Origin of the sequence: Pseudomonas sp. CDFA 610, assembly GCF_021147865.1 — a bacterium.
Taxonomy (GTDB): domain Bacteria; phylum Pseudomonadota; class Gammaproteobacteria; order Pseudomonadales; family Pseudomonadaceae; genus Aquipseudomonas; species Aquipseudomonas alliivorans.
Genome location: NZ_JAGTPM010000001.1, coordinates 684,456 through 724,960 on the forward strand (window position 1 = coordinate 684,456; position 40,505 = coordinate 724,960).

General features: G+C 59.0%; 33 protein-coding genes and 2 pseudogenes (1 of these 35 only partly in view). 20 read left to right on the forward strand and 15 right to left on the reverse strand.

The window, feature by feature from the left end; all coding sequences use genetic code 11:
- From KDX39_RS02965 to KDX39_RS02975, 3 genes are all read right to left on the reverse strand, one after another.
- On the reverse strand, positions 1–918 hold the 5' portion of the coding sequence (locus KDX39_RS02965) for a sugar ABC transporter ATP-binding protein (protein ID WP_231659316.1). Its footprint begins 594 nt before the window's first position; only the first 918 of its 1,512 coding nucleotides appear in the window; the start codon lies at positions 916–918; its stop codon lies beyond the left edge, outside the window.
- A 53-nt stretch (positions 919–971) separates the two neighbouring features.
- Positions 972–1,904, reverse strand: a complete 933-nt coding sequence (locus KDX39_RS02970) for a sugar ABC transporter substrate-binding protein (RefSeq protein ID WP_099230679.1) — start codon at positions 1,902–1,904, stop codon at positions 972–974.
- Between the two features lie 66 nt (positions 1,905–1,970).
- The gene (locus KDX39_RS02975) at positions 1,971–2,966 is read right to left on the reverse strand and encodes an ABC transporter permease (protein ID WP_442964520.1); all 996 of its coding nucleotides are present in this window, start codon (positions 2,964–2,966) and stop codon (positions 1,971–1,973) included.
- Between the two features lie 275 nt (positions 2,967–3,241).
- Between KDX39_RS02975 and KDX39_RS02980 the strand changes: the two genes are divergently transcribed.
- The 3 genes from KDX39_RS02980 to KDX39_RS02990 are packed head-to-tail and all read left to right on the forward strand — an operon-like array spanning position 3,242 to position 6,559.
- Complete coding sequence (locus KDX39_RS02980) at positions 3,242–4,078, forward strand: transketolase (protein WP_231659317.1); 837 nt, start codon at positions 3,242–3,244, stop codon at positions 4,076–4,078.
- Complete coding sequence (locus KDX39_RS02985) at positions 4,068–5,024, forward strand: transketolase family protein (RefSeq protein ID WP_231659318.1); 957 nt, start codon at positions 4,068–4,070, stop codon at positions 5,022–5,024. Before KDX39_RS02980 ends, KDX39_RS02985 begins: the two co-directional genes overlap by 11 nt.
- A 59-nt stretch (positions 5,025–5,083) precedes the next feature.
- Positions 5,084–6,559 (forward strand): FGGY family carbohydrate kinase, encoded by a 1,476-nt coding sequence (locus KDX39_RS02990; protein WP_231659319.1) that lies wholly within the window; start codon positions 5,084–5,086, stop codon positions 6,557–6,559.
- Positions 6,560–6,705: 146 nt separating this feature from the next.
- On the opposite strand, the pseudogene KDX39_RS02995 reads toward KDX39_RS02990, so the two are convergent.
- From KDX39_RS02995 to KDX39_RS03005, 3 genes and pseudogenes are all read right to left on the reverse strand, one after another.
- Positions 6,706–7,302 (reverse strand): annotated as a pseudogene (locus KDX39_RS02995) (pectate lyase); the annotation flags it as partial.
- A 70-nt stretch (positions 7,303–7,372) separates the two neighbouring features.
- Positions 7,373–8,560, reverse strand: coding sequence for an MFS transporter (locus KDX39_RS03000; protein ID WP_231659320.1), 1,188 nt, complete (start codon positions 8,558–8,560; stop codon positions 7,373–7,375).
- A 254-nt stretch (positions 8,561–8,814) separates the two neighbouring features.
- Positions 8,815–10,014 carry an MFS transporter gene (locus KDX39_RS03005; RefSeq protein ID WP_231659321.1) on the reverse strand — a complete coding sequence of 400 codons (1,200 nt, stop codon included), beginning with the start codon at positions 10,012–10,014 and terminating at the stop codon, positions 8,815–8,817.
- Positions 10,015–10,321: 307 nt separating this feature from the next.
- Between KDX39_RS03005 and KDX39_RS03010 the strand changes: the two genes are divergently transcribed.
- Entirely contained in the window at positions 10,322–11,614 is a 1,293-nt protein-coding gene (locus tag KDX39_RS03010) for an NTP/NDP exchange transporter (protein WP_231659322.1), read from the forward strand.
- 3 nt (positions 11,615–11,617) lie between these two features.
- On the opposite strand, the gene KDX39_RS03015 is transcribed toward KDX39_RS03010, so the two are convergent.
- Positions 11,618–12,502, reverse strand: coding sequence for a LysR family transcriptional regulator (locus KDX39_RS03015; RefSeq protein ID WP_099230710.1), 885 nt, complete (start codon positions 12,500–12,502; stop codon positions 11,618–11,620).
- 213 nt (positions 12,503–12,715) lie between these two features.
- Here KDX39_RS03015 and speB point away from each other — a divergent pair, with 213 nt between their 5' ends.
- The 14 genes from speB to KDX39_RS03090 all read left to right on the forward strand — a co-directional run bounded on the left by speB (position 12,716) and on the right by KDX39_RS03090 (position 30,824).
- Positions 12,716–13,675, forward strand: a complete 960-nt coding sequence (gene speB / locus KDX39_RS03020; protein WP_210041475.1) for an agmatinase — start codon at positions 12,716–12,718, stop codon at positions 13,673–13,675.
- A 142-nt stretch (positions 13,676–13,817) separates the two neighbouring features.
- Positions 13,818–15,332 (forward strand): purine-cytosine permease family protein, encoded by a 1,515-nt coding sequence (locus KDX39_RS03025; protein WP_231659358.1) that lies wholly within the window; start codon positions 13,818–13,820, stop codon positions 15,330–15,332.
- A gap of 42 nt (positions 15,333–15,374) precedes the next feature.
- On the forward strand, positions 15,375–16,235 hold the full coding sequence (locus KDX39_RS03030; RefSeq protein WP_231659323.1) for a sugar phosphate isomerase/epimerase family protein: 861 nt from the start codon (positions 15,375–15,377) through the stop codon (positions 16,233–16,235).
- Positions 16,232–17,269: an isopenicillin N synthase family dioxygenase gene (locus tag KDX39_RS03035; protein ID WP_231659324.1), complete on the forward strand. Its 1,038-nt coding sequence runs from the start codon at positions 16,232–16,234 to the stop codon at positions 17,267–17,269. Before KDX39_RS03030 ends, KDX39_RS03035 begins: the two co-directional genes overlap by 4 nt.
- A gap of 32 nt (positions 17,270–17,301) precedes the next feature.
- Positions 17,302–18,096: a transporter substrate-binding domain-containing protein gene (locus tag KDX39_RS03040; protein ID WP_099230729.1), complete on the forward strand. Its 795-nt coding sequence runs from the start codon at positions 17,302–17,304 to the stop codon at positions 18,094–18,096.
- A gap of 265 nt (positions 18,097–18,361) precedes the next feature.
- Positions 18,362–19,879 (forward strand): amino acid ABC transporter permease/ATP-binding protein, encoded by a 1,518-nt coding sequence (locus KDX39_RS26335; protein WP_269439788.1) that lies wholly within the window; start codon positions 18,362–18,364, stop codon positions 19,877–19,879.
- The gene (locus KDX39_RS03055) at positions 19,876–21,477 is read left to right on the forward strand and encodes a 5-guanidino-2-oxopentanoate decarboxylase (RefSeq protein WP_231659325.1); all 1,602 of its coding nucleotides are present in this window, start codon (positions 19,876–19,878) and stop codon (positions 21,475–21,477) included. The genes KDX39_RS26335 and KDX39_RS03055 overlap by 4 nt, the downstream gene beginning before the upstream one ends.
- A 57-nt stretch (positions 21,478–21,534) precedes the next feature.
- Positions 21,535–22,962, forward strand: coding sequence for an aldehyde dehydrogenase family protein (locus tag KDX39_RS03060; RefSeq protein ID WP_231659326.1), 1,428 nt, complete (start codon positions 21,535–21,537; stop codon positions 22,960–22,962).
- A gap of 605 nt (positions 22,963–23,567) precedes the next feature.
- Positions 23,568–24,665, forward strand: a complete 1,098-nt coding sequence (locus tag KDX39_RS03065; RefSeq protein ID WP_231659327.1) for a hypothetical protein — start codon at positions 23,568–23,570, stop codon at positions 24,663–24,665.
- A gap of 370 nt (positions 24,666–25,035) precedes the next feature.
- Entirely contained in the window at positions 25,036–25,854 is an 819-nt protein-coding gene (locus tag KDX39_RS03070) for an energy transducer TonB (RefSeq protein ID WP_231659328.1), read from the forward strand.
- Positions 25,855–25,863: 9 nt separating this feature from the next.
- Positions 25,864–26,550 (forward strand): MotA/TolQ/ExbB proton channel family protein, encoded by a 687-nt coding sequence (locus KDX39_RS03075; RefSeq protein WP_184322720.1) that lies wholly within the window; start codon positions 25,864–25,866, stop codon positions 26,548–26,550.
- A 1-nt stretch (position 26,551) separates the two neighbouring features.
- A complete protein-coding gene (locus tag KDX39_RS03080) occupies positions 26,552–26,956 on the forward strand; it encodes an ExbD/TolR family protein (RefSeq protein WP_231659329.1) in 405 nt (134 codons plus the stop codon).
- Positions 26,957–27,026: 70 nt separating this feature from the next.
- The gene (locus tag KDX39_RS03085) at positions 27,027–29,312 is read left to right on the forward strand and encodes a TonB-dependent receptor (RefSeq protein ID WP_231659330.1); all 2,286 of its coding nucleotides are present in this window, start codon (positions 27,027–27,029) and stop codon (positions 29,310–29,312) included.
- Between the two features lie 186 nt (positions 29,313–29,498).
- Complete coding sequence (locus tag KDX39_RS03090; RefSeq protein WP_231659331.1) at positions 29,499–30,824, forward strand: NAD(P)/FAD-dependent oxidoreductase; 1,326 nt, start codon at positions 29,499–29,501, stop codon at positions 30,822–30,824.
- A gap of 82 nt (positions 30,825–30,906) precedes the next feature.
- Here the strand turns inward: KDX39_RS03090 and KDX39_RS03095 are convergent, their stop codons facing one another.
- Positions 30,907–32,202: an OprD family porin gene (locus KDX39_RS03095; protein ID WP_231659332.1), complete on the reverse strand. Its 1,296-nt coding sequence runs from the start codon at positions 32,200–32,202 to the stop codon at positions 30,907–30,909.
- Positions 32,203–32,280: 78 nt separating this feature from the next.
- On the reverse strand, positions 32,281–33,078 hold the full coding sequence (locus tag KDX39_RS03100) for an NAD(P)H-dependent oxidoreductase (RefSeq protein ID WP_231659333.1): 798 nt from the start codon (positions 33,076–33,078) through the stop codon (positions 32,281–32,283).
- An 84-nt stretch (positions 33,079–33,162) separates the two neighbouring features.
- On the opposite strand from KDX39_RS03100, the gene KDX39_RS03105 reads away from it, so the two are divergent.
- A complete protein-coding gene (locus tag KDX39_RS03105; RefSeq protein ID WP_231659334.1) occupies positions 33,163–34,092 on the forward strand; it encodes a LysR family transcriptional regulator in 930 nt (309 codons plus the stop codon).
- Between the two features lie 58 nt (positions 34,093–34,150).
- On the opposite strand, the gene KDX39_RS03110 is transcribed toward KDX39_RS03105, so the two are convergent.
- Positions 34,151–34,594, reverse strand: coding sequence for a winged helix-turn-helix transcriptional regulator (locus tag KDX39_RS03110; RefSeq protein ID WP_231659335.1), 444 nt, complete (start codon positions 34,592–34,594; stop codon positions 34,151–34,153).
- 46 nt (positions 34,595–34,640) lie between these two features.
- Here KDX39_RS03110 and KDX39_RS03115 point away from each other — a divergent pair, with 46 nt between their 5' ends.
- On the forward strand, positions 34,641–35,600 hold the full coding sequence (locus tag KDX39_RS03115) for an aromatic alcohol reductase (RefSeq protein ID WP_231659336.1): 960 nt from the start codon (positions 34,641–34,643) through the stop codon (positions 35,598–35,600).
- A 319-nt stretch (positions 35,601–35,919) separates the two neighbouring features.
- Here the strand turns inward: KDX39_RS03115 and KDX39_RS03120 are convergent.
- The 5 genes and pseudogenes from KDX39_RS03120 to KDX39_RS03140 form a co-directional block, all read right to left on the reverse strand.
- Positions 35,920–36,203, reverse strand: a pseudogene (locus KDX39_RS03120) (transposase); the annotation flags it as partial.
- Between the two features lie 207 nt (positions 36,204–36,410).
- Entirely contained in the window at positions 36,411–38,399 is a 1,989-nt protein-coding gene (locus KDX39_RS03125; RefSeq protein ID WP_231659337.1) for a DUF3732 domain-containing protein, read from the reverse strand.
- Positions 38,383–38,889 carry a three component ABC system middle component gene (locus tag KDX39_RS03130; RefSeq protein WP_231659338.1) on the reverse strand — a complete coding sequence of 169 codons (507 nt, stop codon included), beginning with the start codon at positions 38,887–38,889 and terminating at the stop codon, positions 38,383–38,385. The genes KDX39_RS03125 and KDX39_RS03130 overlap by 17 nt, the downstream gene beginning before the upstream one ends.
- On the reverse strand, positions 38,886–40,091 hold the full coding sequence (locus KDX39_RS03135; RefSeq protein WP_231659339.1) for an ABC-three component system protein: 1,206 nt from the start codon (positions 40,089–40,091) through the stop codon (positions 38,886–38,888). The genes KDX39_RS03130 and KDX39_RS03135 overlap by 4 nt, the downstream gene beginning before the upstream one ends.
- Before the next feature lie 209 nt (positions 40,092–40,300).
- Positions 40,301–40,505: transposase (locus tag KDX39_RS03140; protein WP_231659340.1), on the reverse strand; the 205-nt coding region annotated here is incomplete at its 5' end.

Sequence of the window (40,505 nt, forward strand, 5' to 3'; positions counted from 1 at the left end):
CAGCTCGGTCCTGCCAGCCCCGACAACGCCTGCGATGCCAAACACCTCACCTTTGTAGACCGAGAAGTCTATATCGTGAAACTCCATTTCCCGGCACTTGAGATCCTTGACCGTCAGCACGACCTCTGACTGGGCCGGCTTCATCGCAGGGAAGATCCGGTCCACACTGCGGCCGACCATTTCCGCGACCAGTTGCCTGACCGGCACCTGCGCCGTCGCGTGGACAGCAACCTGCCGACCATCGCGCAAGACGAGTATCCGGTCTGCAACTCTGGCGATTTCTTCCATTCGATGGCTGATATAGATGAAGGACACGCCCTCGGCTTTCAGGCGTTCGACCTGGGCGAAGAGTTTTTCGGTTTCCTCGCCGCCCAGCGCTGCCGTGGGTTCGTCGAGAATCAGCAGACTGGCCTTGAGGGTCAATGCCTTGGCGATCTCGACCAGTTGCTGTGCCGCCACGCTCAAACCCGCAACCTTTCGGGTCGCCGAGACTTTCAGGCCAAGACGATCCAGCTGCTTTTGCGCTTCAGCTTCCATCAAGGCTCTGTCGACACGTCCGAATCGGGTCGGCAGGCGGCCCACAAACATGTTTTCGGCAATCGACAGCTCCGGTAGCAGACGGATTTCCTGGTGGATGAGCCCGATACCTGAATCCAGCGCTGCACCGGGAGAGGCGGGCGTGTAGGCCTCGCCTTGCCAGATCATCGAGCCGCCAGCCTCGGGCGGGACGAGACCGGCGATGATCGAAGACAGCGTGGATTTGCCCGCGCCATTCTCACCGAGCAAGGCAAGCACTTCGCCCGGGTAGATATCAACGTCGATATTGGCGAGCACCTCGATGTCCGCGTACTTCTTGCCGATGTTGCGCAGGCTGAGCCTTGGTGCAGGCTGCGATTGATCTATTGCGGTGGCAGACATGGAATCTCCCGGGCATTACTGGATTGATCAACACCTCAAGAGGTGCTGGCGGATCAAGGATGGTTGGCGATGAATGGCGCCACGTTTTCCTTGGTCGTCAGAATCGCTTCCTGCAATTGTTCCTTGGGAACGGTTTTGCCTTCCTTGAGCGCGATGGCCGAGTCAAGCGCCAGTCGGCCCATCTTCTGTGCTTGCTGGGTCATGGTGGCCGAGAGTGTGCCGTTGGCGACCGCTTTGAGGCCTGCAACGTCACCGTCGAAGCCCACAATGGTCACCGGCTGCTCCAGATTGGCGACCTTCACCGCCTGCGCCGCGCCCAATGCCATGGCGTCGGCTCTACCGAAGAACACCGTGATGTTCGGGTCGCGCTGGAGCATGTCCTGAGCGACGGCAAAACCACGGTCCTGCGCCCATTCGGCCGGTTGTTCGGCGACGACTTTCAGGCCGGGGAATTTCGCGAGGCCTTCGGAGAAGCCTTTGGCACGATCGTTTTCCGGCGAGGTGCCGATCTGCCCCTGAAGAATGGCAACCCGGCCTTTGCCGCCGGTCACCTTGCCCACGTATTCAGCCAGCGTGCGGGCTGCTGCAACGCTGTCGCTGGCGATGAAGGTGTCACCCGGTGCGTCGGGCGCGTTGCGATCCACAGCGATGACCGGAATGCCTGCGGCCTTGGCTGCCTTGACCGGAACCCCGGCGGCGGTGGCGCCCGCCGGAATATAAATGAGGGCGTCGATCTTGCGTGTGATCAGGTCCTGAACCTGACTCACCTGAGTAGCCGAGTTGCCTTGTGCATCGACCGTGATCACCTTGATGCCTTTTTCCTTGCCTGCGGCTTCGACCGACTGTTTGATCTGGTTGAAGAAGTCAGCCTGCAGGTTGGCGACAGCCAGGCCGACGGTGAGGTTTTCAGCCCAGGCCTGGCCTGTCGTGGCAAGGGTGACAGCTGCGAACAGACTGCCCAGCAACAGCTTTTTTGGCGCGAACATAGCGGTTCTCCATTGTTTTTGTTGTGTACTGCGGTCAGGGAACAGAAATCGCAAAAGAATTCAAAATCAACGCTGGCCTGCTCGGCGGCGAAGCGTGTCCAGCGTCACTGCAAGCGCAATAACCACGCCGATCACCACCTGTTGCACGAACGGCGAGACGCCCAGCAGGTTCAGGCCGTTGCGCAGTACGCCAATGATCAGCACACCCACCAGCGTGCCGCCGATGCTGCCGACACCGCCACTCAGGCTGGCGCCGCCAATGACCACCGCGGCGATGGCATCGAGTTCCAGCGTAAGCCCGGCACTCGGTTGTGAAGAATCAAGCCGTGCGGCCATGGCCACGGCTGCAAGCCCTGCGAGTGCGCCACTCAATGCATAGATCCACAGGGTGATTTTCTTGACCTTGATGCCTGACAGGCGCGCCACTTCCGCGCTGCCGCCGATGGCATAGAGACCGCGGCCGCCCGCCCGGAAGCGCAGATAAATCCAGGCCACGGCCAGCATTACCAGAAACAGCGCCACGGTCGCAGACAGAAAGCCAAAGTGACGCTGTGTGGCGAGGCTGGTAAACCAGTCGGGGAAACCCACAATCTGACGTCCGTCCGTGAGGATATTCGCCATCCCGCGGGCAACCGACATCATGGTCAGCGTGGCGATGAAGGCGGGCAGCCGGGCCTTGGCGATCAGCGTCCCGGAGATCAGACCGCAGACCATGCCACCGAGGATCGCCAGCGGTATGGCAAAGCCCATCGGCATGCCCATGTCCTGATAAAGCCAGCCCAGCAGCATCATCGAAAACGCCAGCACTGACCCGACCGACAGGTCGATCCCGCCGATGACAATCACCGCCGTCATGCCGATGGCGAGAATGCCCAGCACAGTCACCTGATCAAGGATGTTGAGCGCATTGCGGACCGAGAAGAAATATTCGGAGGTGAAGGAAAACGCCAGGATCAGAAGCGCAAGACCGATCAGAGGACCGCCCACGTTCTGAGGCAGGCGCAGTGCCAGACGGGTAAGGGGTTTAGGTGGGATCGAGCCAATCGGGGCTTTCACGTCCACGGGCTTCTCCTGGGTTTTGTTGTTGTTATTTGGCACGCAGGAATAATTATTCGTACGTGATTTTTAAATCAGACTCCCGCTGTGGCTCTTGGATGTCAAGCGCTTTCTTCGCCTTGAGGATGTGTGGCAGGTCGGCCCGAAGGCCGACGGAAGGGATTGACGGGCGAACGGATTAGGCTCTAAATACAAATATATTCTCATACATGAATAATTATTCGAGAATGACGCAGCCTCGATTTTCCGGTTTGCGTCCAGGTCACAACCAGGGGATCGAGATGAATCCATTCCGCTATGAAGTACCGCAGATCCGTGCGACAGCCCAGGCCATCCGACGCAGGATAATCAAGTTGAACGCCGAGTCGCCAGCCGGGGGACACACCGGTGCTGACCTGTCTGAGGCCGATATCCTCGCAACGCTGTACTTCCGGTTGCTCAACGTATCGCCCGACACGCTCAGCGACCCGGACCGTGATATCTACATCCAGAGCAAGGGGCACGGCGTCGGTGGTCTTTACTGCTGCCTGGCTGAAGCGGGGTATTTCCCTGCCGATTGGCTGGACACTTACCAGCATTTCGACTCACACCTGCCGGGACATCCGGTGCGCCAGAAAACCCCGGGCATCGAATTGAACACCGGCGCTCTGGGCCACGGTTTGCCGGTGGCCTGCGGCATTGCCATCGCTGCCAAGAAGTCCGGCAGCCGCAAGCATGTCTTCGTGCTGACCGGGGATGGCGAACTGGGTGAGGGTTCCAACTGGGAGGCGGCATTGACGGCCGCCAAGTATCAGCTGGACAACCTGATCGTGATCGTCGATCACAACCAACTGCAGCTCGCCGGCCGAACTGCAGAAATTCTTCCTCTGGAACCCTTGCCGGACAAATGGCGCGCCTTCGGTTTTCAGGTCAGCGAATGTGATGGCAACGATGTCACCCAACTGGTCCAGACGCTGGAAGCCATGCTGCAGCAATCCGGAGGCCCCAAGGTTCTGATTGCCAACACGGTGAAGGGTAAGGGCGTTTCGTTCATCGAAGATAAACCCGAATGGCATCACCGCGTTCCCAAGGGTGACGAAATAGAGGCCGCATTGAAGGAGCTTGATCATGTCCACTGAACACACTGTGGCGCCTGAAGCGCATCTGGCCTCGGTCATGGTCGAGGCCTTTATCAATGCCGTGGACAACGGTGTAGACCTGATCCCGGTGGTCAGCGATTCGACATCGACCGCCAAGATCGGCCCGTTCATGAAGCGCTTTCCCGACCGGTTGGTAAACGTCGGCATTGCCGAGCAGACCCTGGTGGGCGTTGCGGCAGGCCTGGGCTTGTCAGGAAAGGTCGCCGTAACGTGTAACGCTGCGCCGTTCCTGATTTCTCGCGCCAATGAACAGGTGAAGGTGGACGTCTGCTATAACCGCTCGAACGTCAAAATGTTCGGCCTCAACGCAGGCACCAGCTACGGCCCGCTTGCGAGCACGCACCACAGCATCGATGACATATCGGTCATGCGCGGTTTCGGGAACGTGCAGATTTTTGCTCCGGCCGATGGCGAGGAATGCAGGCAGATCGTCGACTACGCCATCGCCTATGACGGCCCGGTCTACATCCGGCTGGACGGCAAAGCGCTGCCCGCCGTGCACGGGGCCGACTACCGGTTTGTGCCTGGCCAGGTCGACATCTTGAAAACAGGACACGACGTCAGCATCGTCGCGCTGGGTTCGGTGGTTCATGAAGCCGTTGAAGCGGCAGTTCGCCTTGAAACAGCGGGAATCAGCGCGCAGGTCATCAACCTGTCTTCCATCCGACCGCTGCGGCGTGATGCCTTGCTTCAAGCCTTGTGCGCCACCCGCGCGGTAGTGTCGGTGGAAGAACACAACGTCAATGGCGGTGCGGGCAGCATCGTGGCGGAAGTACTGGCTGAAGCGGGGCAGGGCATTACGCTCGTCAGACTGGGCATTCAGGACGGCGAATATGCCTCGGCCGGCGGCCGCTCGCCGACACGTGCCAGACACCAGATCGATGCGGACGGGATTGTTGCGGCGGCGAACGCACTGTTGCAATAAGCTGAACCTCTTGTCCGCTCATCAAGACACAAAACAACAATAACAACAGGAAGCAGACGATGGCCTCCCATGACCCTCTGATTCTGGCGCTGGACGAAGGCACCACCAATGCCAAGGCGATCCTTGTTGATCGCAGCGGCAAAGTGGTTGCTCGCGCATTGCAGCCATTGAACGTTTCCCATCCCCGGCCCGGCTACGCGGAGCAGGATCCGGCCGCGATCTGGCGCGCCATGCTCGCCGCCATCGAAAACTGCATGACTTTGACTACGGCCCCGCTTGCCGCCATCGCCATCAGCAACCAGCGTGAGTCGGTGTTGGCCTGGGACAGAAAAACCGGCCAGCCTGTCTCGCCTCTGATCAGTTGGCAGTGTCGCCGCTCCGATGATTTCTGTGAGCAACTGGCCCGGCAAGGCCACGCCGAACTGATTCGTTCGACCAGTGGGCTGGCGCTGGACCCGATGTTTTCAGCAGGCAAGATGCGCTGGATTCTCGATCATCTGCCGGAGGGGCAGGCGAGGGCGGCGAATGGCGAGTTGTGCCTGGGTACCGTAGACACGTGGCTGTTGTGGCAACTGACAGGTGGAAAGGTCTTCGCCACAGACGCGTCCAATGCGGCGCGAACGCAACTGATGGACCTGCGTACCTGCCAGTGGAGCACTGCGTTGACGGAGGTTTTCAATATCCCTCTTACAGCACTGCCTGAAATCCGCCCCAGTGCGGGCCTATTCGGCGAGACCGTAGCGCATGGGGTGTTGCCTGCGGGTATCGCGATCATGTCGATGATCGGTGACTCTCACGCCGCGCTCTTCGGTCAGGGCGGATTCACTCCCGGTCTGGTGAAAGCCACGCTGGGCACGGGCTCCTCGCTCATGACCCCGACCACAAGGCTGGTGGGCTCAAGTGCAGGGCTGGCCACAACGGTTGCCTGGCAAACCGGAGCGCCGACGTATGCACTGGAAGGGAATATCGTGCATACCGGCGGCGCAGTGAACTGGGCCGCACGCCTGCTGGGTGCTGCGGACAACATTGATGCGCTGGCTGCCGAGGCCGCAGCTTTACCGGACAACGGCGGCGTGTATTTCGTCCCTGCACTCGGCGGACTCGGTGCGCCTCATTGGAACTCTCAGGCTCGCGGACTGATCTGCGGGCTGACTGAAGCCTCCACTCGCGCTCATATCCTGCGCGCTACGCTTGAGGCCATTGCCTACCAGATTCGCGACGTTTTCGAGGCGATGGAGCAGGACAGTTCAGGCCCGCTGGGTGAGCTGTGGGTCGATGGCGGTGCCACCCGCAATGAATGGCTGATGCAATTTCAGGCAGACCTGTTGCAACGCCCGGTGATCCGCAGCCTGTCGCCGGAAGTATCCGCCATCGGCGCTGCGCACCTCGCAGGTTTCGCGCTTGGCTGGTGGCCGGATGAAGACGCGCTGGCAAGTCTCGAACGCCCTCGGCAACGATACGCACCCCGGCGCAATGCGGTGCCTTCGCTGTATTCGCAATGGAAACAGGCGTTGCAGCGCACGGTAATGCAATGAGCCAGTGCTGACGCTTCAGAGCAGACGCTCAGCATCATCTATTCGATCAACTGCATGCTGTCATACACGACCAGACAGCAGCAGGCGCAGCACGGCATCCAGGCCAAGCGTCGCATCAGACGTACTCATGGCATTTCGAATCAGGATCAGTCCTTGCCCGCACCCGCGTGCAGGGGCACTTGCGCCACTGCCACATCCGCAGGCAAGGGCGTTACAAGGTACTGGCGGTAGGGTGCGAACGCTTCAAGTACCGCGTCGTCCTGCGGGCGATAGTCATCGCCGCTCAGTTGTTGCAGATTGGCGACGCATGCTCTGCCAATCGTGCGCTGGCATTCGTCATTGGCAGATTCAGCCGCAGAGGAGGAGAACAGGGCAAACCCGGTGCCGGGTTGCTGAGCATCGTTGAACATGGGGTGTGTCACGTTTTCGAACCCGTTCGCTTCGACCAGCAATTGCGAGGAGGCTGTGCGCGACATGATTGCGCCTTGATAGGTCAGGCGGGCAAACACGTTATTGACCAGTTGAGCGAGGACCGCAGCATCGTGCATGCCACCCGCATGTGGCGCGCGGCCTGAGGTGTCGTGCACGTAGTTGCGGGCCAGCGTCAAGGTGTCATGGCTGCCGAGGAACAGCCACACCCAGTAATGATGGCCATCGCAGGTCGAGGACTAGAGCGTGCGGCCGTCGAATTCGTTATCGGATATCGTCACATGGGACGCAGCGCCGAAGCCAGTCACGATCATCTATCCGACAATCAACGAATCGCCTGCGTATTGTTCGACGCTTCTTAAGCTGCGGTTCAGCCGTCTGTTTCTATTCACCGCCTTTCATGCGTCGCGCGATCAGGTAGATACCCAGACCGGCCAGCGCACAGCCAGCGCCGATGTAACCCGTACTGGTCCAGCCAAGGCCTGCGGTGATCGCCATGCCGCCGAACCATGGGCCCAGTGCGTTGGCCAGGTTGAACGCCGCATGATTGGAGGCTGCCGCCAGACTCGGCGCTTCGTGAGCGATGTCCATCAGACGAATCTGCAGCGGTGCGGCCAGCGCGACCATGGTGCCGACCAGAGCCATGCCAGGCAGTACGCCCCACAACGAACCGGCAGCGAACGGGAAGAACAGCAGGACGGCCATCGACCATACCAGCAGGACGCCAACGGCCTTGAACTGCATGCGGTCGAACAGCTTGCCACCGGCAATGTTGCCGATGATGCCGCCCACACCGAAGGCTGCCAGCCCGAAAGGAATCCACTGTGGTGACACGCGCGTCACTTCGAGCATTGTCGGTGCCAGGTAGCTGAAGACGCAGAACATCCCGGCAAAACCGACAGCGCCGATGGCAAGCGCCATCCACACCTGCGGTCTGGTGAAGGCACCCAGTTCCTTGCGCGGATCGCTGCGAGGCTCGTCATGACGGTCCGGCACGAACTGCCACACCAGGGCGATCGTACAAAGGGCGATAAGGCCCACCAGCGCGAAGGCGGAACGCCAGCCGAAAAACTGCCCAAGAAACGTCGCAATCGGGTTGCCCAGCAACATCGCCAGGGTCAGGCCCATCATCACCCGCGCCACCGCTCCAGCCCGCTGATTGTCGGGCACCATGCTCGACGCAACGACCGCAGCGATACCGAAATAGGCCCCATGGGGCAGACCGCTGATGAAACGAAACGCCACCAGGCTGCCAAAGGTCGGTGTGAACGCCGTGGCCACGTTGCCAATCGCGTAGAGGGCCATCAGCAGCAACAGCATGTTTTTACGCAACAGCCTGGCGCCGAGAATTGTCAGCAGCGGGGCGCCCACCATCACGCCAAGTGCGTAGGCGCTGATGGCATGACCGACCTGAGGTTCGCTCAGGTTCAGGTTGGTGGCTATATCAGGCATCAGGCCCATGATGGCGAACTCGCCCGTACCGATGGCGAAGCTGCCTACGGCCATGGCCGCTTCCATTTTGCCAGCGGCGCGCGCGGGCAGAACGTGCCCGGTTTTTTGCTGAATCGACATGCGTCGCTCCCTTTTGAAGGATTACCAAACCAAAAACGCCGGTGCTGACTGAGCATCGGCGAAGGGCTCTAGAACAGAGTTTGACGGGAGAGTTCCGGCTAAATCGGCAACAGCGTGCAAAAGGAATGATTCGACGTTAGATACGGAAGCCTCCTACAAGCGATCTCAAAAGGACTGGGGAACACCCAAGAGCAAGACAGGCAAACGCCCCCTTCATGCCTTTAATGATGATCACATTATTCAGGCAATGCCTGTTATGAAACGCATTCAGCGGCTTCTGGCGCAGCGTGTTCACGTTTCATGGACTTCATCGCAGGCAGCAGACTGACCAGGCCCACCAGCGCCATTGCGGCACCAACCCAGAGCGGCGAACGCAAACCATACCCGGCGTCTATCACGGCACCGCCAGCCCAACTGCCGAACGCCAGGCCCGCAGTGATCACCGAGGTGTGCAGAATGTTGACCATGGCCGCCGGTTCGGCCGCTTTCATCACCCGTGCAACCATTGCCGGGTTCAACGCGACGCCCGTCAGACCCAGAGCGAAGAAACAGCCCAGATTCAGCCACAGATGATCGCCCGCCAGCGCGAAGCCACCCAGTGCCAGCACCATCAGCGCAAGGCCCCAGGCCAGGGCAGGGAGCGTGTGGCGATCCGCGAAACGCCCCACGATCATGTTGCCCATCAGGTTCGCAACGCCGTAGATAGCGAGCACAGGCGCGACCAGCGTGGGCGTGATGCCGACTTCATGAATCAGGATCGGCGTGCAGTAGCTGAACGCCGCGAAGGTGCCACCGATGATCAGGCCACTGGTGATGTAGGCACCCCAGAGCCTGGGGTTTTTCAAGCCCGCCCATTGCTGACTGAGGGGCGGTTCGCCACCTTTTTGAATGGCTGGCAGGCGGCGCGTCGCCAGGACCGTACACAGCATCGCCAGCGCGACCACAGCCCAGGAACTGGCACGCCAGCCGACATGCTGTTCGACCCAGGTGGTCATCGGCACGCCGATCACCGGAGACAGCATCAACCCGGCCAGCACCACTGAAACAGCACGTCCGCGGCCTTCAGGCGCCACCAGCCCTGCGCAGATCGTCATGCACAGACCGATGCACACGGCACTCGAAACACCCATGATGATGCGTGCAAAGGCAAGCACCGCATAACTCGGAGCCGCTGCCGCAACAGCGCCTGCGATCACGTAACACGTCAGCAGCCAGACCAGCGCTCGCTTGTTGCTGATGCCCCGTGAAAGCAGCAACACCGTGACCGGCGGACCGCCCAGCGCCATACCCAGCGCGTAATAGGCAATCAGATTGCCGACCTGCGCCAGACTGACGGAAAACGCTTCGGCCAGCGCAGGCATCATCCCGGCCACCATGAATTCGGCAGTGACCAGGGAAAAGATCGTCAGACCCAACAGGTAGACGGTTGAAGGCAGTTTGGAGCGGGTAGTCATCAGCGTCTCGGGCCTGGGAAAAGGTCGGCTACCCTAAGGAATGTTGACCGGATGGTCAAATCAACGTCAGGCATATCGTTATTCATTCGGCATAATGCTTTCGCTTTCGCTTTCGCCCACCCTGACCACTCAGGGAGCCGTCGTCGTTCTGATCAATGGAGAAGTGCTCAGACGATCGAAGGCGATCCGTTCAGGTCCAACCCTGGAACGCCGCGCCCTGCGGACTGCTTGCCGACACAGGAATGACGATGCATTAACCTGATGGAGCCGGATTCTTGCCCACGATTTCCCTTCGAGGTACCCGATCATGATTCGCGCAGCGGCGCTGAAATGGGCGAATGTCCGGCCCGACGAGCGAGCTGCCTTGTTGCTCGGTTTCGCCTTCCATTTCTGCGTGCTGGCCAGCTATTACCTGGTGCGCCCCTTGCGCGACGCTTTAGGGCTGGAAGGGGGCGCCGACAAACTTCAATGGCTCTTTACCGCGACTTTTGTGGTGATGCTGCTGATGGTCCCGCTGTTCGGTGCGCTGGTTTCGCGGCTGCCGCCCCGACGTTTCGTGCCGCTGATCTACCGAGGGATCGCAATGACGATGATCCTGTTCGGCGTCCTGATCGCAAACCGGGTTGCGCCTGTGCAGGTCGGCAATGTGTTCTTCGTCTGGATCAGCGTGTACAACCTGTTCATCGTGTCGATCTTCTGGAGCGTGCTGGTTGACCGGTTTTCCAGTGAGCAGGGCGAGCGGCTGTTCGGCTTTGTCGCCGCTGGCGGCACACTGGGAACCTTCATGGGACCGTTGCTGGCAGCGACCCTGGCGGCCCGGCTGGGGCCGATTGCATTGACCTTGGCTGCCGCGGTGCTGCTGGAACTGGCGGTTCGCTGTCATCGAGCGCTTTTGGCTCGTACCGAGGCGCACTCTGCTGATCCTTCGAAAGTGGATCACCGTATGGGCGGCAGCATGCTTGCCGGCATCACGCTAATCTCACGCTCGCCCTACCTGCTGGGGCTGGTGCTGTTCATGCTTCTGCACACCACCGCCGCGACCTTTCTGTACTTCGAGCAGGGCCGTATCGTCGCGGACAGCTATTCGGACGTGGCCAGCAGGACCCGGTTCTTCGCCATCGTCGATCTGATTGTGTCGGTGCTGACCCTGACGTTCCAGCTTTTGCTGACAGGCCCCTTGATCCGCATGATTGGCGTCGGTGGCGCGCTGATCGCCTTACCGCTGGCGACGGTTGTCGCGTTCACCGCCATGGCGCTGGCACCTGTGCCGACCACCGTCGCGCTGGCGCAGGGGCTGCGCCGTGCCGTCGAATTTTCCGTGGTCCGCCCGGCGCGGGAAGTGCTCTGGACCGTGGTCAGTCGTGAAGAAAAGTACAAGGCCAAGAATGTCATCGAAACGCTGGTGTATCGCGGTGGCGACGCGATAAGCGGGTGGCTGTCAGTGGGACTGGCGGCAATGGGCGCGGGATTCGGCATGGTCGCCATGCTGATTCTGCCCGTTGCCGGAGGTTGGGCCGGGTTATGCCTGTGGCTCGCCAAACGTCAGAAACACAAGGCGGATGCGTCTGAGGGGCTGCGTAATGCTGATCCGGAGAAGTAGCCGCTAGAACCAGGTTTTCAGCCTGTCCCTGAAACTCTGAATCAGAGGCTCTTTCGCACGCCCGCGTCGCAGTGCCAGTGAAAAGGGTGCCTGATGACCGAATGTGGTGGGCAACAACACTTTCAGACGCTTCTGGTCCACCCAGAACTGCGCGTAGTGCTCTGGCAGATAGCCTATGTAGGCGCCGGACAACACCAGAATCAACTGCGCTTCCATCGACTCCACGGTCGCTGCGCTGTCCTTGAAGCCGTGACGAGCCAGTTCGGCCTGGCTCCAGTAACCACGCCCGACCATGCGCTGCTGGGTGATGACTTCTGCCGGGATACGCCGCTGCTCGAACAACTCGTGTCGGTCACTGCAGTACAGCCAGTGCTGCTCGCGGTACAGCGCCTGGTACATCAGACCATTCATGCGAGTCGAGAAGGAGCCGATGGCCAGGTCCACGCGGTTTTCCAGCACACCCAGTTGCAGTTGCGCGGGGCTGAGCACCGAAAGGTGCAGGTGAACCGCCGGGTGCTCCTTGCTGTAGGCACCGATGACCTCGGCCAGTGGCAACGCCGGATCGCTGACCGTGGAGTCCAGCACACCCAGATTCAGCGTGCCGCGCAGTTCGCCCTTGAGCGCCGCGCTGTAACGTTCGAACCCTTCAAGCTCTGCCAGAAGTCGCAGCGTCTCCTGATGGAAAAGCTCACCTTTACTGGTCAGGTTGAAACCGCCACGCCCCCTGTGGCAGAGCACCAGGCCCACATGGGTTTCGAGCTGACTCATGTAAGTGCTGATCGCCGACGTGGAAAGATTGAGCTCCTGCTGCGCTGCCGCAAACCCTTGATGGCGCACCACGCTGGCGAAGATGCGCAGCAGTTTCAGGTCGGGCAGGGCAGAGGACATGGGCGCTCCGTGGGCAGTCGTTGATTGCGCGGCTGAGTTTGTTACATACGTCAGCCGCCGTGTGCGGCGCACATCATGCCTCTCAAAACCGGCCGACGACAATCGCCAATAGTTTTGAAATCTCTGAACTAAGTATTTGCTGGCAGCGATTCTTCTGGCCGCAGGCCGTCACCAGAATGGCCTCACATTTATCGGAACAACGTGAGGCCCTTCGTGGACAAGACTTTCCACCAGCCACTGGGCGGTAATGAGATGCCGCGTTTCGGCGGTATCGCCACCATGCTGCGCCTGCCCCATGTGCAAGCCCCGGAAGAACTGGACCGCCTGGACGCTGCCTTTGTCGGCATTCCGCTGGATGTCGGCACGTCGCTGCGACCCGGCACGCGTTTCGGACCACGCGGAATTCGCGCCGAGTCAGTGATGATCCGCCCGTACAACATGGCCACCGGCGCCGCACCCTTCGACTCGCTGAATGTGGCCGATATCGGTGACGTGGCGATCAACACCTTCAACCTGCTGGACAGCGTGCGCATCATTGAAGAGGCGTACGACCGCATTCTCGGCCACGGCATCATTCCACTGACCCTGGGCGGCGATCACACCCTGACCTTGCCGATCCTGCGCGCCATTCACAAGAAACACGGCAAGGTCGGGCTGGTGCACATCGATGCCCACGCCGACGTCAACGATCACATGTTTGGCGAGAAAATCGCCCATGGCACGACCTTCCGCCGCGCGCAGGAAGAAGGCCTGCTCGACAGCGAGCGTGTGGTGCAGATAGGTCTGCGTGCCCAGGGTTACACCGCAGAGGATTTCAACTGGAGCCGCAAACAGGGCTTCCGTGTGGTGCAGGCCGAGGAGTGCTGGCACCAGTCACTTGCACCGTTGATGGCTGAAGTACGCGAAAAAGTCGGCGGCGGGCCGGTGTATCTGTCGTTCGACATTGATGGCATCGATCCCGCATGGGCACCCGGCACCGGTACTCCGGAAGTGGGCGGCCTTACCACCATTCAAGCCCTTGAGATCATTCGTGGCTGCCACGGCCTGGACCTGATCGGTTGCGATCTGGTGGAAGTGTCGCCGCCCTATGACACCACCGGCAACACCTCATTGCTGGGCGCCAACCTGCTGTACGAAATGCTGTGCGTGCTGCCGGGCGTAGAGCGCCGTTGAGCGCCGTTGAGCCCCGTTGTGACCGAAGAATAAACAGATCGACCCTCCGTCCGGGGTTAACGGGCGGCCATAAAGGGTCAGCGTGCCTGCGCTGGCCTTACAACAACCGTAACAGGTGCTGGAGCGATACATGAGCCATTCGATGCGTGCCGAAAAACCCGACAAAACCCGAATCGAAACCTGGGGCGTCGAGCAGATCCCCGACAGCCAGCGCCACGCACGCCCGCTGGATTTGTTTCGCCTGATTTTCGGCGGTGCCAATACCTTTTCAACGGCGGTGCTGGGCAGCTTTCCGGTGCTGTTCGGGTTGTCGTTTCAGGCCGGGTTCTGGTCGATTGTGCTCGGCGTGATGATCGGCGCGCTGATCCTCGCACCCATGGGCCTGTTCGGTGCGCTCAACGGCACCAACAACGCGGTCTCGTCCGGGGCGCATTTCGGGGTGCATGGACGCATCATCGGCTCATTTCTGTCGCTGCTGACGGCCGTGGCGTTCTTTTCCCTGTCGGTGTGGAGTTCCGGTGACGCGCTGGTCGGCGGTGCACAGCGTCTGGTCGGCCTGCCGGAAAATGACCTCAGTCTGGGGCTGGCCTACGGCTTGTTCGCCATATTGGTGCTGGTGGTGTGCATCTTCGGCTTCCGCTTCATGCTGTGGGTCAACAAAATCGCGGTCTGGGCGTCGAGCCTGCTGTTTCTGCTGGGCATCTTCGCGTTCGCCGGACCGTTCGATGCGGGCTACGCAGGCAGCGTCAATCTTCAACAGCCGGGGTTCTGGGCGGCGTTTGTGGGGGCTGCGCTGTTGGCGATGAGCAATCCGGTGTCGTTCGGCGCTTTCCTGGGCGACTGGTCACGCTACATCCCGCGTGAAACTTCAAAGACGCGGATCATGCTCGCAGTGCTGGCAGCGCAGGCCGGCACCTTGATTCCCTTTCTATTTGGCCTGTGTACGGCAACGCTGGTAGCCAGCCAGGCACCGCAATACATCGAAGCCAATAACTATGTCGGCGGGTTGCTGGCGATTTCGCCGGGCTGGTTCTTCCTGCCGGTATGCCTGATTGCCGTGATCGGCGGATTGTCCACCGGCACCACCGCGCTGTACGGCACCGGTCTGGACATGTCGAGCATTTTCCCACGCCTGCTCAGCCGTGCCGGGGCCACATTGTTGATCGGCATTGCCGCCATTGCCTTCATCTTCATTGGCCGTTTCACCTTCAATCTGGTGCAAAGCGTGTCGACCTTCGCCGTGCTGATCATCACCTGTACCAGCCCATGGATGGTGGTCATGATTCTGGGCCTGATTACCCGTCGCGGCTTTTACCACGCAGACGATCTGCAAGTGTTCACCCGGGGTCAGCGGGGCGGGCATTACTGGTTTCACCATGGCTGGAACTGGCGCGGGCTGGGTGCCTGGATTCCCAGCGCGGCGACAGGTCTGTGCTTCGTCAACTTGCCGGGGCAATTCGTCGGACCACTGGGCGAACTGGCTGGCGGCATCGACGTCAGCCTGCCAATCACACTAGGCCTTGCGACGCTCTTGTACCTCACCTTGCTGCGCACTTTTCCCGAGCCTGCCGGGGTTTACGGCCCAAGCGGCGCCCACCCGATGCTCGGCCGCAAGGCGATGAGCAATGGGGTGCAACCGGCTTCCGTCCACTCGTGATCGGTGCTGCGCCCCGGCAGGCGCAGACGATGAGGCATGCCCATGAAACTGGAACTCTTTCGAACGTTGTGGGGTTATCGCGGGACCTGGCAGCAGGCGCTGGATGAAGCGCGAGCTGCGGGTTTCGACGGACTCGAAGCCCGCATCCCTGAACACAGCGCGGAGCGTGGGGCGTTCGCGGCTTTTCTGCGCGACCACCAAGTGCCGTACATCGCGATTCTGTTCACCTCCACACCTGTGCTGCCGGCGCAATCCGCCACGCCCGCCGAGCATCTGGACGACTTCGCCCGCAAGTTGCAGCTCGCCGCAGAGCTTGAACCGCGCTTCGTCAACGTGCTGGCCGGTAACGACCGCTGGCCTTTGGCCCAGCAAGTGGATTTTTTCGGTGAGGCGCTGCAGATTGCCGCTCGCAGCGGCCTTGTGTGCAGCTTCGAAACCCACCGGGCGCGGTCGCTGTTCAATCCCTGGCTGACCCTGCAACTGATCGAGCAAGTACCGGACCTTCGTTTCACCAGCGATATCAGCCATTGGGTGGTGACGTGCGAACGTCTGTTGAACGATCCGGCAGACGATCTGCGTGCCTTTGTCGAGCGTGTGCACCACATTCAGGCGCGGGTCGGTTATGACCAGGGCCCGCAAGTACCGCACCCGGCAGCGCCCGAGTATGCCGACGCACTGGCGTTTCATCAGCAGCACTGGGCCGACATATGGAAATCCCAGCAGGCGCGAGGCTACACCGGCACGACCATGACCCCGGAGTTCGGCCCGGACGGCTACCTGCATCACCTTCCGTTTACCGACGTGCCGATCGCCGACCTATGGAGCCTCAATGCCTGGATGGGTCGCACCGAGCGCGAGCACTTCAACACTGTCGTCAATTCATCCACGAGGCCGCTGTCATGAGTGAACGTCCTGCTTTTACGCAAATTCCCGTGGTCGATATCCAGGGGCTGTTCAGCGAGCGCCTCGAGGACCGTCAGGCAGTTGCCCAAACGCTGGGCGAGGCCGCCCGCCACGTGGGCTTTCTGTACATCACCGGGCACGGTATCGAGCCTGCGCTGATCGACAACCTGCACCGCGCCGCCGAGCAGTATTTCAACCAGTCGATCGACGCCAAGATGCGTCATTACATCGGTGCCTCGCAGACACACAAGGGCTTCGTGCCTGAAGGTGAAGAGGTGTACGGCACGGGCAAGCCGGATCATAAAGAAGCCTTCGATATCGGTTTCGAAGTGCCCGCCGACAATCCGTTAGTGGTTGCAGGTACACCGTTGCTGGGTCCGAATGACTGGCCGAGACTGCCCGGATTTCAAGCCGCCGTGCAGGCCTACTATCAGGCTGTGTTCGCCCTGGGACACCAGCTGTTTCGCGGGTTTGCTCTGGCACTGGGCCTGGACGAACACTATTTCGATGAGATGGCCTGTTTCCCACCGTCCAAACTGCGCCTGATTCATTACCCGTTCGACGCCACAGCCGAAGACGCACCGGGCATCGGCGCGCACACCGACTACGAGTGCTTCACCATTCTCAAGGCCGATCAGCCGGGGCTTGAAGTCATGAACGAAAAGGGCGAGTGGATCGATGCGCCGCCCTTGCCCGATGCCTTTGTGGTCAACATCGGCGACATGCTCGAAGTCATGACCAGCGGCACTTTCGTGGCCACCGCGCACCGGGTGCGCAAGGTCAGGCAGGAGCGCTATTCCTTTCCGCTGTTTTACGCCTGTGATTACCACACCCTGATCAAGCCGTTGCCGCAATTCGCTGGCGACGCAGAGGGCTACGAGGAAATCGCCATTGGCGAACACATGTGGGCCCAGGCTTTGCAAACCTATCAATACCTTCGCCAGCGCGTCGCCAGCGGGCAGCTTGCCTTGCCGGAACGCGCCAGAAAGCCATCAAGCTTCGGGCACCTGAAAAACCAGAGCGTGACTTCGTGACCTGCCGTTTCCCTCAATCTGGAATGACTACTATGCAAAACACCACGCTTTCGCGCTTTGCCGCTTCGGTTCTGGGTCTGGCCCTGTTTGCCGGTGCCGTTCACGCAGCGCCCACGGCAACACCCGGCACGCTCAAGGTCGGCATGGAGATTTCCTACCCGCCGTTCGAATCCTACGACGGCGACAAAGTCGTCGGGTTCGACCCTGATGTCTCCGCTGCACTGGCAAAACAGTTGGGCGGTCTGAAAGTGGAGTTTGTCGACACTCGCTTTCCGAACCTGATTCTGGGCCTGAACGCCAACCGCTTCGATACCATCATTTCGGGCATGTACATCACCGACGAGCGCACCAAGCAGGCCGAGGCGATCCCTTACGCGCAAGTCGGTGCCGCCATCATGGTGCGCAGCGACAACACGGCAAAGCCCCAGCAGCCCGAAGACCTGTGCGGCATGAAAGTCGGCCTGCAACAGGGCACCAACTGGATCAATCAGCTCAAGGCCGTGTCTGCCGATTACTGCGCCAGGCAGAACAAGGGCGAGATCGCCATCAGCGAATTTCCGACCACTGCCGAGGCGTCCCAGGCATTGATGTCCGGCAACATTCAGGCGCACCTGGAAATCTCCGCGGCCGCCCAGATGATCATCGACAAGGCCCGTGGGCGCATTCTGATCAGCTCGCAGAAAGCGTTGTATCCACAAACGCTGGGTATCTACGTGAAGAAAGGCAATACCGAACTGACGGAGCAGATGCGCAGCGCAGTGGATGCGTGGAAGAAAAGCAGCGAATACAGCGAGATGCTCAAGAAGTACAACCTTGAGCCCGCGTGAAGCGATGGTGCTGTGTGTCTGAAACAACCAGGTCGCACAGCCAATATTCCACTGTGGAAGGCGGCTTGCCGGCGATGCGATTTCTCAGACCACTTTGCAGTGACTGCATTGACGCCATCGCCGGCAAGCTGCCTCCCGCAGGAACTCTTCTTCTTTAACGGGTTGCGCGTTGTCAGGTGAGCAGTCAGAAGCTGCTTCGCGCCACCAGCAGGTTGCCTTCACAGCAATACCGGCCATCACCTTCACCCGCTGCACCGAGGTCAACATGGCATTCGATTGGGCTTACTTTTTCTCGCTGTTTTCGTTTTCCGCTTTCTGGAAAGCCTGCCTCACGGTGGTTCAGCTGAGCACGCTGGCATGGACGCTCGGGCTTGCGCTGGGCTTCATGCTGGCAAGCGCCAAGCTGTCCAGCCACGCCTGGCTGCGCCTGCCCGCACATTTTTATGTGTGGCTGTTTCGCAGCATCCCGTTATTGGTGTTGCTGGTGTTCGTCTACAACCTGCCGCAGCTCTTTCCATCGACCGGCAGCGTGTTGTCGCAGCCGTTCTATTCAGGGCTTATCGCGCTGGTGCTGACCGAAACAGCGTACATGGCAGAAATCCATCGAGGCGGCCTGCTGTCGGTGCTCAAGGGCCAGCGTGAAGCGGCCAAGGCGCTGGGTATTCGCGGGCTTGGCGCGCAGCGGCTGGTGATCATTCCGCAGGCCATCCGAATCGCCTTGCCGACGCTGACCAACGAATACGTGACTATCGTCAAACTCACCTCGTTGGTATCGGTCATTTCCCTGAATGAATTGCTGCTGGTGGGCCAGCGCTTGTATGCACAAAACTTTCTGGTGTTGGAAACCCTCGCCGCGGTTGCCGTGTATTACGTGCTGATCGTCACCGTGTTCGGCTGGCTGTTGCAGTGGGCCGAACGGCACCTCGATCTGTCGCGCAAGACCGCCCGGACGCTGGACGACAGTCAGGCCGCCGCGCTGCGTCAACCCGCCGCAAAGGGCAAAACTGCTGTCCAGAAAATACCCGGACAACCGGATGCGTTGCTGTTGCGCGGTATCCACAAGCGCTATGGCAATCACGAAGTGCTCAAAGGCATCGACTTGACCGTTCGCCCCGGCGAAGTGATTTCGATCATCGGGCCTTCAGGCTCCGGCAAGACCTCGCTGATTCGTACAGTCAACAATCTGGAGAGCATCGACAAGGGCGAGATCGTGCTGTTTGGCAACGACTTTATTGCCGCCGGCAAGCACCCGGAGTCCCCGGTGATCCGCCAGGGCATTCGGCGCATCGGCATGGTGTTTCAGAACTTCAACCTGTTTCCGCACCGCACCATCCTCGACAACGTGATTCTGGCCCCGCGTTACCACGGACTGGCCAGCACCGGTGAACTGCGCCGCAAAGGCCATGCGTTGCTGGACCGGGTGGGCTTGCTGGCCCACGCCGACAAGTACCCGCATCAATTGTCGGGCGGCCAGCAACAGCGGGTTGCCATTGCTCGCGCACTGGCCATGGAACCCGACATCATGCTGTTCGACGAACCGACGTCTGCACTCGATCCGGAACTGGTAGGCGACGTGCTCAATGTCATTCGCGACCTTGCCGAAGAGGGCATGACCATGCTGATCGTGACTCACGAGATGGATTTCGCGCTGTCGATTTCCGACCGCATCGTCTTCATGGAAAACGGTCATGTGGCGGCTGACGCTTCGCCAGCGCAGATCCGCAGCGAAGGCCATGAGCGGGTGCGCCGTTTTATCGGCCTGGATCAGGAGGCTATGGCATGACCACGTGTGGAGCGTTTCTCATCACACAACTGCAAGCCTGGGGCGTTGACACCGTGTTCGGTATTCCCGGCGTGCACACCGTCGAACTGTATCGTGGTCTGCCTTCCAGCAGCATCCGTCACATTACCCCGCGTCATGAGCAGGGCGCCGGCTTCATGGCCGATGGGTATGCGCGGGTCAGCGGAAAACCCGGCGTGTGTTTCATCATCACCGGCCCGGGCATGACCAACATCCTGACCGCGATGGGCCAGGCGTACGCCGACTCGATTCCGATGCTGGTGATCTCCAGTGTCAACGAGCGCTCGCGTTTGGGCCTGGGTAACGGCTACTTGCACGAACTGCCGGATCAGCGCGCCATGGTCGCGGGTGTCAGTGCGTTCAGCCATACCCTGATGGAAGTTGATGAACTGCCTGACGTTCTGGACAGGGCGTTTGCCGTGTTCGACAGCCAGCGACCGCGACCGGTGCACATCGAATTGCCGCTGGACATCATCACTGCAGTTGCCGATCACTTACCGGTGCGCCCACGTAAAGTGATCGCCCGTCCAGCGCCCGACCCTGCCGCGATTCAAGAAGCCGCTGCACGTCTTCGTCAGGCCAAACGGCCACTCCTGCTGCTGGGCGGTGGCTGCGTGGATGCCGTGACCGAGGCAAGCGAGCTGGCCTCACGTCTTGATGCCCCGACAGCGCTGACCATCAATGCCAAGGGGCTGCTGCCCAGCGATCATCCGTTGTTGGTCGGCAGCAACCAGTCACTGATTCCGGTTCGACACTTGTCGCTGAACGCCGATGTGGTGCTGGCGATTGGCACAGAGCTGGGCGAGACCGATTACGACGTCGTGTTCGACGATAACTTCCGGATTGGCGGCGAGCTGATTCGTATTGATATCGATCCTGCGCAACTGACCCGCAACCATGCACCAGGCCTTTCGATTGTCAGTGATGCGCAGCAGGCCATGAACGCGTTGCTGGACCTCTTGCCGCCTCGTGTTGCCCGTCCCGACAGCCCCGGCTCGCAACAGGCCGCCGAGGCTCGAAGACAGCTGTCCGAAGATTTCAGCGGTTGGGCGCATTACCAGCGATTGTTCGAATGCATCCTTGAGGTGCTGCCTGACGCACGCTTTGTCGGTGATTCGACCCAGACCGTCTACAGCGGCAATCATCTGGTCGATCTCGACAGCCCACGGCGCTGGTTCAACGCATCGACCGGCTACGGCACGCTGGGTTATGGCCTTCCAGCCGCCATCGGCGCGAAGCTGGCTGATCCGACGGTACCTGTGATCAGCCTGATGGGAGACGGGGGTATCCAGTTCACGCTGCCGGAGCTGGCCAGCGCCGTGGAAGCGCGAGTCGCGATTGTCGTGCTGTTGTGGAATAACCAGGGCTACGGCGAAATCAAGCGCTACATGGAGCGCCGCGACATCACACCGCTGGGCGTAGACATCTATACACCGGATTTTCTGACCATCGCCCGAGGCTTTGGCTGTATGGCCGAACGCGCCCGTGATCATGCGCACCTGCAAACGCTGCTGCGCGAAGCGCCAGGCGACCGGCCGTTGATCATTGAAGTCAACGAAGCTCCGCCATTTGCCCCGTAAACGCCGAAAGATCGGCCTTTGCAAGGGCCTCCGCCCATTTTCGAGGAGCAGCGCTCGATGAACACTTCGCATTACATCAACGGTCAATGGCAGGCAGGCGAGGGCAACGATGTCCTCACGGTTTACGATCCTTCCCTTGGCGAGCCCTTCGCAGAGCTGGTTTCGGCGAGCCCTGCGCAGGTTGATCAGGCCGTGACAGCCGCGCGTGCTGCGCTACCCGCCTGGAAGGCAACGACCGTCACTCATCGGGCCACTGTGCTGCGCGGCTTTGCCGAGCAGCTGTGTCAGCGCCGCGAAACGCTGATCGAACTGCAGATGCGTAACAACGGCAAACCTCGCCATGAAGCCGAGGTGGATCTGGACGACGCGGTGGCAACCTTCACTTACTACGCCAATCTGGTTGAGACCCAGACCTCCCATCGCGATGTGCAGTTGCAAGTATCCGGTTTCACTTCACGCACACGTCTTGAAGCCGTGGGCGTCGTTGGTCTGATCGTGCCGTGGAATTTTCCGCTGGTGACCAGTGCATGGAAACTGGCCCCGGCCCTGGCGGCAGGCTGCACTGTGATCCTCAAGCCCTCGGAGACAACCCCACTGGCCGAGCTGGCGTACGCACAGATCGCTGAACAGGTGGGTTTGCCGAAGGGTGTACTGAACATCATCAACGGCAAGACCGAGACGGGTGCGGGGTTAAGCGAACACAAGGGTCTGGACAAGCTTTCTTTCACCGGCAGCAACGCTGTGGGCGTTCAGGTGATGCGCAGCTCGGCGGCATACTGTCGGCCAGTGACACTGGAACTGGGCGGCAAATCGGCGTTTATCGTGTTCGACGACTGCGACCCGGATCAGGCCGTGGAGTGGATCGTTGCCGGTATTTGCTGGAACGCCGGGCAGATGTGTTCGGCCACTTCGCGTTTGCTTATTCAGGATGGCATCGCCGAAGCGCTGATTCCGCGCCTGCAGACGGCTTTTCAGAACATGCGTGTTGGCAATCCTGTGAGCAGCGAAGTGGACATGGGCCCGCTGACCAGTCAGGCGCAATGGCGAAAGGTCCATGAATACTTTGCGATCGCTGAAGAAGAAGGGCTGAGCTGTCTGGCAGGCGGGAAAGCAGGCCGGCAAGGGCAGGGCTGGTTCGTCAGCCCTACGCTGTACACCGATGTTCCGGATAGCAGCCGATTGTGGACTGAAGAGATTTTCGGCCCGGTGCTCTGCACCCGGCGTTTCAGCACTGAAGACCAGGCCATCGCCCTTGCCAACGACAGCCGTTACGGTCTGGTCGCCACGGTGGCCAGCGCAGACATCGAACGTGCCGAGCGGGTAGCCGACGCGCTGGAGGTCGGCCACGTCTGGATCAATTCGATCCAGGCCGTGTTCGTCGAAACGTCTTGGGGCGGCCCCAAGGGCAGCGGCATCGGGCGTGAACTCGGGCCTTGGGGACTCGCGGCGTATCAGTCGGTCAAGCATGTGACGCGGCATAAATGAGTCCTTTGTTTCAAGAGAACCCTGTCAAACAGACAGGTGTTCTCAGCCTGCAAGGCGTGTCACATCAAACGTTGGGCAAAAAGATCTTGAAGAGAGCACAGTGCTTCAACCCGTAGAGCACTAACCTATTGGATCCGACAACGAATTTGAATGGGTTTGACAGCCGCCATTGAATGATGATCGCCTTCTCTACGCCCGGCGCAAAAACAATACAGGCAGGGCAACGACGTCCTCAATCTGTCATGTCGACGACGTACCGTAAGTACAGATGTAATAAAATATCTTCGACAAATAGAGTCTACTGACGCGCCCTCAATCTACTTAATAAGCAAGAGGGTGTTGATACGGATTTTTTGAGTCTGTTCAGGACGGATACGTTGTCGATATCGACGCACCTATAACTTTCCCACCAATAATTCAGTCGCTGCAATTCTGTCGAACGAGTGTGTAACTGCGATGCAATCATCCACTGACCCACATAGACATTCATTATTCATGAGCGCACGTCGCGTATCGACTTCCGGACCTTTGCGGAAGTCCGATTCATGACGGCATCCTGGACAATGGCCCTCGCGACAAGTGCAATGCTGAGTTCAGGCATGGCAATGGCGGCGTTCTTACCTGTCAAGGATTCCACCGTTATCGTAGTGCTGAAATTCGTAAAGCGTGCAGACGGCCCCGGTGTTCAGTTCGTTCCGGCCAGTTGCGTCGCGTGCGAGCCGGTTGCCGATGACTTGTGGAATGCCGACAACGCTCGCGAGACCCTCATTGCACTGAAAGTGCCTCGATCACGCACGCTGGAACTGGCGTTTGCCGGGGCGGTCGCGAACATCTCCCGTGTCATTCTGGAGGCTGGCGACATTGCGTTCCGGCTTGACGGAAAGCACTTGATCGTTGCGCTTGCACCGCTTGCGGCTGATGCAATCACGGCCGCACAGGTCTCGACCCATATCGTCGAGCCCGGCATGGTATTGCGCCTTGAGCATGCCGATCCGGCACGACGAGCCGGAGCTTACGCACAGGGCGAGTTTCCATCCCTTCAGCGTGCTGCGGCCAACGTATTGCAGTTCGCGCAGCGAGAGGTGGTCCGGGATCTGGACCTTGGCCGTTACGCGCAGCATCACGGGCTCGGTCAGATCCAGATCATGGGGTTCGACACCAACGCGCCGCACGGTCATGAAGATGCGCCGCCACACGTGCACATGCATCTACGCTGGCCCGCCAACATCGGAACGCAAATCGCGCATTACTACATCGGCCCCGACGGTCTTCTGACGCACAACATCGTGGGTGTGAAAGGCAGCGATGCCCCTGAACGGCGCTTCGAGCGCGGCGCTGCTTTCACCACCCTCGGCCCGGATGGTCAGCCGGTCTACACCCATCGAATCACGCCGCAGGGCTGGCTGCAGATCAGTCGGCCCGATGGCGCAATGTGCATGATCGTGCCTCTCGAACCAGAGGGGTCAGGCTTCGCGAGTGGGGCCAGCATTACCTGCTCCGATGGATTCCGACGCGTCCTCAAGGTTTACGATGATCTGCAGCGAGGGCGGCTCAAAGTGAATATCGACACTGTCCAAGAGGTCTTTTCCTATGACCCGGATACCGGCGCTTTAACGTCTCCCACTCAACCACCTCCCGCACCACCCTCCGTTTATGTGGAAGCGATGGCAGGGAAGAACCTGCCACCGGCACTGCCCGACTGATGTATTTCAAGATGCCCGTTTACTCGATTGGAATTCAAAGTCAAGGGCATCATCAATGCTCAAAGCGAAGGAGGGCGCTTCAGGTTGATTCCGGTGTTTCAACATGATCAACATTACAAGATCGCTTAAATAAAAATAGACAGGTCATAAAACCAGAATAAAAACATCACACAGAAACTCCTCTTTTGCGCTTGGCGATACATGATAGTGAGCATATAAAGATGGCACTAAAAAGCCACCACCTATCCAGGATGAAACTTAAGCGCAAGTTTCTGCCTCGTCACATTAACTACATAAAGCCCATAGTAGCATCGCCCAACTTTTAAAAAGCGGCCCGCTCTTGGGTATTCCGCCCTGAACTGGTGATGTTATGCCTGCGTTACTTTCATCCCGACGTCCGCCGCAACAGTTCCGCGAACACACTTCGATACCGAGCCGTGCAGCACATCTATTCGACAAGCCCGCTGCACCCTTGCCGGAAGTAGCGGTCCCACCGATCAGCAAGCTTCACATTGCGCTGGTCTGTGTCATCGCGCTGAGCGCGCATGTGGGTGGTTTTCTCTTGCTGCACACTATGCCTGCGAAGCCATTGCCGCCTATTACGCAGCCCATGCCGATTGCCATGCAAATGGTCTCTGCCCCCAAACCCCCCGTGCCTTCGGCGCCCGCTGAACCGACTCAGCCTGTTGCACCACCGCCTGTTGCGCCGCCTCCGCCGCCTGCCCCGGCAGAGCCGCCCAAACCTGCGGCCCAGACGCCAAAACCAGCGGCACGTCCGGTGCCTGCCAAGCCACAGGCAAAGCCGCAAGTGGCCGAAAAACAGACCGCGCCACCGACACCTCCCGCGCCTCAGGCCGTTGCAAAGCCGGCACCACCTGCTCCAGCGCCCAGCCCGGAGCCGCGAACCACTGCGCCCATTGGCCGCGCGGGTTACCTGAACAACCCGCCGCCGGTTTATCCGCCCGCCGCTGCGAAACGCCATCAGCAGGGCACGACCCTGTTGCGCGTGCATGTATTGGCCAGCGGCCTTCCGGATCAGATTGAAGTGGCTCAGAGCAGCGGTTTCCCGGCACTCGACGACGCGGCAAAAGCGGCGGTGCGGCAATGGTCATTCACTCCTGCCAAGCGTGGCGACACACCGGTCGATGGCTGGGTCAACGTTCCGCTTGCCTTCACTCTCGCGCCTTGAGGCTTCACTATGACAATCGACTATTCAACACTGATACAGCAAAGCTCCATGGGCATTCTGTTGCTGTTTTCACTGGCAACCTGGGCCGTGCTGTTGCTCAAGGCCTGGCAGCAGGGAAGGGCGAAAAGCCAGAACAAGCGCTACACCCAGGCGTTCTGGGCAGCGCAGGATTTTGACGCGGCATTGCGCAGCGGTCCGGAAAAAAGTCAGTTGGCGCGTCTCGCGCAGGTGACCACCAAAGCTCTCTCCAACGGTCAGGACGGTCACGAGCCAACCGATAGCTGGAGCCGACAGGAACTGCTCGAGCGCAGCCTGCATCAGCAGATTCACGGCGAACGACGCAGCCTCGAAAGCGGCATGATCGTGCTCGCGTCCATCGGTAGCACTGCGCCATTCATTGGCCTGTTCGGCACCGTGTTCGGCATCATCCACGCGCTGCAAGCTATCAGCACCGCCAAATCAGCCAGTATTGCGATAGTGGCAGGGCCTATCGGCGAGGCGCTGATCGCCACGGGTGTCGGTATCGCCGTGGCTGTGCCTGCTGTGCTGGCCTACAACTTCCTGGGCCGTCGCGTGAAGCTCATGGTTGCCGATCTGGATGCGTTTGCAGTTGACCTGCTCAATCGCGCCCAGCGCCATGCCTTCCGATTGAAAGGTGAGCGTGACGGCGTGCGCAACCTCAGCGGGGTTGCATGACATGGCCTTTTCATCAAGCAATGACGACGACGCAATCAGCGATATCAACATCACACCGATGGTCGACGTCATGCTGGTACTGCTGGTGGTGTTCATCGTTACCGCCCCCTTGTTGACCAACGCCATCCCTCTGAACCTGCCGCAAACCGTGTTCACTGCGCCGCTGGATGACGCCAAGCCTGTCGCGATCAGTATCGACGCCACAGGCAGTCTGTTTGTCGATGGCGAGCCTCTGGTCGAGGAACAGCTGCCGGATGCCCTGCAGAACCTGCATACGCGAGACCCGGAGGTCGCGCTGACCCTGCGCGCCGATACGGCAACCGACTACGGACGAGTCGCTCGTGTACTGGCGGACGTGCAGCGATCCGGCATCACACGGCTGGCCGTGATTACCGAAAGCCCTTGAATCCGATAATCCCGACCAGCCTTGACGCTGGCCAGAACCTGTCGACTCATTACGTCCTGGAAATCCTTTCATGATCACGTTATCGACCACGCACGCGTCACGGTTCCACCTCCGACGCCTGGTGCTATTGATGGGTTTGCACGCGTTGAGTCTGGCGGCTTATGCGCAGGACGCCGCGACCGAAGAACCGGTCTCCGGAGCCACTGACACCACACTGGGCACGGTTTCCGTGATCGGTCAGGGCGAAACGCGCCAGGTGCAGCGAGTGAGTGACAAGGACATCAAGGCGTACTCGGCCGCCACCAACCCGATGAAAGTCCTGCAGCGTCTGACAGGGGTCAGCTTTCAGTCCGGCGACCCGTTGGGGCGAGAGGAAAGCAGCCAGCGCATCAGTTTGCGCGGCTTCGACATGCACCATCTGGGCTACACGCTGGATGGTGTCACGCTGGGCAACATGAGCTTTGCCAACTTCAATGGCCTGAGCATTACCCGGGCGATCATTGCGGAAAACATCGCCAGCAGTGAAGTGGCGGCCGGGATTGGCGCACTGGGTACTGCCTCGAACAGTAATCTGGGCGGCACGGTTGCCTTCACCAGTTCCAACCCCGACAAGGAGCCTGGCGCACGGCTGTCGCAGACCTTGGGCGACTACAAGACCAGACGGACGTTTGCGCGATTCGACACCGGCGAATACAACGGTCTGGCGGCTTACATTTCCGGAGAAACGTATGACGCCGATGCCTGGAAAGGTCACGACAACCCGCAGGAATCGGATGCTGTAAACGCCAAGGTCACCTACGATTTCGGCAGTAATCACCTGAGCTTCTATCACAGTACTTCTACCCACAACGAGGCTAGCCTGCCGTCTCTGTCGAGCAGCATAATCCGGCGGCTGGGTTACAACTGGAGCTATTACACGCCCGACTGGACGCGCGCCGTGAATGCGGCCAACGGCATCTTTACCGGTGGCGTTACCCGTGCGGGGGATGCGACCTACAACGGCAGCAGCCTGCGTGGCGATGAACTGGACATCCTGAGCGGCAATTTCTCGCTCAGCGACGATGTGCTGCTGGACGCCGCTGTTTATCACCACCACGACTCGGGACACGGCAACTCTTATTACCCGTTTGTCTTCACCAACGGCACGACCACCGTGCCCACTAACTCCATTCGCAGCACCGTCTATGGCATCAACCGGTCGGGCTTTCAGACGTCGCTGACGTATTTCCTCGGCCAGCATGAGATTCAGGGCGGTTTCTGGATTCAGTCGAACAAAAGCGATATCGGTCGCTATCTGTTCGACCCGACCGGGACCGCGCCACAGAACAACATTGTGAAAACCAAGGGGCTGCCGCAGGTCGCGACTGTTCTTGCCCAGGATTACAACGACCTGACGCGGCAATTTTACCTGCGCGACAGCTACACCTTGCTGGATGACCGTCTGAAGCTGGAGTTCGGTGCGAAGAACACGGTTACCACCTCGACTGCTGAAGGCAAGGGCGGCGGTTACGCCAGTGGCTCGCTGGAAGCCCGCGACCGCTTCCTGCCGCAGTTGGGCGCGACGTACAAACTCGATGATCAGGACGAGGTCTTCACCTCGTATTCCGAGAACGTCGCCGCGTTCCCCAGCAGTGGCTACAGCCCGTTCTTCACCACGCAGGTCGCCGTCGACGCAGCGGGCGGTTTCAAGAACCTCAAGCCCGAAACTTCCAAGACCGTTGAAGTCGGTGTGCGCCGCAGCAATCCGCTGTACTCGACCTCGGCTGCGGTCTACAACACGAAATTCGACAATCGCCTGGTTGCGATCGCCAATTGCACCGGCATCGTGATCTGTCAGAACAGCGTGGCCAACGTTGGCTCGGTCACCAGTCGGGGCCTTGAATTGACTTTTGCCCTGACCCCCAATGAAAACTGGCGCTGGTCCAACTCGGCGTCCTATAACCGAAGCACGTACGACGACGATTACCAGAGCGGCACCAGCCAGGTGCATGTCAAAGGCAAAACCGTCGTCGATACGCCCAAGCTGATGTATTCCAGCAGCCTGGACTGGCACTGGCAGCAATGGAACGCTGGCCTGCAAGGCAGTTACATGAGCAAGCGTTACTACACCTACACCAACGATTCGAGCGTCGCCGGCTACTGGCTGGCCAACACGACTCTGGGCTATGACTTTGGCAAACTGGGTGCCGTCAAGGACACGACGGTTTCGCTGAACGTGGTGAACCTGTTCGACAAACGCTACATCTCCACCCTGAATACCGACGCCAGTGCCGCGAGCGATCCGACGGGCGACCTGCAGATCCTCCAGGTGGGCAACCCACGCAGCGCGTTCGTCACCATGGCGGTTCGTCTGTAACCGCCCCCCTGCCACGACAGGCCGTAATGGACAGGGCCTCATCGGCAAAGTCTGCCGAGGCAACCCGGTTAAACGGTAATTCATGCCAGAGGTCCGTTACTTTCAAGCATCTATGCATCGCGCTGTGGTGGTGTAATACCTCGGTAACATGACCGCGCACTGAAGCCTTGAACGGACCCTCTGACCATGCCCGCACCTTTAACCGCCATAGAATCTTCCCCCGAATTGCCGACACAGGCCGACGTGGTCGTGATCGGCGGCGGCATCATCGGCGCGTTTACCGCCTATTACCTGGCCAGGCGCGGCATGAAAGTCGCGTTGATCGAAAAAGGTCGCATCGGCGCAGAACAATCAAGTCGTAACTGGGGCTGGTGCCGTCAGCAGAACCGCGATGCGCGTGAGCTGCCGATGGCTACCAAGGCTCTGGAGTTGTGGGAGCAATTCGGCGCAGAGACTGGCGAGCAGACCGGTTTCTCGCGCTGCGGCCTGCTGTACCTGAGCAACAACGAACAGGAAATCGCCGGCTGGGCGCGCTGGGGCGAGTTTGCTCGTACGGTCAACGTCGACACCCGTATGCTCACCGCGCAGCAAGCCGCTGAATACGGCAAAGCGACGGGCAAACAGTGGAAAGGTGGGGTTTTCGCGCCCTCCGACGGCACAGCAGATCCTTCCCGCGCAGCACCGGCAGTGGCACGCGCCATCATGGCCCTCGGCAGCACCGTGCATCAAGGCTGCGCTGTACGCGGCATCGAGACCCAGGCAGGTCGGTTATCTGCCGTCGTGACCGAAAAAGGCGTCATCCGCTCTCCGATCGCTGTGCTCGCGGCAGGTGCGTGGGCGTCGTCGTTCTGTCGCCAGTACGGCATTCGCTTTCCTCAGGCGACCATTCGCCAAACCGTGCTCTCGGTGTCCGCGCCAAGCGATGAAATACCCGGCGCATTGCACACCTCCGGTGTCTCGATGACACGCCGCTTCGATGGCAGCTACACGCTGGCAATCAGCGGAAGAGGGCGCGTCGACCCGACACCTCAACTCCTCGGCTTCGGCGCACAATTCCTGCCGATGTTCATGCGCCGATGGCGCAACCTCGCACCGGGAGGACTGGAAGGCATCCGCTCAGGCCATGAAAGCTGGAAACGCTGGAGCCTCGATCAGCCGACACCCATGGAAAAGATGCGAATCCTTGACCCCACAGCCGATGCCTCGGCAGTCGCACTGACCTACAAACGCGCGCAGGAGCTGGTCCCGGCGCTGCGAGACTCATCGATAAAAGCCGCGTGGGCCGGGTATGTGGACAGCACACCGGACGGCGTTCCCGGCATCGGGGAAATGGCCAGCCTTCCGGGCCTGGTGCTGGCGGCCGGGTTCAGTGGTCATGGATTCGGCATCGGCCCGGGAGCAGGGCATTTGATTGCTGACATCGTCAGTGGGGCTGACCCGATTGTTGATCCCAAGCCTTATCATCCGGATCGGTTCAAAGGATCGGCGTGGGGGAAGGTGGCGGATTTTTGAGGCCCGAACGCGTCCAAGACTATGAATTCACGGAGCATCGCATCAAGGGTTGAGGCGCTATCCTCTGCGTGATGACCTTGGTTCAGAACCCCAACGGGTACTGGACCACCACATAGATCCGGTCAATGTCATCACCCGCCTGGGCGCTGTTGGCCCGGTGCGAGACCTGGGACAGTTGCACTGAAAGGTCCTTGGCCGCACCGGACTGGACGACGTAGTGCAGGTCAACATCACGTTCCCAGTGACGGCCGCCATCACCTTGCTGAGGCTGGTAATCACCGCTGTCCGCGTCGAACGGGTTGTAGGCGCCGCCCTTGGGCGCATGCGTACCGTCGATGTGGCTGCCGGACACATAACGGGTCATGAAACTCAGCCCCGGAATGCCGAACGCACCGAAATCCAGATCATAACGCGCTTGCCATGAGCGCTCGTTGGCGCCGTTGAAGTCGGCGTACTTGATTGAGTTGGCCAGATAGATCGAGTCGCCACCGACGAAATCGAAAGGCGTATCGCCGTCGATCCGTTGCCAGCCGAGCATCACTGCATGGGCACCAGAGGTGTACTTGCCCGAAAGGCTGAACGCCGTGTTATCAATCTCTCCGGCCAGCGCCTGCCCCGTATCGCGGGTGTGGTAGACGTTGACGTCGAGCAGTACGCCAGACTGTTTCCAGTGCAGATTGGCGTAGTACTGATGCCAGGTTTCACTGAAGTCAGAGGCATACAGCGCGCCACCCAGCGGGCCGTCGCTGAACAGATCAGCCCCGACAAAACGGATCCCGCCAGCATCGGTGCTGGCACCATAGCCCTGGAAATCGTCCTTGCCTGATGAGCTGTCCTGATTCTTGAACGCCGTGAAATGGCCGGCCACCAGGATCACATTGTCGATCTCGCGACTGTTGAGGAGAAACCCGGTGGCGTATTCAGGCTGCAGACGTTTGTCCGACATGTCGAATACCGGCGTCTCTACCGTCATTTCGCCGAAGGCGAGGGTGGTTCGGGAGGCCTTGAGCTTGAATGCGCCACCTGCGCTGGAGTAGTCCCGCTCGCTACGGCCGTCACTGTCCACCGGCAGTAATCCCGTGCCCGAATGCCCCCTGCCGCCGTCCAGTTTCAGCCCGTAAAAAGCATGCGCATTCAGACCGACGCCCATCGCGCCGTCGGTGAAACCTGAGCTGAACGTACCAATGAACCCCTGAGCCCATTCCTGTTTGTAGTTCTTCCCGGAGGGAGAGGGTGAGCGGTAGTCGTTGCTCAGGAAGTAATGACGGGCGAGCAGGGAGGTGGTCGCATCGTCGAGAAAGCCGGTGGCGGAAGCGGATTCGGCTATCGCCAGGAAAAGCAGGACGAGTGCGACGTGAGGGTGTTTGGAGAACTGCATTTTCGGGGACCAGAATAGCGGGAATGCGTGGATGGTCCCCGAAAACGGTGATTGTGGATTGAGTGGATGTGCTGACCTCTAACCTTCAGGCGTACTGCCTTCACAGGTATGGATTCCAAGGTCGTGACGTCCGGGTGCAAGATGCGGCTTGAGCGTCAATGCGGGAATTTCATAGTCACCGGCATTCTGGCGGCGAAATGGCAGAGGCTCATCATCGAACAGGCTATCCAGTCGAGCGGCGTAGGCCGTGCATAACTGCTCGAAACGATCGGCGTCCATTTTGCCGGTTTTATAGATCGGGAAAGGTGGCAATACGGTAAACCCAGGATAGAAGAGCACCCCGTGCTGGATAGGGAATAGCAGATCATCCAGTGCACCGTTCACCCCTCGACCGCTGTAATGGGACTCCCACCCGCCCATGCTGACGACCAACATCGCCCGCTTTCCTGCCATGCTGCCCTCGCCGTAGCGATCGCCCCAATGGCTTTCGCTGTGCTCGCCCACACCGTAGGCAAATCCGTAGGCATAGACGCGTTCTACCCAGCCCTTGAGGATCGCAGGCATCGAGAACCACCACAGGGGAAATTGAAAGATGACGGCGTCCGCCCATAGCAGTTTGGCCTGTTCTTCTTCGATGTCTGTCGGCTGTGTGCCAGCGGCGAATACACGCTGCGATTCGGCTGCGGGGTTGAAAGGCTTTCCGTGGTCGTACCCTGGGGCGTCGTCCTTATCAATGGACGCTTTCCAACGCATCTCGTATAGATCCGAGACCTTGACTTCGTGGCCAGCGGTTTTCAGGTGAGCGATTGCGAAATCCCTGAGCGAGCCATTGAGTGAGCGAGGTTCCGGGTGGGCGTAGATCAGCAGTAGTTTCATGAAGGGCTCCGAGTGGATGTATGCCTCACGGTAGCGACGAACCCGGTATGATAGAAATGAATTTCCGAAACATGTGGTATTTACATGCACAATACCTTGCGCCGTCTGGATCTCAACTTACTGGTCACACTGGACGCGCTGTTATCCGAGCAAAACGTCACACGGGCGGCACGCTTGCTCAATCTCGCCCAGCCGACCGTCAGCCTGCAACTGGGTCGGCTGCGTGAAATTCTGGACGATCCGTTGTTGCTGCCAGGTCCCCGAGGCATGTCACCTACCGAGCGCGCCCGTGAATTGCGCGGGCCGCTACGCGAAGCGCTTACAGCGTTGGAGGGCGCACTGAGCCCCGGTGCGACGTTTGAGCCCGCACTGTCCAGTCAGACGTGGAGGGTTGCTGCCAGCGATTACGCAACAACTGCGTTGATCTGGCCATCGCTGTCGTCACTCAGGCGTCTGGCACCTAATACCCGCTTGGCGCTGTTGAACAAACATCCGGTCAGCCTTGCCAACGATCTTGAAAGTGGCCAGCTTGATCTGGCGCTGCATACCCGAGATGAAGCGCCGCCAAAACTGCGTCAGCGGTCTTTGTTCCACGAACGCTATGTGCTGGCAGGGCGGCGCGATCATCCGGCCTTGGTAACCAGGCTGTCGCTTAAAGCGTTCTGCGGCCTGGAACATGCCGTGATGTCACCCAATGGCGCCGGGTTCGCCGGGAGCACTGATCAGGCGCTGGCCGCTAAACGTCTGGAGCGACGAGTCGTCTTGTCCGTGCCCAATTTCAACTCGCTTGTGTCCGCATTGGCCCACAGTGACCTGGTTGCGGTGGTGCCAGAAAGGCTGGTGCGAGATGAGCCCGCGCTTGTCGTTCAAGAGCCTCCGCTCGCCATTCCAGGGTTTGAAATGCTCATGTTATGGCCCGAGCGACTGCACCGGGATCCCGCTCATATGTGGCTACGCGACCTCATCGCCTCGACACAGACAGCCGCCAAATCGGAGGTTGGCCAAGAGGGGTAGGGGACTCGGAAATTCGCCTGACTTAGCTTCATCTCTGGATGCAGGGCATTACCAGCTGTCACTGGTTGTCATAACGTTTGCGCGCCTCGTTGAACCCCTCAGATTGCGCGATCACCCACGTCCATAGTGGAATCATCTGCACCAGCAACCCCATTCCCAGATCGGTCAACGCGTACTCGACACGCAAAGGCTTCTCGCCAAAGTCGTGACGAGTGATAAGCCCGTCGCGCTCCAGCTGGCGCAGCGTGTGAGTGAGCATGCGTTGGGTGACGCCATGCAATCGGCGACGTAACTCCGTGTGGCGCAACGGGCTGGTGACACCCAGTGCATGCACCACACCGAGTGACCATCGGTTACCGGAATGCCCCAGGATATCGCGCTTGAGACCGTCCTCGTCATCGGAAAGCGCGCGACACGCGTTCTGCGAAAGCCGCACGATTTCCTGAGCATCAAGACCACTCGGTATCACGGATGTACCTACTTTTTGCGCATCAAAGTCCATGACAAGATCTCTGGCCTCACGTTAAGTACGACAAAAGAGGCTTACCATGCAGGCTGTTATTTCAAACGTCAAACAACGCATTTTGGTATTAGGGGCCGGCGAACTGGGGCTTGCCGTATTGCAAGGACTGGCTGCCCGTTCAACCGAATCGATGAGCATCAGCGTGCTGCTGCGTCAGGCCACGGTGCAGAGTTCGAGCAAGGTAAAACAACAGGAACTCGACACCATCAAGGCCTTGGGAGTTGCCATTGGGACAGCCGACATCTCCGATGCCTCCGTGGAAGAACTTGCTGTGGTGCTCGAACGTTTCGACACGGTGATCAGTTGCGTAGGATTTGCAGCGGGCCGGGGCACTCAGCGCAAGCTCACCGAGGCCGCACTCATGTCGGGAGTGAAACGCTATATTCCCTGGCAGTTCGGCGTGGACTACCACGTCATTGGCCGCGGCAGCCCTCAAGACCTATTTGATGAGCAATTGGATGTTCGCGACCTGCTGCGTGCTCAGTCCCGGACTGAATGGGTAATTATTTCCACCGGCATGTTCACCAGCTTCCTGTTCGATCCAGCGTTCGGAGTCGTTGACCTTGCAGCCGGAAAGGTCAATGCGCTGGGCAGTCTGGAAACCACGGTCACGGTGACGACCCCCGAAGACATAGGCACGCTTACCGCCGCCATCGTGCTGCACAGCCCGCGCCTTATAAACCAGGTCGTATACACCGCCGGCGATACACTCAGCTACGGCGCTCTGGCTGACTTGGTTGAACGAGTCATTGGACGAAAAGTCGAGCGCCGCGAGCTTAGCGTGCGGCAGTTGATGGCTGATCTTGCAGAAGAGCCTGATAATAATCTGCAAAAGTACCGGGCGGTGTTTGCCATGGGGCGGGGGGTGGCGTGGGATGTAGCGGGGACATTCAATGCGGTGCATGGGTTGCCTATGACCAGTGCAGAGCGGTGGGCGCAATTAAATCTTAGTCGTGGTAGAGAAGGGCATATGAACGTTGAATAGCTTGTCAGGCATCAGACTTCTATGGTTTGAAACATGCCGACCGGCTCAACTGCACAGGATGTACGAAATAAATTTGAACAGGCGCTGATCATTGAGCGCAAGGTATTCGCAGACGCTTGCGACAGAGGGAATTGCCACGTGAGTCGTAGTGCAGAATCAGTGCGTCCTAAAGCCGTTTTATTCGATCTTGATAACACCCTGAATCGCCCCGGATTCTCTAGACACCTTGCAAGCTCATTGCGTAACGTTTTTCAAACTCTACCAGTGACAGCTGATTGTTGAAACCATGGCGGCGTTTTGGGTTGTAGAACATCTCGATGTAATCGAACACAACTCCTTGGCAAAGTACGCGGCGGCCTTTTTTAAGATGTCTCGCTCTTCAGTGACCCGCTTGAGTTCCGCTCGCAGACGACGCAGTTCAGCGTGCTGATCATCGTCTTGCTGCCGTTCTGCCTAAGGTTTGCTGTAGCGCTTTATCCAGGCATAGAGGCTATGCGACGACACGCCAAGACGCGCCGCCACATCAGCGACAGGCAGCTTCTTTTCGGTCACTTGATTGACCGCTTGGATTTTGAATTCTTCGGGATAACGTGGGTTGCTCATGGCACCTCCTGATTGGCCTCAGTTTAAGGCATGGAGGTGTCTACGAAACCCAGGGCGATTCAAGGGGAGGCTGGAAAGCGTCCACATGCTCACTGGTAGCTGTTGCTCTGGCTGCGCACCTGTCGTGGCCAATATGCCAGAAGGTAAGAGGTTGCAGGTTTTCGTCCAGTTGCGCCCCCGCAGCACAACTGGGCCAAGATACCTACGTTAATTATTGTGTGAATGAATCCAGTGGGCAGGGATAAGCCCGTCATCCTTGCTTTCCCAAGCCGCGACGGGCACGGTGTCAGGCACATTCCCCCAGATGTCCGGGCCAGCGTGCTCCAGCACGATAATCTGGATGAAATGACCTGCCCGCTTCAAGCCCTCAGCCAATACCTCAAAGATTCGGCGGGTGGCTATGACATCCGCCGGCCGGGCTTGATTGACAGCATCGAAGCCTGCATCTAATGCATTCATGCCGCCGGTGTTGCTCGGGAAATAGACTTGGCTCGGCTGGTCGATCACGATGAAATTGAATGGTGGGAGTTTGCGATTTTCCTCTTTCGACAGGTATTCATGAATGCCTAGAAACGCCGCGATGTGGTATCCCATCCAGTTGGCGCCGCTGCCGATTTCCCACAGATAATCCCGCTGGCCGTGCGACTCGAAGCGTAACGTGAGCTCTTTTCTATCGAGATAAATCTGAGCGCCAGGTATTCCGTTCAGTGCGAACTGGTCAGCGTAGTCTTCGAACATTGGTGCCAATTGAGCGTCAACCTTTCGCTCCTGCTCAGCCATGTCGGTTAATGACATCTGAAAATTGTAATGGCGGATCAGGCTCTCAAGCTCGTTTACGCGCTTCACCAGACTGTCGTCTGCGTCAGAGCCATCCAATTGCTTGAGAAGACGACTGATTTCGCCAGCGACGTAGTAGATCTGGCCGATGGCATTGCGGGTGCGCGCATCCTCCTGGATTAAACGAGTCTGCTCACCCGTGAGCCGGGATAGTTCACGCTCTTCCTTGGCACGCTGACGCTTTAGAGTAGCCAGTTGCCTGTCTACTACGGGGTTATCCTTGAGCGCGTCCGAAATCCGAGTAACCTTATTTACCCTCTCTTCTAAGTTCTCAATCACCAAGGGCAGCGCATTTGTGAATGAGCCACAAGCCACGCAATGCCCACCGTCAGATACGCTTTGCTTCAGCCAATCGAGACCAATGACATGAGATTTCTCAGTGTTTATGGCGGCGACAAATTGTTTGCTGTTACGCGCCAGATGGTCGAAACCATTGATCTGGGCGTCAAAGTCGTCAACGATACATTGCTGCTTTCCGACCTCCTCAATGGCCATCTTGAGCTTTTCAGAGATATGCAGGCGTTGAGGTTCCAGGAGTGTTTGCTCGAGCCGCCCCTCATGAGTGGCGATAACGACCTTCTTGAGTAACTCGACTTTCTGGACGCCTTGGACACTTGTGCGTTCCAGTAAGCCCAGTTGAATACAGCGATCAAACAATTGGTCTACGTCGGCGTGGTGGCTTGCCTTTGCCGCTTCATGTATCGCCACCTGCTTACGTAACCGATCCTGCTCCCGCTGCGCCTCGTCCCGACGGCGTTCATTCATAATGTAGTTTGCATCCACCATGCCGAGCGCATACGGCATCGCTCTCGTTAGACGTTCTTTATGAGCAAACGAGTCAGTTTTAAAGAATAGGGTGTTGGGGTTTGCCACAATGTGCTGTGGCAAGAAGTTAAACGCTGCCATATCCCGATACGAACTGCGGCGATCAAAACTCGCTGGTTCGTCCTCGTCGGAATGGGGGAGGTCACTGACGCGTACCATGCTATCAAAGGCGGCTTTGTACTGAACCAAAGAGTGGGTTCGGGAAACGGAGTCTGGGATGCCTTCATCGATCTCAAGCATGCAGAGATCGTTCGAACCGTGTGAGCTTCCAGGAGTGCGCCTCGCTACGATGTAAGTCGTACCGAGAAGACGGATTTTCATCCCGAACCATTCCACCGTGTCGCGGATGATACCGATAGGAATCTGGCACTTCGTCGCACCCAGTACATAGTCGATGATGTGAACAATTGACGACTTGCCGGTGCCGCTCAGTCCGTAAATGATGTTGATCTTCCCCTCTTCAAAGGGAATGATCCGTGGCTCCAAGCCAGGATAGCGAGGCCAGAGGATGACAGCGTCAATCGTGAATTTCATTGGGCATCCCAAACAAAAGCTTGTACAGGTTTTCTGTAGTGTCGGTGGCAAACCACTTCGCCAGTCTCTCGGTGGTTTGGAGCATTGCAGCGGGGATGGTATTTTTCACGCCTCGTGGCCAGCGATCGACCACGACCTGAAAGCTCGCATCACTTCCTCTCGACCCGACTTTTCCAATTAGACGAGAGGAGACGGCGAGGTTGAGGCCTTGCAGTGTGGTACCCGCATGAGCGGACACCCTACGCTGCAGATCAATTTTCAAAACAGGGGTTTCCCGCAGCACTGCTCCAAGTGTTGAGCGGCTTGTACGTTTGCTTAACGCTTCGCGCGAGCTCTGGCTCCACACCAGTGGGAGCACTAGCATCAGCTTTGGTAAATCTGGGGTTTGCCCAAGCCCTGCTTCCTGGTATTCGCCGATAAAATGCGTCAGTAGGAAGCATGCCAGCGAGGAGTTATGGATCAATTGACGATCCAGGTACGCATCACTCATGACTCGTCCTCCGAGGTCGACGCATTGCGGTGCCAATGGATGGGCGAATGTGTTCCATCGCCATTGGCCATTCGGTGATAAGTGCCGCTAAACAGATATTGCGCACTGGAGTTCACCCGTCCGACCTTCATGAGGAAGGTGTCTGGAAACAAGGTGCTCACCATTACAGCGTTGTAATCGGCGATGTCGAATTGGTCTATCGACTTCGAGTTTGTCAGTCGATGGCGACTGTTGATCGAACCCCACCGATCACCTAACACACGCTCCGCTGAATCGAAGTCGTTTAGCAGAACTCGACCTGAGTCAAGGAGGCGAATGCGTTCTGAATAAGCGGCGCAAAAGAAGCTGAACTGCTGCATCAGCAGGTCTTTTGGCATGTTGATCTTGTTGAGTTGCTCCACAAAGAGCATGTCTGCGGGGTCGATCTTCTCCGCCCACTGAGCGAATTCGGTTTTCTCGAAAGGCAGAGGTTCCCAAGGGCCATGCATAAACGCTTCAACGAGCGTTTGTCTTTTGTTGTAGTAAGGCTGTGCGGTTGTCCAGAATGGCTTGCGGGCTACCCAGTTTTCCTGGCAACTATCAAACAAAAAGCCAGCCAGACCATGATAGATGTCCTCAGCGCTCGCCACTGCATCTACAGGAAGGTGAAGAGATGCGATCACGCGCTGCTTCATCTGAGCATTGAGCTGGCCATCCTCGACATACATGCGCTCAATTAAGAATGCCAAGTCGGAGTCCGAGTACGCGAGGACATCCTGAGCGATCTCGCCAGGCTTGCCTTTCATGCCGCTGGCATGGGTTCGCAGTGCGACGACGGCGTCTGCGACTTCTTGCTTCGAGAAAGCATCAGAGAGCCGCATGGCGAGCGTTCCCTTCTTCACCAGTCGATTGGTGACGAGGAGGAATTGCAACTCCTCATGCTCCTTCCGAGCAGCCGCTAACCCGTTCAACCAGATACGGAGTGTCTTCCACAGGTTCTTACTGCTGTCCTGCAGGGGATTTTTGCCCGGTTGGACGGAGAGCTTCGCTTGTTCGGAGACGCGCCGAGACCCTGCTGCTGTTTGGCTGATTTCTTCCACATCATCAGCTGTTTCAATGCCAAACCTGGTCTGCGGGCTGGGTGCGGTGAAAATACGGAACAACGCGCGTTCGTATTGGTATCCGTACCCCGCCGCGCTGGGGCTAGCGTCTGGATCTTTCATCCTTCCATCTCTCTGTCCATACCCTTATAACGGCGGGGCTACGCCCCCCCAATCCTTAATCCATGGCGCAATGGGAAGAGAAATGTACCGGCGAAGATGTCATTTGGCCATAATTTTCGAGGCGCGGCTGATGGCATTGGATTTTGTAGGGGAGGCGAGAAGGGGTAACAATGGCTGGGGACTGTGAGGCGTCTTTTCGGTTTTGGTTGCTAGGCTCTGTACGAAAAGTACTGTCTCAAACACCGTATGGCACAAGCCAGTGAGACCATTGCCGCATAACTTTTTGCGAGTTTGTCGAAGCGCGTAACGATGCGACGGTTCTCCTTCAACCAGCCGAACATGCGCTCGATGATATTGCGCTGCCGGTACTTGGGGCGATCAAAAAGTCTCGGTAATCCCGGTTTAGGTTTGCGC

Coding starts and splice junctions, on each gene's coding strand:
- KDX39_RS03130 (WP_231659338.1), bottom strand. CDS start 38,889: ATGAGTGATGCGTACCTGGATCGTCAATTGATCCATAACTCCTCGCTG.
- KDX39_RS03035 (WP_231659324.1), top strand. CDS start 16,232: ATGAGTGAACGTCCTGCTTTTACGCAAATTCCCGTGGTCGATATCCAG.
- KDX39_RS03065 (WP_231659327.1), top strand. CDS start 23,568: ATGGCGGCGTTCTTACCTGTCAAGGATTCCACCGTTATCGTAGTGCTG.
- KDX39_RS02985 (WP_231659318.1), top strand. CDS start 4,068: ATGTCCACTGAACACACTGTGGCGCCTGAAGCGCATCTGGCCTCGGTC.
- KDX39_RS03090 (WP_231659331.1), top strand. CDS start 29,499: ATGCCCGCACCTTTAACCGCCATAGAATCTTCCCCCGAATTGCCGACA.
- KDX39_RS03085 (WP_231659330.1), top strand. CDS start 27,027: ATGATCACGTTATCGACCACGCACGCGTCACGGTTCCACCTCCGACGC.
- KDX39_RS03060 (WP_231659326.1), top strand. CDS start 21,535: ATGAACACTTCGCATTACATCAACGGTCAATGGCAGGCAGGCGAGGGC.
- KDX39_RS03030 (WP_231659323.1), top strand. CDS start 15,375: ATGAAACTGGAACTCTTTCGAACGTTGTGGGGTTATCGCGGGACCTGG.
- KDX39_RS02980 (WP_231659317.1), top strand. CDS start 3,242: ATGAATCCATTCCGCTATGAAGTACCGCAGATCCGTGCGACAGCCCAG.
- KDX39_RS03055 (WP_231659325.1), top strand. CDS start 19,876: ATGACCACGTGTGGAGCGTTTCTCATCACACAACTGCAAGCCTGGGGC.
- KDX39_RS26335 (WP_269439788.1), top strand. CDS start 18,362: ATGGCATTCGATTGGGCTTACTTTTTCTCGCTGTTTTCGTTTTCCGCT.
- KDX39_RS03125 (WP_231659337.1), bottom strand. CDS start 38,399: ATGAAATTCACGATTGACGCTGTCATCCTCTGGCCTCGCTATCCTGGC.
- KDX39_RS03040 (WP_099230729.1), top strand. CDS start 17,302: ATGCAAAACACCACGCTTTCGCGCTTTGCCGCTTCGGTTCTGGGTCTG.
- KDX39_RS03025 (WP_231659358.1), top strand. CDS start 13,818: ATGCGTGCCGAAAAACCCGACAAAACCCGAATCGAAACCTGGGGCGTC.
- KDX39_RS03010 (WP_231659322.1), top strand. CDS start 10,322: ATGATTCGCGCAGCGGCGCTGAAATGGGCGAATGTCCGGCCCGACGAG.
- KDX39_RS03135 (WP_231659339.1), bottom strand. CDS start 40,091: ATGAAAGATCCAGACGCTAGCCCCAGCGCGGCGGGGTACGGATACCAA.
- KDX39_RS03070 (WP_231659328.1), top strand. CDS start 25,036: ATGCCTGCGTTACTTTCATCCCGACGTCCGCCGCAACAGTTCCGCGAA.
- KDX39_RS03115 (WP_231659336.1), top strand. CDS start 34,641: ATGCAGGCTGTTATTTCAAACGTCAAACAACGCATTTTGGTATTAGGG.
- KDX39_RS03095 (WP_231659332.1), bottom strand. CDS start 32,202: ATGCAGTTCTCCAAACACCCTCACGTCGCACTCGTCCTGCTTTTCCTG.
- KDX39_RS03075 (WP_184322720.1), top strand. CDS start 25,864: ATGACAATCGACTATTCAACACTGATACAGCAAAGCTCCATGGGCATT.
- KDX39_RS03005 (WP_231659321.1), bottom strand. CDS start 10,014: ATGACTACCCGCTCCAAACTGCCTTCAACCGTCTACCTGTTGGGTCTG.
- KDX39_RS03105 (WP_231659334.1), top strand. CDS start 33,163: ATGCACAATACCTTGCGCCGTCTGGATCTCAACTTACTGGTCACACTG.
- KDX39_RS03015 (WP_099230710.1), bottom strand. CDS start 12,502: ATGTCCTCTGCCCTGCCCGACCTGAAACTGCTGCGCATCTTCGCCAGC.
- KDX39_RS03100 (WP_231659333.1), bottom strand. CDS start 33,078: ATGAAACTACTGCTGATCTACGCCCACCCGGAACCTCGCTCACTCAAT.
- KDX39_RS03080 (WP_231659329.1), top strand. CDS start 26,552: ATGGCCTTTTCATCAAGCAATGACGACGACGCAATCAGCGATATCAAC.
- KDX39_RS02990 (WP_231659319.1), top strand. CDS start 5,084: ATGGCCTCCCATGACCCTCTGATTCTGGCGCTGGACGAAGGCACCACC.
- KDX39_RS02970 (WP_099230679.1), bottom strand. CDS start 1,904: ATGTTCGCGCCAAAAAAGCTGTTGCTGGGCAGTCTGTTCGCAGCTGTC.
- KDX39_RS03000 (WP_231659320.1), bottom strand. CDS start 8,560: ATGTCGATTCAGCAAAAAACCGGGCACGTTCTGCCCGCGCGCGCCGCT.
- KDX39_RS03110 (WP_231659335.1), bottom strand. CDS start 34,594: ATGGACTTTGATGCGCAAAAAGTAGGTACATCCGTGATACCGAGTGGT.